At 61.6% G+C, this 57,671-nt stretch carries 47 protein-coding genes and 2 tRNA genes (2 of these 49 only partly in view); 30 read left to right on the forward strand and 19 right to left on the reverse strand.

Translation table 11 applies throughout. The features are described 5' to 3' along the window. Positions 1 to 15: the 5' portion of a TRAP transporter small permease subunit gene (locus tag KD146_RS00290; RefSeq protein WP_212656776.1), read on the reverse strand. It extends 552 nt beyond the left edge of the window; 15 of the gene's 567 nt are visible here — the first part of the coding sequence; the start codon lies at positions 13 to 15; the stop codon falls past the left edge of the window. A gap of 215 nt (positions 16 to 230) precedes the next feature. On the opposite strand from KD146_RS00290, the gene KD146_RS00295 reads away from it, so the two are divergent. Together KD146_RS00295 and KD146_RS00300 are read left to right on the forward strand one after the other, a co-directional pair. Further along, the gene (locus KD146_RS00295) at positions 231 to 1,208 is read left to right on the forward strand and encodes a carbohydrate kinase family protein (protein ID WP_212656777.1); all 978 of its coding nucleotides are present in this window, start codon (positions 231 to 233) and stop codon (positions 1,206 to 1,208) included. A gap of 96 nt (positions 1,209 to 1,304) precedes the next feature. Beyond that, positions 1,305 to 2,183: a c-type cytochrome gene (locus KD146_RS00300; protein ID WP_212656778.1), complete on the forward strand. Its 879-nt coding sequence runs from the start codon at positions 1,305 to 1,307 to the stop codon at positions 2,181 to 2,183. On the opposite strand, the gene KD146_RS00305 is transcribed toward KD146_RS00300, so the two are convergent. After that, positions 2,184 to 3,770, reverse strand: a complete 1,587-nt coding sequence (locus KD146_RS00305) for an L-aspartate oxidase (protein ID WP_212656779.1) — start codon at positions 3,768 to 3,770, stop codon at positions 2,184 to 2,186. It abuts the gene before it with no gap. Between the two features lie 72 nt (positions 3,771 to 3,842). Between KD146_RS00305 and KD146_RS00310 the strand changes: the two genes are divergently transcribed. Beyond that, a complete protein-coding gene (locus KD146_RS00310; RefSeq protein ID WP_212656780.1) occupies positions 3,843 to 4,298 on the forward strand; it encodes a hypothetical protein in 456 nt (151 codons plus the stop codon). Here KD146_RS00310 and nadA read toward each other — a convergent pair. Next, positions 4,295 to 5,362 (reverse strand): quinolinate synthase NadA, encoded by a 1,068-nt coding sequence (nadA, locus tag KD146_RS00315; RefSeq protein ID WP_212656781.1) that lies wholly within the window; start codon positions 5,360 to 5,362, stop codon positions 4,295 to 4,297. The genes KD146_RS00310 and nadA overlap by 4 nt on opposite strands. Positions 5,363 to 5,484: 122 nt before the next feature. Here nadA and eda point away from each other — a divergent pair, with 122 nt between their 5' ends. Genes eda through modB form a run of 3 tightly spaced genes read left to right on the forward strand, consistent with a single transcriptional unit; the run spans position 5,485 to position 7,595 of the window. Further along, the gene (eda, locus tag KD146_RS00320) at positions 5,485 to 6,120 is read left to right on the forward strand and encodes a bifunctional 4-hydroxy-2-oxoglutarate aldolase/2-dehydro-3-deoxy-phosphogluconate aldolase (protein ID WP_212656782.1); all 636 of its coding nucleotides are present in this window, start codon (positions 5,485 to 5,487) and stop codon (positions 6,118 to 6,120) included. A 33-nt stretch (positions 6,121 to 6,153) separates the two neighbouring features. Continuing rightward, positions 6,154 to 6,918 (forward strand): molybdate ABC transporter substrate-binding protein, encoded by a 765-nt coding sequence (gene modA / locus KD146_RS00325; protein ID WP_212656783.1) that lies wholly within the window; start codon positions 6,154 to 6,156, stop codon positions 6,916 to 6,918. Then, the gene (modB, locus tag KD146_RS00330) at positions 6,915 to 7,595 is read left to right on the forward strand and encodes a molybdate ABC transporter permease subunit (protein WP_212656784.1); all 681 of its coding nucleotides are present in this window, start codon (positions 6,915 to 6,917) and stop codon (positions 7,593 to 7,595) included. Before modA ends, modB begins: the two co-directional genes overlap by 4 nt. Here modB and ligD read toward each other — a convergent pair. Together ligD and ku are read right to left on the reverse strand one after the other, a co-directional pair. Beyond that, on the reverse strand, positions 7,592 to 10,165 hold the full coding sequence (gene ligD / locus KD146_RS00335; protein WP_212656785.1) for a DNA ligase D: 2,574 nt from the start codon (positions 10,163 to 10,165) through the stop codon (positions 7,592 to 7,594). The two genes, modB and ligD, sit on opposite strands and share 4 nt — an antisense overlap. A gap of 3 nt (positions 10,166 to 10,168) precedes the next feature. Then, the gene (gene ku, locus KD146_RS00340) at positions 10,169 to 11,020 is read right to left on the reverse strand and encodes a non-homologous end joining protein Ku (RefSeq protein ID WP_212656786.1); all 852 of its coding nucleotides are present in this window, start codon (positions 11,018 to 11,020) and stop codon (positions 10,169 to 10,171) included. 132 nt (positions 11,021 to 11,152) lie between these two features. On the opposite strand from ku, the gene KD146_RS00345 reads away from it, so the two are divergent. The 3 genes from KD146_RS00345 to KD146_RS00355 all read left to right on the forward strand — a co-directional run bounded on the left by KD146_RS00345 (position 11,153) and on the right by KD146_RS00355 (position 13,995). Continuing rightward, the gene (locus tag KD146_RS00345) at positions 11,153 to 12,136 is read left to right on the forward strand and encodes an SPFH domain-containing protein (RefSeq protein ID WP_212656787.1); all 984 of its coding nucleotides are present in this window, start codon (positions 11,153 to 11,155) and stop codon (positions 12,134 to 12,136) included. Positions 12,137 to 12,145: 9 nt separating this feature from the next. Then, positions 12,146 to 12,598 (forward strand): NfeD family protein, encoded by a 453-nt coding sequence (locus KD146_RS00350; RefSeq protein WP_212656788.1) that lies wholly within the window; start codon positions 12,146 to 12,148, stop codon positions 12,596 to 12,598. A 116-nt stretch (positions 12,599 to 12,714) separates the two neighbouring features. After that, positions 12,715 to 13,995: an outer membrane beta-barrel protein gene (locus tag KD146_RS00355; protein ID WP_212656789.1), complete on the forward strand. Its 1,281-nt coding sequence runs from the start codon at positions 12,715 to 12,717 to the stop codon at positions 13,993 to 13,995. A 7-nt stretch (positions 13,996 to 14,002) separates the two neighbouring features. Here the strand turns inward: KD146_RS00355 and galU are convergent, their stop codons facing one another. Then, positions 14,003 to 14,893, reverse strand: a complete 891-nt coding sequence (galU, locus tag KD146_RS00360; RefSeq protein WP_212656790.1) for a UTP--glucose-1-phosphate uridylyltransferase GalU — start codon at positions 14,891 to 14,893, stop codon at positions 14,003 to 14,005. A 96-nt stretch (positions 14,894 to 14,989) separates the two neighbouring features. On the opposite strand from galU, the gene galE reads away from it, so the two are divergent. The 3 genes from galE (at position 14,990) to KD146_RS00375 (ending at position 18,434) form a co-directional block, all read left to right on the forward strand. Next, positions 14,990 to 15,976, forward strand: a complete 987-nt coding sequence (gene galE / locus KD146_RS00365; RefSeq protein WP_212656791.1) for a UDP-glucose 4-epimerase GalE — start codon at positions 14,990 to 14,992, stop codon at positions 15,974 to 15,976. Positions 15,977 to 16,012: 36 nt separating this feature from the next. Then, positions 16,013 to 17,197 carry a lytic murein transglycosylase gene (locus tag KD146_RS00370; protein WP_212656792.1) on the forward strand — a complete coding sequence of 395 codons (1,185 nt, stop codon included), beginning with the start codon at positions 16,013 to 16,015 and terminating at the stop codon, positions 17,195 to 17,197. 76 nt (positions 17,198 to 17,273) lie between these two features. Continuing rightward, entirely contained in the window at positions 17,274 to 18,434 is a 1,161-nt protein-coding gene (locus KD146_RS00375) for an SGNH/GDSL hydrolase family protein (RefSeq protein WP_212656793.1), read from the forward strand. Here KD146_RS00375 and hpt read toward each other — a convergent pair. The 5 genes from hpt to KD146_RS00400 all read right to left on the reverse strand — a co-directional run bounded on the left by hpt (position 18,431) and on the right by KD146_RS00400 (position 27,147). Next, positions 18,431 to 18,970: a hypoxanthine phosphoribosyltransferase gene (gene hpt / locus KD146_RS00380; RefSeq protein ID WP_212656794.1), complete on the reverse strand. Its 540-nt coding sequence runs from the start codon at positions 18,968 to 18,970 to the stop codon at positions 18,431 to 18,433. The genes KD146_RS00375 and hpt overlap by 4 nt on opposite strands. 333 nt (positions 18,971 to 19,303) lie before the next feature. After that, positions 19,304 to 20,731 carry a glutamate synthase subunit beta gene (locus KD146_RS00385; RefSeq protein ID WP_212656795.1) on the reverse strand — a complete coding sequence of 476 codons (1,428 nt, stop codon included), beginning with the start codon at positions 20,729 to 20,731 and terminating at the stop codon, positions 19,304 to 19,306. Positions 20,732 to 20,742: 11 nt separating this feature from the next. Then, complete coding sequence (gltB, locus tag KD146_RS00390) at positions 20,743 to 25,485, reverse strand: glutamate synthase large subunit (protein ID WP_212656796.1); 4,743 nt, start codon at positions 25,483 to 25,485, stop codon at positions 20,743 to 20,745. 513 nt (positions 25,486 to 25,998) lie between these two features. Continuing rightward, positions 25,999 to 26,472 carry a DNA starvation/stationary phase protection protein Dps gene (gene dps / locus KD146_RS00395; protein ID WP_212656797.1) on the reverse strand — a complete coding sequence of 158 codons (474 nt, stop codon included), beginning with the start codon at positions 26,470 to 26,472 and terminating at the stop codon, positions 25,999 to 26,001. Positions 26,473 to 26,688: 216 nt separating this feature from the next. After that, complete coding sequence (locus KD146_RS00400) at positions 26,689 to 27,147, reverse strand: Hsp20 family protein (RefSeq protein ID WP_212656798.1); 459 nt, start codon at positions 27,145 to 27,147, stop codon at positions 26,689 to 26,691. Between the two features lie 501 nt (positions 27,148 to 27,648). Here KD146_RS00400 and KD146_RS00405 point away from each other — a divergent pair. Next, complete coding sequence (locus tag KD146_RS00405; RefSeq protein WP_212656799.1) at positions 27,649 to 28,620, forward strand: alpha/beta fold hydrolase; 972 nt, start codon at positions 27,649 to 27,651, stop codon at positions 28,618 to 28,620. Between the two features lie 471 nt (positions 28,621 to 29,091). Here the strand turns inward: KD146_RS00405 and KD146_RS00410 are convergent, their stop codons facing one another. Continuing rightward, positions 29,092 to 29,883 (reverse strand): class I SAM-dependent methyltransferase, encoded by a 792-nt coding sequence (locus KD146_RS00410; protein WP_249327541.1) that lies wholly within the window; start codon positions 29,881 to 29,883, stop codon positions 29,092 to 29,094. Between the two features lie 237 nt (positions 29,884 to 30,120). On the opposite strand from KD146_RS00410, the gene KD146_RS00415 reads away from it, so the two are divergent. From KD146_RS00415 to KD146_RS00425, 3 genes are read left to right on the forward strand one after another with little or no spacing between them, the layout of a single operon-like run. Next, complete coding sequence (locus KD146_RS00415; protein WP_212656800.1) at positions 30,121 to 31,437, forward strand: pilus assembly protein; 1,317 nt, start codon at positions 30,121 to 30,123, stop codon at positions 31,435 to 31,437. Then, positions 31,434 to 31,958 (forward strand): TadE/TadG family type IV pilus assembly protein, encoded by a 525-nt coding sequence (locus KD146_RS00420; protein WP_212656801.1) that lies wholly within the window; start codon positions 31,434 to 31,436, stop codon positions 31,956 to 31,958. The genes KD146_RS00415 and KD146_RS00420 overlap by 4 nt, the downstream gene beginning before the upstream one ends. Continuing rightward, entirely contained in the window at positions 31,955 to 32,488 is a 534-nt protein-coding gene (locus tag KD146_RS00425) for a TadE/TadG family type IV pilus assembly protein (protein ID WP_212656802.1), read from the forward strand. Before KD146_RS00420 ends, KD146_RS00425 begins: the two co-directional genes overlap by 4 nt. Here KD146_RS00425 and hisN read toward each other — a convergent pair. Continuing rightward, positions 32,485 to 33,273 (reverse strand): histidinol-phosphatase, encoded by a 789-nt coding sequence (hisN, locus tag KD146_RS00430; RefSeq protein ID WP_212656803.1) that lies wholly within the window; start codon positions 33,271 to 33,273, stop codon positions 32,485 to 32,487. The two genes, KD146_RS00425 and hisN, sit on opposite strands and share 4 nt — an antisense overlap. A 43-nt stretch (positions 33,274 to 33,316) precedes the next feature. Then, complete coding sequence (locus KD146_RS00435; protein ID WP_345790715.1) at positions 33,317 to 34,213, reverse strand: N-formylglutamate amidohydrolase; 897 nt, start codon at positions 34,211 to 34,213, stop codon at positions 33,317 to 33,319. Positions 34,214 to 34,404: 191 nt separating this feature from the next. On the opposite strand from KD146_RS00435, the gene cpdR reads away from it, so the two are divergent. From cpdR to KD146_RS00450, 3 genes are all read left to right on the forward strand, one after another. Next, complete coding sequence (cpdR, locus tag KD146_RS00440) at positions 34,405 to 34,764, forward strand: cell cycle two-component system response regulator CpdR (protein ID WP_269370139.1); 360 nt, start codon at positions 34,405 to 34,407, stop codon at positions 34,762 to 34,764. Between the two features lie 109 nt (positions 34,765 to 34,873). Next, positions 34,874 to 34,948 (forward strand) — tRNA-Val (locus tag KD146_RS00445). Between the two features lie 29 nt (positions 34,949 to 34,977). Beyond that, positions 34,978 to 35,052: transfer RNA gene (locus KD146_RS00450), tRNA-Val, on the forward strand. 162 nt (positions 35,053 to 35,214) lie between these two features. Here KD146_RS00450 and KD146_RS00455 read toward each other — a convergent pair. After that, complete coding sequence (locus KD146_RS00455) at positions 35,215 to 35,829, reverse strand: pyridoxamine 5'-phosphate oxidase family protein (RefSeq protein ID WP_212656805.1); 615 nt, start codon at positions 35,827 to 35,829, stop codon at positions 35,215 to 35,217. Positions 35,830 to 35,935: 106 nt separating this feature from the next. Between KD146_RS00455 and msrB the strand changes: the two genes are divergently transcribed. Next, the gene (msrB, locus tag KD146_RS00460; protein WP_212656806.1) at positions 35,936 to 36,340 is read left to right on the forward strand and encodes a peptide-methionine (R)-S-oxide reductase MsrB; all 405 of its coding nucleotides are present in this window, start codon (positions 35,936 to 35,938) and stop codon (positions 36,338 to 36,340) included. A gap of 152 nt (positions 36,341 to 36,492) precedes the next feature. On the opposite strand, the gene hrpB is transcribed toward msrB, so the two are convergent. Then, positions 36,493 to 38,949, reverse strand: coding sequence for an ATP-dependent helicase HrpB (hrpB, locus tag KD146_RS00465; RefSeq protein WP_212656807.1), 2,457 nt, complete (start codon positions 38,947 to 38,949; stop codon positions 36,493 to 36,495). Between the two features lie 60 nt (positions 38,950 to 39,009). On the opposite strand from hrpB, the gene KD146_RS00470 reads away from it, so the two are divergent. After that, the gene (locus KD146_RS00470) at positions 39,010 to 39,873 is read left to right on the forward strand and encodes an aldose 1-epimerase family protein (protein ID WP_212656808.1); all 864 of its coding nucleotides are present in this window, start codon (positions 39,010 to 39,012) and stop codon (positions 39,871 to 39,873) included. On the opposite strand, the gene KD146_RS00475 is transcribed toward KD146_RS00470, so the two are convergent. Further along, positions 39,874 to 41,385 carry a helicase HerA domain-containing protein gene (locus tag KD146_RS00475; RefSeq protein WP_212656809.1) on the reverse strand — a complete coding sequence of 504 codons (1,512 nt, stop codon included), beginning with the start codon at positions 41,383 to 41,385 and terminating at the stop codon, positions 39,874 to 39,876. Between the two features lie 244 nt (positions 41,386 to 41,629). Between KD146_RS00475 and KD146_RS00480 the strand changes: the two genes are divergently transcribed. From KD146_RS00480 to KD146_RS00515, 8 genes are all read left to right on the forward strand, one after another. Further along, positions 41,630 to 43,252 (forward strand): ABC-F family ATP-binding cassette domain-containing protein, encoded by a 1,623-nt coding sequence (locus tag KD146_RS00480; protein ID WP_212656810.1) that lies wholly within the window; start codon positions 41,630 to 41,632, stop codon positions 43,250 to 43,252. Between the two features lie 112 nt (positions 43,253 to 43,364). Then, complete coding sequence (locus KD146_RS00485) at positions 43,365 to 44,666, forward strand: Gfo/Idh/MocA family protein (protein ID WP_212656811.1); 1,302 nt, start codon at positions 43,365 to 43,367, stop codon at positions 44,664 to 44,666. A gap of 109 nt (positions 44,667 to 44,775) precedes the next feature. After that, positions 44,776 to 45,450, forward strand: a complete 675-nt coding sequence (locus tag KD146_RS00490; protein ID WP_212656812.1) for a GntR family transcriptional regulator — start codon at positions 44,776 to 44,778, stop codon at positions 45,448 to 45,450. Positions 45,451 to 45,644: 194 nt separating this feature from the next. Beyond that, positions 45,645 to 46,619 carry an aldo/keto reductase gene (locus tag KD146_RS00495; protein WP_212656813.1) on the forward strand — a complete coding sequence of 325 codons (975 nt, stop codon included), beginning with the start codon at positions 45,645 to 45,647 and terminating at the stop codon, positions 46,617 to 46,619. Between the two features lie 194 nt (positions 46,620 to 46,813). Then, positions 46,814 to 49,723 carry an insulinase family protein gene (locus tag KD146_RS00500; protein ID WP_212656814.1) on the forward strand — a complete coding sequence of 970 codons (2,910 nt, stop codon included), beginning with the start codon at positions 46,814 to 46,816 and terminating at the stop codon, positions 49,721 to 49,723. A gap of 205 nt (positions 49,724 to 49,928) precedes the next feature. Then, on the forward strand, positions 49,929 to 50,933 hold the full coding sequence (locus KD146_RS00505) for a ligase-associated DNA damage response exonuclease (protein WP_212656815.1): 1,005 nt from the start codon (positions 49,929 to 49,931) through the stop codon (positions 50,931 to 50,933). Continuing rightward, the gene (locus KD146_RS00510; RefSeq protein ID WP_212656816.1) at positions 50,930 to 52,504 is read left to right on the forward strand and encodes a cisplatin damage response ATP-dependent DNA ligase; all 1,575 of its coding nucleotides are present in this window, start codon (positions 50,930 to 50,932) and stop codon (positions 52,502 to 52,504) included. The genes KD146_RS00505 and KD146_RS00510 overlap by 4 nt, the downstream gene beginning before the upstream one ends. A gap of 9 nt (positions 52,505 to 52,513) precedes the next feature. After that, positions 52,514 to 52,801, forward strand: a complete 288-nt coding sequence (locus tag KD146_RS00515) for a UvrB/UvrC motif-containing protein (RefSeq protein WP_212656817.1) — start codon at positions 52,514 to 52,516, stop codon at positions 52,799 to 52,801. Here the strand turns inward: KD146_RS00515 and KD146_RS00520 are convergent. Together KD146_RS00520 and KD146_RS00525 are read right to left on the reverse strand one after the other, a co-directional pair. After that, complete coding sequence (locus tag KD146_RS00520; RefSeq protein WP_212656818.1) at positions 52,798 to 53,190, reverse strand: MerR family DNA-binding protein; 393 nt, start codon at positions 53,188 to 53,190, stop codon at positions 52,798 to 52,800. The two genes, KD146_RS00515 and KD146_RS00520, sit on opposite strands and share 4 nt — an antisense overlap. Next, positions 53,187 to 54,905: a long-chain-fatty-acid--CoA ligase gene (locus KD146_RS00525; protein ID WP_212656819.1), complete on the reverse strand. Its 1,719-nt coding sequence runs from the start codon at positions 54,903 to 54,905 to the stop codon at positions 53,187 to 53,189. Before KD146_RS00525 ends, KD146_RS00520 begins: the two co-directional genes overlap by 4 nt. 329 nt (positions 54,906 to 55,234) lie before the next feature. Here KD146_RS00525 and KD146_RS00530 point away from each other — a divergent pair, with 329 nt between their 5' ends. After that, a protein-coding gene (locus KD146_RS00530) for an acyl-CoA dehydrogenase (protein ID WP_212656820.1) crosses the window boundary here: on the forward strand, positions 55,235 to 57,671 show its 5' portion. Its footprint extends 29 nt past the window's final position; 2,437 of the gene's 2,466 nt are visible here — the first part of the coding sequence; the start codon lies at positions 55,235 to 55,237; its stop codon lies off the right edge, out of view.

A 57,671-nucleotide genomic window follows, 5' to 3' on the forward strand; every position in this document is an offset into this window, starting at 1 on the left:
GGCAAGTAGTTGCAACAGACAGTCCTCCCCTTTTGTCGCCGAGTGGCCGAGGGTTTTTGTTCCATTCCCGGCTCTATTGCAAATGGATTGAGCAGCATAAGGGGCCAAGGTCAACAGCTACGGGGCTTTGGGGGGCGAATGAGCGCGTGTGGCTGGTGACAAACTGGGCAAAAATGCTATGTCGCAGCCGACAGCGCGAAAGTGGCGTAGTGTCAGCCAAGGAGGCCTGAATGTTTGTTGTTGGTGGCGAAAGCCTGATCGATCTCAAGGCCGAGGTGGCACTGCCCGGTGGCGAACTTATCGGACGCGATGGTGAAAACCAGATCGTGATGACCGCGCATCAGGGCGGTTCGCCTTATAATTGTGCGATCGCCTTGTCCAAGCTGGGTAACACGACCGGCTTCCTGTGCCCGATTTCGTCGGATGCCTTTGGCGACTACCTGCTGGGGCCGCTGGAAGCTGCAGGCGTTGTCGCCTTGTTGCCTGAGCGCGTGTCGGAATATACGACGCTGGCCGTTATCAATTTTGATGAAAACCACAATGCGCGCTATGGCTTTTATCGTTCCGCCGATGGCGCTATCGACGCCGCCAGGGCCATTGCTGCACTGCCCGCCCAGCTTGAGCTATACCAGATTGGCGGGTTCTGCCCGATCAAGCCGGCGGAAGCTGAACAATGGCAGCAGGTGGTGCATGCCGCCATCGCCAAGGGCGCGACCATTTCGATGGACCCCAATGTACGCCCAAGCCTGATCGATGATTTCGAAGGCTACAAGGCGCGGCTGTCGAGCTTTCTGGACCTGGCCCATGTCGTGAAGGTATCCGAGGAAGACCTCGAAGCGCTCGACAGTACGAAGGCTCTTGAGCAACACGCTGCCGACCTGTTGGCCCGTCCCAATTGCGAACTTGTCGTGGTGACGCTGGGCGAAAAAGGATCACATGCCTTTACCGCTGCGGGAACCGCGCAGGCCGCTATCTATGCACCGCCGGTTTTTGGGGACACAGTGGGCGCCGGTGACAGTCTGATGGCAGGCATTCTGTCCTGGCTGAACGAGCGCGACCTTCTCAAACCGGGCAAGCTCAACGCTCTGGGCGATGCCGCACTGGCAGACATGCTGCGTTTTGGCGCAGTGGTGGCCGGTATCAATTGTGGTCGCAAGGGCTGTAAGCCGCCGACCCGTGCCGAAGTCGACGCCGTTCTGGGTGGCTGAGCGTGCTGCTCCCTATCTCGCGGCCTCGTGAGGACATCGCCGATTGCTCCGACCGGCTCGCTCTGCTTGTATCGCCTGATCAGTTGAGGGGGGTGAATGATGCGGCGGTGGATCTGGGGTGTGGCGGCTGCGGCCATCATTGGTGTCGGTGCGGCTGTTTACATGCTCAAGCCGGTTAGCGGGCCTGAACGCGATTTGACGCTGATTGGTGACGTTACGCGTGGCAATTACCTGATCCGTCTGGGCGGTTGTGTCGCTTGTCACACCGATACCGCCAATGACCGAGCCTTCCTGTCAGGCGGTGCCGGACTTGAAACACAGTTTGGTACTTTTGTGCCGCCTAATATTACCTCCGATAAGGCCGCTGGCATCGGCGACTGGACCATTTCGCAGTTCAGTGACGCGATGAGCAATGGCATGGGGCCGCAGGGTAATCTCTATCCCGTGTTTCCCTATGAGCATTATACGCTGATGAGCGATCAGGAGATCGTCGATCTCTACGTGGCACTGATGGCCACCGAACCGGTGAGTGATGCGGCGCCCGCGAGCGATATTGGCTTTCCCTTCAATATCCGGCTTGCCATGGCGGGGTGGAAAAACCTGTTCTTTTCTCCTGGCCGATTTGTGCCTGAAGCCGACAAATCCGACGCCTATAATCGCGGCAAGTATCTGGCTTATGGGCCAGCCCATTGCGTAGCCTGTCACTCACCGCGCAACGCATTGGGGGCGCTCGACTGGGGTCAGGCGCTAACTGGTTCGCCAGGCGGTGTGGGTGGCAAGGCACCACCCCTGACCCCTGCCGCGCTGATCGACGAAGGGTATGATGCCGAGACACTGGCGCAAACGCTTGTCGACGGGTTTACGCCGGGCTTTGATCTGCTGGGGGGGGCGATGGGCGAAGTCGTTGCCGAAGGCACCTCACAATGGACCAAGGAAGATCGCATGGCGCTGGCAGAATTCCTGCTGGCCGAGTGATCAGGCGTTGGCGCGGATTGCCAGCGCTTCATCGAGCGCCATGGTGGTGTGGTGCTCCCAGTGCTCGTCAGTTTCGGGAAAATCGGTGCGGTAGTGGCCACCTCGGCTTTCGGTGCGCTTGAGCGCTGCCGCTGCGACCAGAGTGGCCGAAGTGGTCATGTTGAGAAAAGCACTGGTGACGTGCTCGGCCGTGGCTTCGAGCCGGGCGATCTGCTGCAGGGCTAGGTTAAGGCCGGCAACATCGCGTTCTACGCCCACCAGATCGGTCATGACCCGGCGCAATTGCTGGACGGCGGGGAGGTCGCGCAAAATGGCCTCGGCCTTGGCGCCTTCGGCTTCGTCCCATTCGATGCCCTTGAACGGGGCAAGATTGCGTACGGGCTCGAGCCCGCCAATGTCATCGGCGATCCGGGCGCCATAGACCGTGGCCTCTAGTAGCGAATTCGAGGCCAGTCGGTTGGCGCCATGCAGACCCGTGCAACTGGCTTCGCCGCAGACCCAAAGGCCGGGGAGTGAAGAGCGCCCGCGTTCGTCGACCTTAACGCCGCCCATGTGAAAATGGGCTGCGGGGGTAACCGGGATCATGCCCGCAACCGGGTCGATACCGGCATCAAGGCAATACTGGGAGACGGTCGGAAAACGCGTCAGAATATCGGCACCCAAGACCTGCCGTGTGTCGAGAAAGACCTGTCGGCCTGACTGGATCTGTCGGAAATTGGCGCGGGCGACAATGTCCCGCGGCGCCAGTTCGGCGTCGGGATGAATGGCGGGCATGAAGCGCTCGCCCAGATCATTGACCAGAATGGCGCCTTCGCCGCGCAGTGCTTCGGTAGCAAGCGGGGCTGGGTCGGCGTCTGTAGCAATGGCGGTCGGGTGAAACTGCACGAATTCGGCATCGGCAATCAGCGCTCCGGCGCGAGCTGCCATGCCCATGGCATGTCCGCGCACGCCCGGCGGATTGGTGGTGACAGCGTAAAGGCCGCCTAGACCACCAGCAGCCAGTACGGTTGCACGCGCGCGGATGAACACGGGTTCGGAGTAGCGGTCGCCCAGCTTGCGGCAGAAGACACCGACAATGCGACCATTGTCGCGGGCTAGGCTGAGCGCGGTAATGCCTTCGACGACGCGGATAGAGGGGGTGCGGCGCACTTCGGCGATGATTGCCTGCATGATGGCCCAGCCCGCGCGATCACCCTCGACCTTGACGATGCGGTTGGCCGAATGGGCTGCTTCTTTGCCCAGCGCATAATTGCCGAAATCGTCGCGATCAAACGGAGTGCCCCAGCGCGCCAGATCTTCAATCCGGGCAGCCGCTTCTGCCGTCACACTCTCGGCGGTCCCGTGATCGACAATACCGGCGCCCGCCATTTCGGTGTCGGCGGCATGTGCGTGAGAGCTGTCGCCCTGTCCCACCGCGGCGGCTACACCGCCCTGAGCCCAGGCCGAGCTGGCCCCCATGCCCAACGGCTTGGGTGAGAGTACCGTGACGGGTCGCGGTGCCAGCTTGAGCGCGGTGAACAGACCGGCCAGTCCGGCACCCACAATCAGGGCGCCGTCGGCATTGAGGGTGTTGTCGATGACGGTCATGGCCGGCTCCGGGCGGTTCTCAAATTAGGTAATTGCCCTTAAGGTCTTTTGCGTAGCAAGACCGGAGCCAAAATGACGGCGCGATCTGATGACGAAAACGGGCTTGGCGAAGAGCGTCAGAGCGGCTTTGCCGCGGCTGCGCCGCTTGAAGCTTATGAGGCGATCTACCGGCTGGTACTGAGCGCCTACCGATATCGTTGCGCGTTGACTGGCGAGCAGTTTCTGGCCGATGTGGGGCTGCTGCATCCGCATCTGGCAGTCGAGGCGATCCGGCCGCGCGAGACCGGCGGCCCGCTGCAGATCAACAACTACATTGCGCTTGAAGAGCATGCTGCTCTGGCCTTTCGCCGAGGACAGATCCTGATCGAGGACGATTACGGCATTACCGTGCCTAACCCCGACGCATTGGACCCGGCAGTTCTGGTGCGGCTCAACGCCGATCGACGCCTGCTCGTGCCGGTGGAGGGGCTGTTTCAACCCAGTCCGGCCCATCTGGCCTTCCACCGTCAACACGTGCTGGGGGCCTAGTCGCCCTTCCGGCTCATGTCGATCATGCGCTCCACGGCCAGCCGCGCTGCGGGAATGATTTCTTCGGGCACCGTAACTTCCTCAGTCATGGTGTGCAGCGACCACAGGATGTTCTCGAGGTTGATGCGCTTCATGTGCGGGCAGATATTGCAGCCGCGCAGGAAATCGACACCGGTGGTTTCACTGGCAACGTTGTCGGACATGGAGCACTCGGTTACCATTACGACCCGGGCGGGGCGTTCGGTCTTGACCCAGTCGATCATGGCAGCAGTCGAGCCAGCAAAATCTACCGCATCGATAACCTCGGGCGGGCATTCGGGATGCGCGATGATCTTGGCGGTGGGATAGGCGTGGCGCAGTTCGGAGATGTCTTCTGCGGTGAAGGTCTCGTGCACCTCGCAGGCCCCCGCCCAGGTAATCACCTTCTTGGAGGTCTTTTTGGCGGTGTTCTTGGCCAGATACTGGTCGGGGATCATGATGACGCTGTCACCCTCGACCCGATTGACGATGTCGAGTGCATTGGACGAGGTGCAGCACACATCGGTCACGGCCTTAACGGCCGCCGAGGTGTTCACATAAGTCACAACGGGCACGCCGGGATACATCTCGCGCATGGCGATGACGTCTTCGGCGGTGATTGAGGAGGCCAATGAGCAGCCGGCGCGGCTGTCGGGAATGAGCACAGTCTTGTCGGGATTGAGCAGCTTCGAGGTTTCGGCCATGAAGTGAACGCCGCACTGGACGATGACCTGCTGGCGGACCTTTGTGGCCTCAACGGCAAGCTGGAGGCTGTCGCCAACAATGTCGGCGACACCGTGATATATCTGCGGTGTCTGGTAGTTATGGGCCAGAATGACCGCGTCCTTTTCCTTCTTGAGCCGGTTGATCTCAAAAATCAGCGGGGCATAGAAGGACCATTCGATCTCGGGGATCTTGTCGCGCACCCTGTCGTACACCTTGGCGGTGGCGCGCTCGATGGCCTTGGAGAATTTCAGATCGAAGTGCTCGGCGAGTATGGTGCGCGCCTCATCAAGAGGCGTCAACGCGTTAATTGTCTGCACCATGCACGATCCTCCCGAGGTCGAGCCGGAACCTAGGGATTTTTGCGTCGCTTTTCAATGAACGGGCTTGCTAGAATTTTGCCAAGCTCCTAACCCTTGGCCAACTAACAGCTGAAAGGCCCACCATGCCGCAAGATACCGCTGCCCTTCGTTCCATCCTGTCGCTGGCCCCCGTTGTGCCGGTGATCATTCTTGACGATGTCAGCCAGGCGCGGCCATTGGCCGAGGCGCTGGTTGCCGGTGGGCTACCCATTCTGGAAGTGACGCTGCGAACGCCAAATGCGCTCAAGGTGATGGAAGAGATGGGCAAGGTTGAGGGCGCCATTGTTGGTTCGGGTACGGTGCGCAGCGCGCTGCATATGAAGCAGTCGGTTGATGCCGGTTGTCAGTTCATGGTGTCGCCTGGCATTTCGCCGCGCATTCTGGACGCCGCCGACGATATCAGCATTCCACTGCTGCCCGGTATTGCAACGCCAAGCGAAGCGATGACGGCTGCAGAGCGGGGCTATGGCTTTCTCAAGTTCTTCCCGGCCGAAGCCAATGGCGGTGCGCCGGTGCTCAAGGCCTTTGCCTCGCCGCTGGCCGATATCACTTTCTGCCCCACCGGCGGTATCGATCCTGCCAAGGCCAAGGTCTATCTGGGCCTGCCCAATGTGATCTGCGTGGGCGGGTCCTGGATCATGCCTGCCGACGCGCTGGCTTCCAATGACTGGGGCCGCATCGAAGTGCTGGCCCGCGAAGCCAGTCAGCTGCGCGGCTAGTTGAATGCGCCTGCCCGTGGTGCATTTGAATCCATGAGCATCGCTCCGCGTAGGATCGCGGCGGTCATTGGGCTTGTTGTCGGTCTTGCGCTGCCCGGTGCCGTTCGCGCCGAGACGGTGCATGTTGCGGTTGCCGCCAACTTTACGGCCGTGGCTGAACAATTGGCCCTCCTGTTTGCCGCCGAAACAGACCATCACCTGGTCTATAGTTTCGGGGCAACCGGCCAACTCTACGCCCAGATCAGCCAAGGCGCGCCCTATGCGGTGCTCCTGGCTGCCGATGCGGCACGACCCAGCCGGGCCATTGCCGAAGGCTTTGGCGTGGCGGGAACACAGTTCACCTATGCAGTTGGTGCGCTGGCGCTCTATAGCCGATCGATGGATGTGGGTGACGGGGCGGCTTTGTTGCGTTCCGGTGGGTTCAACAAGCTTGCCATGGCCGATCCACAATCGGCGCCCTATGGTCTGGCCGCCCAGCAGGCACTTGATCGTCTGGGGTTAACGGCGGCGCTGGCGCCAAAACTGGTAATCGGACAAAATATCACCCAGACGTTGCAGTTTGTTGAAAGCGGCAACGCAGAAGCCGGGTTCGTCGGGCTGAATCAGGTGGCGGGCAAAACGGGTATCTGGATTGTGCCAAAAGGGCTCTACGAGCCCATTGCACAGGACGCGGTATTGCTTAACCCCGGGCGCGACAGCGCAGCGGCGCGGGCATTTCTGGCCTTCCTGCGCAGCGAGACGGCCCATCGTGTGATAGAAGCGGCGGGCTATGACTTCAGCAGTGGACCGCCGCAATGAATCTGGCTGAGCTATGGCCGCCGATCAGCGTGACGCTGAGTCTGGCCAGTATCAATACGCTGATCCTGTTGCTGGTGGGCACGCCGATTGCCTGGTGGCTGGCGCGTAGCAGGAGCCGTTATCGTGAACTGGTTGGCGCGCTGGTGGCCATGCCGCTGGTCTTGCCGCCAACCGTGCTGGGTTTTTATCTGCTGATAGCGCTTGGTCCTGATGGCCCGGGTGGCTGGATCGCCGGCCTGTGGGGCGGGCGCACGCTGGCCTTTTCCTTCACCGGTCTGGTTATCGGTTCATTCTTTTATTCACTGCCCTTCATGGTCCAGCCGCTGCGCAATGGATTTGCCGCCATTGGGGATGATCCGCTTGAAGCCGCATCAAGCCTTGGCGCGAGCAATTGGCAACGCTTCTGGCGGGTGGCGCTGCCCTTGGCGCGGTCGGGCTATATCACAGGCGCTGTGATGACCTTTGCCCACACGGTGGGGGAGTTTGGCGTAGTCCTGATGATTGGCGGCAATATCCCGGGGCAGACCAAGGTCACGGCCATTGCGCTTTATGACTATGTCGAGCGCCTGCAATGGGGGCAGGCGCATATATTGGCGCTGGGCATGGTGGTCTTCGCCTTCGTGGTCATTGCGGTGACGCTGACGATTGATCGACGCATCAATGTGCCCATGCCCTAGTCGGCTTGGGTGACGGCTTTGAGCATGGGCTTGGTGATGGACTGGGTGATCTCGAAATAGTCTGTCCATGGGTCAGCTTCACTGGCGCATTCGGCGGCAGCGGCGAGCGTAAACTGGTTGGCGGACTTGACGTTCTGCAGCTCATCCCAGCTCACGGGCACGGCAACTGGAGCGCCTTCGCGGGAGCGGCTGGACCAGGGGGCGATCGCCGTCGAACCGCGTTCATTACGCAGATAGTCGATAAACAGCTTACCCTTGCGCTTGGCCTTGCTCATGGTGGCGATGTAGCGATCGGGCTGGTCGTCGGCCAGTCGTTGCGCCAGACCCTTGCAGAAGGCTTTCACCTCGGGCCACGCAACCCTTGGTGTCAGCGGGGCAATGACATGTACCCCCTTGCCGCCGGACACCAGCGGGTAACTTTTGAGCCCCAGGGCATTGAGCACGTCGCGTATATCGGTGGCCGCTGCGCGCACATCGGCAAAGCCGAGCCCTTCATCGGGATCAATGTCAAAGATGATGCGCTCGGGCTTTTCGACATCCTTGTTGCGTGCCCCCCAGAGATGCCATTCGAGCACGTTCATCTGCGTGCCCGCGATCAGGCCGGCCAGATCGTCGATATAGAAATAGTCTTCCTTGCTACCGTCCTTTTCGGTGATCAGCAGCGACTTCATGGCGTCCGGGAAGCCGCCCGTGTCGTGTTTCTGGAAGAAGCAGTAGTTGGCACGACCCTGTGGGCAGCGCAGCAGGCTGAGCGGACGGTTGGCGACGTAGGGCAACATGCGTTCAGCGACCGCAGCGTAATAGGCAACCAGTTCGGCCTTGGTTACGCCCTGTCCGGGATAGACCACCCGATCAGGGCTGGTCAGGCGGACAGCGGCCTTGTCAGCAGCGGCGCTACCCGCCTTGGCGTTCAGTAGCGCAGTCTCAGGCCGATCGGTCGGTTTTTCCAGTGTGACGTCCTTGGCGGATTTGTCTTCGCGCAGGCCCAGAAACGAGGGATGGCGCAGAATCCCGTCCGGGGTAAACTCCGCATAGCCGATTTCCGCCACCAGCTCTGGCGTGATCCAGCGGGCATTGCGGGCGATGGGTTTGGGCACTTGGGCGAAAGGGCTGGTCTTGCGGCTGCGGCTGTCGAGCTGGCGCTGCAACTCTTCTGCGACATCGACACTGAACCCGGTACCGACACGACCGCGATAGGTCAGCTTGCCATCATCCCAAGTGCCCAAGAGCAAGGAGGCGAAGGTCTTCTTCTTTGACGAAGGCGACCAGCCCGCGATGACAAATTCCTGCCGCCGCGCGCATTTGATCTTGAGCCAGTTGCGATTGCGATCGCTGCGATAGGGAGCATCAGCCTGCTTGGCGATAATGCCCTCATGGTTCTCGCGACATAGGGCGTCGAGTACCTTTTGACCATTGCCCGTGACATGAGTGGAGAGTTGCACGAGCGAAGATGTATCGATGGTACCAAGTAGTGCTTCTAGCCGCCGCTTGCGCTCGGTGAGCTTGAGTTTGGCAGTGTCCTCGCCATTTTCTTCAATCAGATCAAAGGCGAAGAAGGTCAGCGGACCGCCATCGGACAGACGCTGTTTGAGGGTGGAGAAATCGGTGCGCCCCTTGCTGTCAAAGGCGCAGAGCTCGCCATCGATCAGCGCCGTACCCTTGGTGATGCGGCTCAGGGGCGGGACGATGGTGGCGAACTGGTCGGTCCAGTCCTTGCCGTTGCGGGTAAACAGCCGGACCTGATCGCCAGCTATCGCGGCCTGACAGCGATAGCCGTCATATTTCATCTCGAACACCCAATCATTGCCTTCGGGCACCTCGCTGCTCAGCGTCGCGAGCTGCGGCGGGCGAAACTCGGGCAGTTGGCCTGACTTGCCGCTCTTGGGCATGTTGGGTGCGGGATTGTCGACGGCCTTGTCGGGGTCAGAGTGCCAGACGGCATCAGCCTTGGTCTTGGTGGTCTTTTTGGGTTTGAGGCCCTTTGCGATTCCCGCCATATCGCGCCCGGTCGAGACTGATCTTGTGAAGCGAGTGGTAAGCGTTTCTTCGTTCCTTGCCTGCTCATCGCGGTGTTTGATCAGGAGCCAGTTCTGGCGAGCGGGACCCGATTTGCGCTTGGTGTCGCGGCCCTTCATGTGAACCAGAACCCATTCGCCCTTCATGCGCTGACCATGCAGGCGCATTTTCAGGTCGCCGCCCTCCAGCGCTTCATGTGGGTCGCCAATGGGCTCCCAGGTACCCTGATCCCAGAGCATCACGGTGCCGCCGCCATACTCGTCGGGGGGGATCGTGCCTTCAAAATCACCATAGGCGAGGGGGTGATCTTCGACGCGAACGGCAAGCCGCTTGTCACTGGGGTTGTCGGAAGGTCCCTTGGTCACAGCCCAGCTTTTGAGTACGCCATCAAGCTCGATGCGGAAATCATAGTGCAGCCGCGTTGCATCATGTTTCTGGACCACGAAGCGGTGGCCACCGGCAGCTACGGCGCTCTGGCCTGAGGGTTCCTGCGTCTTGGTGAAGTCGCGCTTGGCCTGATAGTCCTTGAGCAGCGTGTCGGCTTTGCTGGCCATGGATCAACTGGCTTTCTTGCGCGGCGCGCTCTTGGCCGGTGTTTTTTTCTTGCCGCCGGAGCTGCCTTCAAGGCTCGATTTGAGCGCTGCCATCAAATCCACGACATTGGAGCCGCTGGGTGCAGCCTCGTCGGGCTCATCCTTGGTGGACACCTTTTTGCTCTTGGATTTCAGCTTGGTGGCGATCAGCTCGCGCAGGGCGGCCTGATAGTGGTCCTTGAACACGCCCGCGTCGAAGGGCGCTGTCTTTTTCTCGATCAGGGCGGTTGCAACTTCGAGCAGTTCGGCGTCGGCCTTCTTTGCCGAGATTTCGGCAAAATACGGATCAGCTTTGCGCAATTCCTCCTCGTAGTGGAGGGTTTCAAGCAGCAGGCCCGTGCCGGTTGGCTTGATGGCAACCAGATATTCCTTGCCGCGCAGGGCCAGCTGACCGAGCCCGACCTTTTCGCTGGCCCGCAAGGCATCGCGGATGACGCGGAAGGCATCTTCGGCCAGATCGTCAGCGGGAACGATGAAATAGGGTTTATCAAAATAGATCGGATCGATTTCGCATGCGCCGACAAACTGCGTCAGTTCCAGGGTCTTGCGCGTGTCGAGTTTGACCGCGTCAATTTCCTCATTGCTGAGCAGGACATAGTCGCCCTTCTCGTACTCAAAGCCCTTCATGATCTCGTCCTTGTCGACGGGACCGACGCCCGCCACTACTTTTTCGTAGTGGATTGGCTTGCCCGTCGGCTCATGGATCTGGCGGAAGCTGGGCTTGGCGCTCGACTTTGTCGCTGTGTAAAGCTCCACGGCAATGGAGACTAGGGAGAGGCGCAACTGGCCTTTCCAGATGGGACGTGACGCTGGCATGGCGGGCTCGCTGGTCTGACGACTTTTGCCAATAACGAGTCCGATTGGGCCTTTGTTCCGCCGCGGTCGGCGTTGCGCGTGCCTCAAGACGCCCATAAGGTCTCGGCAAAATGCGGCATGGGAGAATCGAGAATGGACAGTTTCGGGTTGGACGGCCTCAGCATCACGCTGATTGGTCTGGGTATTCTGGCATTGCTGGTACTGTTTGCCGGTGCCAAGATCGTACCGCAGGGCTACAACTTCACCATTGAGCGGTTCGGCAAATATACCCGTACTCTCAGGCCCGGCCTGAACCTGATCGTGCCGTTCATCGATGCCATCGGCAAGCGCATCAATGTGATGGAGCAGGTGCTCGATGTGCCCCATCAGGAAGTGATCACCCGCGACAATGCCTCGATCACGGCCAATGGCGTGACCTTTTACCAGATACTGGATGCGGCAGCGGCGGCCTATGAGGTCTCCAACCTTGAAAACGCCATTCTCAACCTGACCATGACCAACATCCGCACGGTGATGGGCTCGATGGATCTGGATCAGTTGCTGTCCAATCGCGACGAGATCAATCAGCGCCTGCTTGGGGTGGTTGATGCGGCCGTATCGCCCTGGGGTGTCAAGATCACCCGCATCGAGATCAAGGATATCGACCCGCCCAAGGATCTGGTGGATTCCATGGGGCGTCAGATGAAGGCTGAGCGTGAAAAGCGTGCGGCTATTCTGGAAGCTGAGGGCCGTCGTCAGAGTGCGATCCTGCAGGCGGAAGGCGCCAAGCAGGCCCAGGTTCTTGAAGCCGAGGGCCGCAAGGAAGCCGCCTTCCGCGATGCTGAAGCGCGCGAGCGTTCGGCTGAAGCCGAAGCCAAGGCGACCCAGGTGGTGAGCGAGGCCATCGCCTCGGGCAGTGTGCAGGCGATCAACTATTTCGTCGCCAATAACTATATCAAAGCACTGGAATCCATCGCCAAATCGCCGAACCAGAAGCTGCTGATGATGCCGATGGAAGCGGCCAGCGTCATCGGGGCTATTGGCGGCATCGCTGAAATCGCCAAGGAAACCTTCGGTGACAAGGGACAAGCCGCGGCACGTCCGGGTCGTCCACCCTCGGCAGGGTCGGCGCAATAGGAGGCGGTGATGCAGATCGTTGATCTGATTGTTGCCAATGGACACTGGTCCTGGATTGTTGGCGGATTGGTCTTGCTGGGCCTCGAACTCGTTCTGCCGGGCGGGTTTTTGCTGTGGATGGGCATTTCGGGGATCATTACCGGGTTGCTCACCATGGTGCAGCCCATGCCGTGGCCGCTGCAGTGGCTGATCTTTGGCGGTCTGAGCCTGCTGACAACCTTTGCTTGGGTGCGCTGGAGCCGCAATCGGCCCACACCGACCGATCGTCCCTTTCTAAATAGGCGCGCTGACCATTTTATCGGGCACGAGACAGTGCTGGAGCAGGCTATTGCCCAGGGCTATGGCCGGGTGGTGCTGGGGGATACGGTCTGGCGGGTATCGGGGCCCGAACTGCCTGTCGGGCAGCGCGTGCGGATCGTGGGGAGCGATGGGGCGGTGCTCAAGGTCGAGGCGATCTCTTAGCGTCGGGCAAGTCTTCGTTAACCATAAGATGGAAAGATCGCCACGCCTCGGACAATTGCGTCCGCAGGTGTCGATCGGTACGCCGATTGCCTGTTCACTGGCTGGCGGAGCGGAACTTGTCCTTGCGGTTACGGCACACGATCTGGCGGGCTGGCGCCTTGTGCACATTGTGCCTGGCAGCGCCCGCTATCGCGCAATCGGATGTGTTTACCGGCGACGGGTCGCGTAGCGATAATGACCGGCTGACGCCGGGCATCTACCCCACTGACCCGGTGCTGGCCAATGGCAATTGGCTGCGCGAACCCCACGATCCGTTCTTCGATGTCGACTGGTCGGTGGCGCTGCGCGGCAGCTATACAAAATCCACCAGCGGCGAACGCTTTGATGTCCGCACAATTCCTTCGGTGACGCTAAGCCATACCGGCTCGCGCTCCAATGTGAGCGCTACCGGCAGTGCCGAAATCGTGCAGCCGATCAATGGTCAGATTGATGTCAGCGCCCTGCGCCTGTCGGGTTCGCTTGGCTATGCGCTGGATAGTGACACGACACTGGATGCAGCGGGCCGCTTGTCGGTGACACGTTCACAAGCAGGGACGCCGGGCGTCGCCAGCAATATCGAGGTTGCCCCCCTGACGATCAGCGGTGGCGGCGATCTGGGTGTGACGCGGCAATTCGGCAAGTTCAATGTCGGATTGACCGGCTCGGCTGATCGCACGGTTTATCAGGAGACGACCCTGAGCGATGGCACACGCGTCAACAATGCCGATCAGGACGCCTGGGCGCTCAACACAGGATTGCGGGTGGGCTTTCAGATCACGCCGATCTTTGAAGTGTTCGGCAGAGCCAGCGTTGGCCGCGATGTATTTGACGTGCAGTCGGCATCGCTGGGTCTCAAGCCCGACGCAACCACCAGCTTGCTTGAGGCTGGTGTGACGGGCAAGTGGAACGAGGTGCTCGAGGCAAGTGCATCGACGGGAGTGACGCTGCGACGGTTTGATGCGAGTAGCCTAGGTGAAGTGACCGCTCAGACCTACGACGCCTCGCTGACATTCCGGCCCGATCCGACCATCCAGATGACCGCAGGTCTGTCGACTACTGTAGCGCCTCCGGGCCCAAGCGGGTCAGGATCAACGCGCATTGGCTACGCAGCTGATGGTGAAGTCGCCTATACGGTCAATAGCTGGGTCGCCCTGCGCGCGCTCGCCAATTGGAGCAGTGCGAGCTATATCGGCAGCACTGACACCGAAACCGGTTATGGTTTCGGCGCCGGTGGTGACTATAAGGTCAATGCCCATACCGCGCTGACTGCCGACTACAATTTCGACAAGTCAGACAGCTCGACCAACGGCCCGCAGGAGGCACACCAGGTCAGCGTCGGGATTACGGTATCGCGCTGATACAGACCTAGAGCTGGTCGCCAAAATCGAGATTGCGCAGTTCCTTGATGAAGCCGTCGCGGATATCGTCCCGGTCCAGGGCGAACAGCACATTGGCCGTCAAAAAACCCAGCTTTGAACCGCAGTCGAAGACCTTGCCTTCGTATTTTACCCCGGTGAAACGCTGCTCCTGCATCAGCACCTGCATGGCGTCGGTCAGCTGGATTTCTCCGCCAGCGCCCTTGGCCTGGTCGGCCAGCAGGTTAAAGATTTCCGGCTGCAGAATATAGCGACCCGAAATAAACAGGTTCGATGGCGCCTCTTCACGCTTGGGCTTTTCGACCATGCCATTGATGGTGAAGCCGGTATCGGGGCCCTCCCCGCGCACGACTACGCCGTAGGAGGATACGTCTTCCCACGCGCACTCCTCCACGCCAATAACATTGCCGCCGTTCTGTTCGTCCTCATAGGCGTCGATCATCTGGCGCAGGACACCGGGCTGCGCGCGGAAGATCATGTCGGGCAGCAGAAGGGCAAAGGGGTTATTGCCGACGATCTCGCGGGCGCACCAGACAGCGTGTCCCAGACCCAGCGGTTCCTGCTGGCGGGTGAAGCTGCTGTGGCCGGCCGAAGGCAAATCCTTGCGGAGCTCGTCTAGAGCCTCGGTCTTGCCACGCGCTTCCAACGTGGTTTCGAGCTCGAACTGGCGGTCGAAATGGTCTTCGATCACGCCCTTGTTGCGGCCGGTGACAAAGACAAAATGCTCAATGCCCGCTTCGCGCGCTTCATCGACCGCGTATTGAATGAGCGGCCGGTCCACAACGGTCAGCATCTCCTTGGGCATTGCCTTGGTGGCGGGCAGGAATCGGGTTCCGAGACCGGCTACCGGAAATACGGCCGTTCTGACGCGTTTGGACAAAGGTATCTCTCCGTGCTGTTGACGAAAGTAAAGCTATCGCAATGCTTGTATAATATCACGACAGAAAATTTGGTTGCAAATGCAGAGGGCTAGGCAATGGCGGTATTGGTAACGGGTGGCGCTGGATATATCGGCAGCCATATGGTTCTCAGCCTGAGTGATGCGGGCGAAAACGTCGTGGTGCTGGACAATCTGGTCACTGGTTTTGACTGGGCCATTGATGGGCGGGCGCTGTTCGAACAGGGCGATGCTGGCGATATCGATTTCGTGGTCGGGCTGATCAAAAAGCACGGCATCACCGAGATTGTGCATTTTGCTGGCTCCATCGTGGTGCCGGAATCTGTGACTAACCCATTGAAATATTACGGCAATAACACCGCGACCTCGCGCAATCTGATCGAGGCGGCCGTCAAGGGTGGGGTAAAGCATTTCATCTTCTCGTCCACGGCTGCGGTGTATGGCATGACAGGGCTGGCGCCGGTTGTGGAAACCACTCCACTCAATCCGATGTCGCCTTATGGCCGCTCCAAGCTGATGACCGAGATGATGCTGGCCGATGTGGCCGCGGCGCATCCGATGACCTTTGGCGTGCTGCGCTATTTCAATGTGGCCGGCGCCGATCCGCAGGGTCGTAGCGGGCAGTCCTCTCCCGAGGCGACCCACCTGATCAAGGTGGCCTGCCAGACGGCGCTGGGGCAGCGCGAGAAGATGGATATCTTCGGCACGGATTTCGAAACCCCTGATGGCACGGGCGTTCGCGACTATATCCATGTCAGCGATCTGATTGCCGCCCATGCCCTGTTGCTCAAGCATTTGCGCGGTGGTGGCGACAGCACAACGCTCAATTGCGCCTATGGTCAGGGCTATTCGGTGCGCGAGGTGGTGGACACGGTTCGCAAGGTTTCCGGCGTTGATCTGCGGGCCGAAGAGGGGCCGCGGCGGGCCGGGGATCCGGCCTCGATTACCGCCACAGGCGAGAAGGTCCGGGCGACGCTGGGCTGGGTACCACAGCATGCTGACCTGACCGAAATCGTGCAATCGGCCTTTGCCTGGGAGAAGCATTTGATGGTGCGAAACCGCTAGCCGATGGACACCCTCAAGCTCCTATTGGCTAGCGCATTGTTAGCACTGAGCCTGACCACTGCCACATTTGGGCAGCCGGTCGAGAGCTTTGACAGCTTTGTTGCCAATTTCCGCAGCAAGGCGGTGGCGGGGGGCGTCGACCGGCAGGTGTATGACGCAGTGATGGGTGGACTGACGCCGGACCCGCGCGTGCCAAAACTGGTGACAGCACAGCCCGAATTCACCACGCCGATCTGGGACTATATCGACGGGCGGGTGACCGCCGGACGGATCGAACGGGGCAAGGCAGCGATTGCGCGCAATCAGGCGCTGTTTGCGGCGGTGGGTGAAGCCTCTGGCGTCGATCCCTATCTGCTGGGCGCGATCTGGGGCATGGAGACCGATTATGGCGCGGTATTGGGCAATGCTGGCCTGATCCGCCCGATCGTGCGTTCGCTGGCGACATTGGTGCATCAGCGCCGCAGCCGGCTGGTCGAGGATGAGGCTGATCTGATTGCAGCGCTGGTGCTGCTGCAGCGGGGGCAGACCAGTGCGGATGCCCTGGTGGGATCCTGGGCCGGTGCTATCGGGCATTTGCAGGTGAACCCCTCCAATGTGGTGGCGCATGGCACGGATGGCGATGGCGATGGTCGGGTGGACCTGCACAATTCGCTGGCCGATGCGCTGGCCACCAGTGCGCGGTTCATCCGGGGGCTGGGCTACCAGCCCGGCGTTGATTGGGGCATGGAGGTGGTTGTGCCGAGCGGGTTCGACTATCTGCTGGCCAGCCGCACGCAATTGCGTCCGGTGTCGTTTTTTGCCGAGAGGGGCATAGCGCGGGTGGCAGGGCGTCAGTTCAGCGATCCGAACCTGCCGGTGTTTCTCTATGTGCCAGCGGGCAAGGATGGGCCGAAGTTTCTGATGACCCAGAACTATCTGGTGCTCAAGGGCTACAATTTCTCGGACAGCTACGCGATGAGCGTGGCGCATATGACCGACCGGCTCAAGGGCGGTGGGCCGTTTGTCGATGACTGGCCGCGCGGCACGGTGTTTCCCAATCTGGCCGAGCGCGAGGCAATCCAGCGCGCGCTGGGGGCGCTGGGGCTCTATAACGGCAGTGTGGATGGTCGGCTGGGGCCGATTACCCAAGAAGCCTATGCGCGCTTCCAGGCCAGCCAGGGCGCTGTTGCAGACGGCTTCATCACCAAGGCGGCCTATAATGCGCTGGCGGCTGTGCGCTGATAACTTCCCGGTGCGTGTGATGGCGCTGCGGTCTGGCTTTTGCTAGGAGGGGACAGGTTTGGCGCGTGAGTTGAGCATGACCCGTCTGTTTATGGCATTGCTGATCGGGATGTTCGTCCTTGTGGACGTGGCGCCCGCGCTCGCCCAAAGCCCCGACACCATGCTGATGGCACAGGCGCAGAAGCGCCGGACGCTGTTTGACCTGTTGTTCGGTGAGGAAGAAACCAAGCCTGCTCCGGTGCAGCAGCCACAGCGCACCACGCGCCAGCAGGCACCCGCGGCCAGCCTGCCGCCGCCCAAGCCGCAGGTGGAAAAATCTGCCGACGCGACGCGACTGGCGGTGTTCGGCGACTCCCTGGCGATTGATCTGAGCAAGGCGCTTGAGCGGCACTATGCCGAGGACGCCAATCTGGTGGTGATCAATCAGGGGGTCAGCTCGTCCGGCTTTGTGCGCGATGACTTCTTTGACTGGAACAAGGCGCTAGCCGAGCAGATCGCGGCGGACAGCTTTGACATGGCCGTGGTGATCATCGGCATTAATGACCGTCAGGATATCCGCGCGGAAGGGGAGACCTATTCATCGCTGACCGAAGGTTGGACGGCGGAATATCAGGCGCGACTGACCCGGTTCCTGGGGCAGTTGCGGGCGGCACGCAAGCCGGTGATCTGGGTCGGGCTGCCGCCCATGAGCAAGGCGTCCTATTCCGCAGCGATCAGCCAGATTGCCAATGTGCAGCGGCTGGCGACGTTTTCGGGCGGCGCGGAATATGTCGACATCTATGAGCGGTTCCTGGGCGAAGACGGCAAGTACAGCTCGTACGGGCCCGATGTAAACGGACAGAATGCGCGCATGCGCAAGGATGACGGCATCCATTTCGCAACGGCGGGATCGGACAAGCTGGCGTTCTATCTCAGCCAGTCGATCCGCACTTTCTATCGCGGTGGCGGTGTGGTCAGTGCGGTGGCCGATCCGCTGCTGGGCACCGATGCAGCGGCCATGGTACGCCCGCCCTATCAGGGGCTGGGGCAGACGCGTCTGCTTGAAATCGCCGGGGCAGTGATCCCGATCAGCCGGGTGCCGGCGCGCTCCGATGACCTGCTGATATCGTCGGGCGCGCCTGCAGCGCCTGCACCCTTTACGCTGGAAGCGCTGATGAGCGCCCCGATCGGTCGGGTGGATGCGTTTGGCGTGGGGCTCGACCCTGCAGCCGTGGTCGAAAACGGCAGCGGCCGCTAGTCGGTAAAGCGGACCGCGCCGATATGGGGCAGGTTGCGATTGCGCTGGCCGTAATCGATGCCATAGCCAACCACAAATTTGTCTGGAATATCAAAGCCGATCCAGCGCGCCTGCACGTCGGTTTCGCGGCGGCTGGGCTTGTTGAGCAGGGCGCACACTTCCATGCGGCGGGGATGGCGGGTGCCGAGGATTTCGAGCACATGCTTGAGCGTATAGCCGGTGTCGACAATGTCCTCGACCACCAGCACGTCGCGGCCGGCGATCTCGCCGCGCAGATCCTTGAGGATGCGGACTTCACGGCTCGATTCCATGGCATTGCCATAGGAAGAGGCTTCCATGAAGTCGACTTCAACCGGCAGGTCGAGTTCGCGCACCAGATCGGCGATGAAGATGAATGAGCCGCGCAGCAGGCCGACGACGACGAGCTTGTCGGTATCGGCGTAATGGGTGGAGATCTCTTTTGCCAGGGCTTCGACGCGGGCGGCGATGGACTTGGCCGAGATCAGTTCATCGACGACATAGGGCTTCTGGGTCATGGCAGTTCTCTAACTTGGCATGCGATGCGACAGCGCAGATCGGCCAAGCTGATAGCAGAATGTGTGTCGGCACGGTAGCGCTGGTGGTGGTGGCTTTTTTGGGTTTGCTGAGGGGGATTTGGCGTGGTGTCTGGAAGAGTTCCCCCTCCTAACCTCCCCCTGAACAGGGGAAGGCACCAGTTTGGCGTGTGGCGTGAGATGGTGTTTGATCTCCGGACACGGGCTCTCCAGCCCTGATGGGCGATTGGAAGCGTACCCCTTGCGGCCTCCCCCTTGGGCAGGGGGAGGAATGCGCGCGGTGGGTGGTGGGGCCGGGGCCCACGTCCGATGCTGCTAGCGCGGCAGGTTGGTCTTGCCCATCAGATCGAAATCGATGGAGCGGGCGGCCTGACGGCCTTCGCGGATGGCCCAGACGACGAGCGACTGCCCACGGCGCATATCGCCGGCCGCGTAGACCTTGGGCACGGTGGTCTTGTAGCTGATGGTGTCAGCAAACAGATTGCCGCGCTTGTCCAGATCAGCGCCCAGTTCGGTCAGCATGCCTTCCTTGACCGGGGAGGCGAAGCCGATGGCGAGCAGGACCAGATCGGCCTTGATGATGAACTCGCTGCCGGGAATGGGCTGACGCTTGCGATCAACGCGGGCGCATTCGACGCCGGTGACCTGACCCTTGGCATTGCCGATGATCTTCATGGTGCCTGCCGCAAACTCGCGGATGGCGCCTTCAGCCTGGCTGGAGGAAGTGCGCATCTTGACCGCCCAGTTGGGCCAGTTGGTCAGCTTGTTCTCAAGCTCTGGTGGCATGGGACGCACGTCCAGCTGGGTCACCGCAATGGCGCCCTGACGGAACGAGGTGCCCACGCAGTCACTGGCGGTATCACCACCACCGACGACCACGACATGCTTGCCCGCGGCTGTTAGCTGGGCCTGACCCGACACATCCTCGCCGCCGAGGCGACGGTTCTGCTGCACCAGGAACGGCATGGCAAAGTGCACGCCCGCCAGATCGGTGCCTTCGGCATCGACATCACGCGGCTTTTCGGAGCCGCCGCACATCAGCACGGCGTCGTGCTTTGCCTGCAGCTCGGCCAGTGGCGTGGTGACGCCGACATTGACGCCATAGTGGAAGGTGACGCCTTCGGCTTCCATCTGAGTGACGCGGAAGTCGATGTGTTCCTTCTCCATCTTGAAGTCGGGAATGCCATAGCGCATCAGGCCGCCGGCCTTGGGCTCGCGTTCATAAAGGTGCACATCGTGCCCCGCGCGGGCCAGCTGCTGGGCCGCGGCCATGCCTGCGGGACCCGAACCGATAATGCCCACCGACTTGCCGGTCTTGTCGGGGTTGATCTGCGGCTTGATCCAGCCCGCGCGGATGGCGCGGTCGGCAATGGCCTGTTCGACGGTCTTGATGGCGACCGGCACGTCTTCCAGGTTCAGCGTGCAGGCTTCCTCGCAGGGGGCGGGGCAGATGCGGCCGGTGAATTCGGGGAAGTTGTTGGTCGAGTGCAGGTTGCGCGCCGCGTCTTCCCAATTGCCGTGATAGACAAGGTCATTCCAGTCCGGGATCTGGTTGTTGACCGGGCAGCCGGTATCGCCATGGCAGAACGGAATACCGCAATCCATGCAACGGGCAGCCTGATCGACAACACGCCCTTCCGAGAGCGGAATGGTGAATTCACCAAAGTGGCGAATGCGATCGGACGCTGGCTCGTAGCGGGGCTCTTCGCGCTCGATCTCGAGAAAGCCTGTTACCTTACCCATGTGCTCTCTCCTTATTCTGCCGGTGCGCCAAGACCGCCGGACGCGCGCTTTTGTTCCATCTCGCGGATGGCGCGGCGATATTCGACGGGCATGACCTTGACGAACTTGGGTCGCATTTCAACCCAGTTATCGAGGATCTGCTTGGCTCGGGTGGAGCCGGTATAGTGCAGATGGTTGGAAATGAGCTGGTGCAGGCGCTCGTCATCATGGCGCGTCATGTCGCCAGAGATGTCGACACGACCGTGCCATTCCAGATCACCACCGTGATGGTGCAGCCGGCGCATGAGGTTTTCTTCCTCGGGCACGGGCTCGAGATCGACCATGGCCAGGTTGCAGCGCTCGCGGAAGGTTTCGTCTTCATCGAGCACATAGGCGACGCCGCCAGACATGCCGGCTGCGAAGTTGCGGCCGGTCTGACCCATGACCACGACAACGCCGCCGGTCATGTATTCGCAGCCGTGATCACCGGTGCCTTCGACAACGGCGATGGCACCCGAGTTGCGGACGGCAAAGCGTTCGCCAGCCACGCCGCGGAAATAGCACTCACCGGCAATGGCGCCGTAGAGTACGGTATTGCCCACGATGATGGACTTGTTGGGATCAAAGGCGGCCTTTTCGGACGGACGCACCACGATGCGGCCACCCGACAGGCCCTTGCCGACATAGTCATTGGCATCGCCGACCATATCGATGGAAATGCCGCGGGCGAGGAACGCACCGAAGGCCTGACCGGCGGTGCCGCTCAGCTTGATCGAAATGGTGTCATCGAGCAGACCCTCATGGCCATACTTCTTGGCCACTGCACCGGAGAGCATGGCGCCCGCAGAGCGGTCGCGGCTGCGGATGGGCAGATCGATATGGACCGCCGTGCCGTTTTCAAGCGCGGGCTGGGCCAGTTCGATGAGCTTGCGATCGAGCACCGATTCCAGATGATGGTTCTGGGTCTCGGAGTGATAGAGCGTGTCCTCGCCCTGCAGTTCCGGCTTGAAGAACAGCTTGGTGAAATCAACGCCTTCGCTCTTCCAGTGATCGGCCAGCTTGCGCTGATCGAGCAGGTCCGAACGGCCGATGAGCTCGTTGAGGGTGCGCGCACCCAGCTCGGCCAGCAGGCCCCGCAGCTCTTCGGCGATGAAGAAGAAGTAGTTGATGACGTGTTCGGGCGTGCCCTTGAAGCGCTTGCGCAGCACCGGATCCTGGGTGGCAACGCCAACCGGGCAGGTGTTGAGATGGCACTTGCGCATCATGATGCAGCCTGCCGCGATCAGCGGCGCGGTCGAGAAGCCGAACTCGTCGGCACCCAGCAGGGCGCCAATGAGCACGTCGCGACCGGTCTTGAGACCGCCATCGACCTGCAGCCGGACGCGGCTGCGCAGGCGGTTGAGCACCAGGGTCTGGTGGGTTTCGGCCAGACCGATTTCCCATGGACCGCCCGCATGCTTGAGCGAGGTCAGCGGCGAAGCGCCGGTGCCGCCATCATAGCCCGAAACGGTGATGTGATCAGCGCGCGCCTTGGCAACGCCAGCGGCAACCGTGCCGACACCGACTTCGGAGACCAGCTTGACTGAAATATCGGCCTGCTCATTGACGTTCTTGAGGTCGTAGATGAGCTGGGCAAGGTCTTCGATGGAATAGATGTCATGGTGCGGCGGCGGGCTGATAAGGCCCACGCCGGGCGTTGAGTGACGGGTCTTGGCAACGATCCAGTCGACCTTGTGGCCGGGCAGCTGACCACCTTCGCCGGGCTTGGCACCCTGGGCGACCTTGATCTGCAGCTGATCGGCATTGACCAGATATTCGGTGGTGACGCCAAAGCGGCCCGAGGCGATCTGCTTGATGGCCGAGCGCATGGGGTTGCGCGAGCCATCGGGCAGGGGCTTGTAGCGATCGGGCTCTTCGCCGCCTTCACCGGTGTTGGACTTGCCGCCAATGGTGTTCATGGCCTTGGCCAGCGTGGTGTGGGCCTCGCGCGAAATCGAGCCAAAGCTCATCGCGCCGGTGACGAAACGCTTGACGATATCGGCAGCGGGTTCAACCTCGTCCAGCGGCACGGCGGCGCCAATGGGCTTGATGTCGAACAGGTTGCGAATGGCCAGGTAGCCGTTTTCGCCGGAGTTCACGCGCTCGGCAAAGCTGTTGTAGCGTTCCTGCGCGGTTTCGGGCGCCTCATCCTTGGTGCGGACGGCGTGCTGGAGATCGGCGACGACGTCGGGGCTCCAGGCATGCTTTTCGCCGCGGATGCGGTACATGTATTCCCCGCCCACATCGAGGGCCTTGCGCAGCACGGCCTTGGCGCCGAAGGCGTCGGTATGCCGGCGCACGGTTTCCTCGGCGACCTCGGCCAGGCCGACACCCTCAATGGTGGTGGCGGTGCCAAAGAAGAAACGCTTGACGAATTCGGTGCTCAGACCGACGGCGTCGAAGATCTGGGCGCCGCAATAGGACTGGTAGGTCGAGATGCCCATCTTGGACATGACCTTGAGCAGGCCCTTGCCGACCGACTTGATGTAGCGGTTGACCACTTCCTGGGCGTCGACTTCGGCCGGGAACTCGCCTTCGGCGTGCATGGCGGCCAGGGTTTCGAACGCCAGATAGGGGTTGATGGCTTCGGCGCCATAACCGGCCAGCATGGCGAACTGGTGCATTTCGCGGGCTTCGCCGGTCTCGATCACCAGACCCGAGGAGGTACGCAGACCCTTGCGGATCAGGTGGTGATGCACGGCAGCGGTGGCCAGCAGCGCCGGAATGGCGATGCGGTCAGCCGCGACCAGGCGGTCGGACAGGATGATGATGTTGAACTCGCCGCGCACGGCGGCTTCAGCGCGCTCGCAAATGGCATTGATGGCCGCTTCCATGCCCACTGCGCCCTTGTCGGCAGAGTAGGTGATGTCGATGGTTTCGGTGCGGAACTGGTTGTCGGCCATATCGCCAATGGCCCGGATCTTTTCGAGATCCTCATTGGTCAGAACGGGCTGACGCACCTCAAGGCGCTTCTCCTTGGAGACGCCTTCGAGATCGAAAATGTTGGGGCGCGGGCCAATGAAGCTGACCAGGCTCATCACCGATTCCTCGCGGATCGGATCGATGGGCGGGTTGGTCACCTGCGCGAAGTTCTGCTTGAAATAGGTGTAGAGCAGCTTGGACTTCTGGCTCAGCGCGGAAATGGGCGTGTCGGTACCCATGGATCCGACAGCTTCCTGGCCGGTGGTGGCCATGGGCGTCATCAGGATCTTGATGTCTTCCTGGGTGTAACCAAAGGCCTGCATGCGATCGAGCAGGGACTCGGTGGTCTTGGGCGTCTCAAGCTCGGTCTTGGGCAGATCCTCAAGCACGATCTGGCTGCGGGCGAGCCATTCGGCATAGGGGTTCTTGGTAGCCAGGGTCTGCTTGATCTCTTCGTCGGAGATGATGCGGCCTTCTTCAAGGTCGATCAGCAGCATGCGGCCGGGCTGCAGGCGCCAGCGCTCGACGATGTCCTCGTCGGGAATGGTCAGCACGCCGGATTCCGAGGCCAGGACCACATGGCCTTCCTTGGTCACCAGATAGCGGGCAGGGCGCAGGCCGTTGCGGTCCAGCGTTGCCACGACGTAGCGGCCATCGCTCAGGCTCATGGCAGCCGGACCGTCCCATGGCTCCATCAGGGCAGCGTGATATTCGTAAAAGGCGCGACGCGTCTCATCCATCAGCGGATTGCCGGCCCAGGCTTCGGGGATCAGCATCATGGCAGCATGGGGCAGCGAATAGCCGCCACGCACGAGGAATTCGAGCGCGTTGTCGAAGCAGGCCGTATCGGACTGACCTTCGTAGGAAATCGGCCAGATCTTGGTGATGTCATCGCCGAACTTGGGCGAGGAGACCGAGGCCTGGCGCGCCGCCATCCAGTTGACGTTGCCGCGAATGGTGTTGATCTCACCATTGTGGGTGGTCATGCGATAGGGGTGGGCCAGCTTCCAGGAGGGGAAGGTGTTGGTCGAAAAGCGCTGATGCACCAGAGCGATGGCGCTCTGGAACGTCTCGTCATGCAGGTCGAGATAGAAGGCGCCCAGCTGGAAGGCCAGGAACATGCCCTTGTAGACAATGGTGCGGGCCGACATGGACACGACATAAAAGCCGTTATCGCCAGCGGATTCGGGAATGTCGGCATAGACGGTGTTGGAGATGACCTTGCGCACGATGAGCAGTTTGCGCTCGAACTCATCAAGGCTCAGGCCATCGGGGCGGGCGATCACCAGCTGCTCGATGATGGGCTGGGTGGCGATCACGCCGGCGGACAGGGCCGAGTTGTCGGTGGGCACGACGCGCTCGCCCAGGACACTCAGGCCCTCGCGCTCAAGGCAGGCATGGACGCGCCTGGCGACGCGATCGCGCAGGCCATCGGTGTTGGGATAGAACAGCATGGCCACGGCGTAGTGGTGCTTTTCGGGCAGATCGAATGGCATGACCTTCTTGAAGAAGTCATGAGGGGTCTGCACCAGAATGCCGGCGCCATCGCCCATGAGGGGATCCGCGCCCACGGCACCGCGATGCTCAAGGTTCTCGAGAATTTCGAGACCCTTCTGCACCACTTCGTGGCTGGCCTTGTTCTTGATGTTGGCAATCATGCCGATGCCGCAGGCATCATGCTCGTTGGCGGGATCATACAGACCCTGCGCCTCGGGGCGGCCGTGCGATACGCGCTTGCCATCCAAAATCAGGGTTTTGGCCGTGGCAGGTTTCGTGGTGACGGGAGAAATGGATCCGTTCCGCGTGTGTGCCATGGCGTGTTCCTCGTTGGTTGGTCGCGCCCGTCGCCGGGCGATGTCACTATATGGTGTGCATCCTGGTGGTGTCAGTTGCCCGACGGTTTGGATGCGGTCTCGATCCTCTAGTGGGCGCGTTGCTCACGCGGGTCGTACACAGTACGGCTCGAATGAGCAAATACGTCCATGCGTGGGGAGTGGCACTGCATCCAAATGGCCACTCGAATTCGGGCTAGTTTAGCCCCGCCTGCCCGTTTCCGCTATCGTCTAGCGGTCCAGCCGGACCAGCGTGCGTGCTGGCCGCGGAGAGCGGGGCGACGCGTCATATAGGACAGTTGTGCTGCCCTATCGACCGCACATTTGCATAATTCCAAACTGGGAGCAAGCGCCTTTGCCGCGCTGAGGGGGCAGAAAATAGGAAATCACCAACTGAGTTGTAGGAAATAATAGGCATTTTGGCGGTTTGACGCCGCAAAAAGGGGCGCTTCCGGTCGGGAAGCGCCCCTTGATCACAATTGATGTGGCAATTGCCTATTCGAGATGGGACTTGATGAACCACAGGTCCTTGTCGAGCTCGCGCGAAAAGGCGGTCAGGATGTCGGCGGCATCAGCATCACCGGCTTCGTCGGTGGCGTCGATATCTTCGCGCACCTGATTGGCGATGCTGGCAAAGCGATCGGCAAGCGCCTGAAGATGGTCGGGGACCTTCTTGATATCGGTGGGGTAGGCGTCGAGCGTGCTCGACTTGGCCACGGCCTGGCTGGTGCCAACGGGCGTGCCATCAAGCTGAGCCACGCGCTCGGCGATCACATCGACATGGCCATCAATGGCGGTGCGCATGGGATCGAGCATTTCGTGCACGGCGATGAAATTGGGACCCTTGAGGTTCCAATGGGCCTGCTTGACGATCAGGGCCAGATCAATGGCGTCGAGCAGACGGGCATTGAGAATGTCGATAACGGTCGACTTGGCGTTGGCCTTCAGAGCAATCGAGGGGGTCTTCATAATGAGTTCCTTTGACGCTGTTGACGCTTGATGATGTGAGTCATCAACCAATGGGGTGGGCTGAGGTTCCGTTATCGGGGCGCAAAAAAGGCGCAGTCAGAGCCTGACTGCGCCTCCGATCATGCAGGCTGGACAACGGGGTCATACGAGCTCAGCTCTGATGGCCCAGCCGCCCACAACCGCTCCAGTGGAGCGATTTTGCGCAAGCGCCGGCGTCTAGTTGACCGACTTGTCCTCAATGGTTGGCTGCTCGCCAGACTTGATCTCGATCGAGCGCGGCTTCTTGCTTTCGGGCAATTCGCGCTTGAGTTCGAGATGGAGCAAGCCGTTCTCGAGGGTGGCGCCATGAACCTCGACATAGTCGGCAAGCTGGAAGCGCAGTTCAAAGGCGCGTTCAGCAATGCCGCGATGGAGGAATTCGCGGGCCTTGTCGGCGGTCTCGGCGGATTTGGCGCCCTTGACCACAAGGTTGTTTTCCTTGGTCTCAATGGCGATGTCGCCATTGCCAAAACCGGCTACGGCAATCGAGATGCGGTAGGTGTCATCACCGGTGCGCTCGATATTGTAGGGAGGGTAGGTCTTGGCTTCCTGCCCGACCAGATTGTCGAGGCGATTGAAGACCCGGTCAAAGCCGACGGTCGAGCGGTAGAAGGGGGAAAAATCAATGGTCTGCATAGTCACATTCTCCGTAAAGCAACGTGGTTTCCCGGTGGTCTCGTGCTGGCTCCCAACATTAGGCAAGCCGTGAAATTCGAGGCCGGGGTCCCCGGCGAGTGCCGGCGAACAAGTGAAATATGGGGGGCCGAATGACGGGTTCAAGGGGTGCAGGATTGCACCGGGTATGAACCGAAAATGAATGATGTGGTCCAATCGCGTTCAGGCAGGGGGCGCTAAAAGTGCGGGTGTGCCGAGAGCAATCCCGGCACGGTAAAACAGCGGCCCGTCTTCCGCCCCCCGCACGGGCCGTCATGAAGGAAACCAGTATCCCCCGGGATGCTGGTTTTCTTTTTGCTGCAGCGGTTCTGGCAATCTGCCGGTCTGCAAAGGGCAGGCTCTTGCGCTTGTGGTGCTCCCGTACTCAAGTACGCTGCGCGCCGGTTCTCATCATCCCCCATTTCCACTCGGCAGCCCGCGAATCCCGCTACAGCAAATTGTGCCTTCCAGAACAGGTCTCTCATGAACGTCGTCGATCCCAATGGACCCAGCCTGGTCAATATTGCATCCAACCCCATGCCCGAGGGCGCGCGGGTGGGTTATTTCAAGACGCCCGACAATGTGCAGCTGCGCTATGCGTTCTGGCCGAAGTCGGAAGGCAAGCATCGCGGCACGATCTGTCTGGTGCAGGGGCGTGCCGAATTCATCGAGAAGTATTTCGAGACCATTGCCGATTTCCGCAAGCGGGGGTTTTCGGTGGCCACGTTTGACTGGCGCGGGCAGGGCGGCTCGGACCGGCTGATCGACAATCCAGCGCTGGGCTATGTCGACCGGTTTGAGGATTACTGGACGGACCTCAAGAGCTTTCACGGCCATATCCTGCTGCCCGAATGCCCGCCGCCCTATTATCTAGTGGGCCATTCAATGGGCGGGCTGGCCTCGCTGATGGCCGGCGCCCGGGACCGGCTGATGTTTGACAGGATCTTTCTGTCGGCCCCGATGCTGGCGCTGGACGGCCTGCCATTGAGCATGGCGGGGATGGCGCGCGTGGCCGAGGTGCTCAGCTTTGTCGGGCTGGGCCGGATGCCGGTGAGCCGCAAGGCCGACAAGCCTGCGTCAGAGGCGACATTTCCCAATAATCCGCTGACCGGGGACATGCTGCGCTATCTGCGCATGGTCGATGTGCTCAATGCCCGCCCGATGCTGGAAATCGGTGCGCCGACGGTGCGCTGGGCGGCGTCGGCCTTTGGGGCGATGACAGTGGCTGGTGGGGACAGCTTTCCCGCCAGTGTGCGCATTCCGCTATTGATGCTGGGCGCGGCGCGCGATGCGGTGGTGTCGACCAATGCCATTGAGCAATTGGGCCTGCGGATGCGGACCGGGCGCCACATGGTGATCCCCGGCGCGCGGCATGAACTGTTCATGGAAAGCGACGCGATCCGCGGCCAGGTGTTTGCCGCGTTTGATGCGTTCATCACCGAACAGAGCGGGTGAGTGGGGGCCGGTCCGGGGTGGGAAGGGGACGGTCTGGTACTGGGCACCAGATCGCCAAAGCCGACGTTCACCATTTGGGATTTCACGGCCAGAATAGCCGTGGAATGCGTGGCACTATCGCCAAAGAATTCGTAGGACATCTAACGGGCTGGTCATACCAAAGGCAACTAGGCCCGCTACGGAAAACATTGCCCATGTGACCCAGAAGCTGCGGTGGCGACCAGTCCTAAAACCGTACAAAAAAATGATCAGGTTAATCGGGAAAAATGCCAGGCCCATTGGAAAGCCACGAATTCCGAACACGGGCTGCAATCCGACGATGATTTCAAGCCCTATGAGATGAATTGATTTCTCCGCTGGCGACATATCTCTAAATCTGTCGATTATAGTTCTCCTCGTACGCGGAAGGCTCGACGTGGGGGTGTCTTCGGACCGTCTGCTTCTGGGGTGATATCTATAGCCAGCTGACGTTCAAATGTCAGTGTTGTGAGCAGTGACGACCCACGTCGCGGCGATTAGGCCCACCTGTCCACCCCTCACTCGCTCAGTAATTGCTGCGCGTACTCGTGGTTCAACAGCCGAGCGCATCTCTGGACTATTTCGCAAAGCTTTGCCAAGCGCACCAACTTGCGTCACCACGTTCATCGTTTGGTCGATATCACCGCAAGAAACCTCGGCGTCAAACGGATCAACTGCTACTTCTGCGAAGCCAGCCGCATGCAGGATATTCCTGATGCGAGATGGCTGCTCGAAACTAACATGTGGTGCTTCACTCAACGTCAACCCGCTGGCTTCTAATGGCAGATAGTCCAGCTCGTTTTCCCTGATTGACCGCCAGCATACAAACCCGACTAGACCGTTAGGACGAAGCATCCGGCGTAGATTGCCGAATGCCTGGACGGGGTCTGAGAAGAACATGGCGCCAAATCGCGAGTAAACTACATCGACGCTGTGATCGGGCAGACCGAGATGCGCCGCATCCGCTTGTTCCAGCAAAACCTGCGGCAAATGGATCGTTCTCGAACGTGCGATTTTCAAGGAATTCGGTGCGATATCGACCCCGATCACTCGTCCGAACGTCCCGGTTCGCTCCGCAAGTTGAAACGTCGATTGCCCAGTACCACAGCCGACGTCGAGAACCGTTTTTCCTTCCAATACTCCCAGAACATTCATGGCGGCCAACCCCAGAGGCGCTATTTGCAGATCAATTAGGTCAGCAAGTGCAACCCGCGCGCGATCAGCGACATCAAGCAGGGTTTTCATCTGACTGCACGGTCCGGCTCCGCAGAAACAAACGTCGATTACAACTTCTGCTTGTAGGCCCTGCGCAGTCAATGTTTTCCGTCTCAAATGGGGTCGAAACCCGAAGGGTTTGGTGCTGTGGAGGTCGCATCACGATCGCGTGGTGGGGCGCCACGGTGGGCGTTGAAACTCACCAATTTTCAACGATGTTGCGATAGGAATTGGGTCGGTGCCAGCATGGCATTTGAGGACCAGTAGTTGCCCATACGCAGCTTGTTGACGCGCTTCTTATCCGACCGCTCGGGTAACGTTGCGATTATCTGTGCATTCGCCTTTATTCCAATGTTGGTCGTGGCTGGTGGGGCAACCGATATCGCCCGCCACGAAGCCTATCGGGTGCAGTTGCAGGATGGCGTTGATCGCGCTGTGCTGGCCGCCGCGTCATTGACGCAAACCCGCACCATCGAGGCGACCGTAACCGACTACATGAAGTCGGTGCCGTTCATCAAAGACGTCAAGGTGAGCTTCACGCCCAAGACCGGGCTGAACTATCGCGAAGTCACGGTGCAGGCGCAGTATGCCATGTCGACGGGCTTCCTGCCGCTGATCGGGGTCAACACCATCATGGTGAGCGCCTCGGCCACCGCCATCGAGCGGCGCAAGAATGTCGAAATCTCGCTGATGCTGGACGTGTCGGGTTCGATGCGCAATGGCAATCCGCGCCGCATTGATCTGCTCAAGCCGGCGGCGCGCGATTTTATCGATGCGATCCTGAACGCCAAGACGGCCGATTATACATCGGTGTCGATCGTGCCCTATGCGGGCCAGGTCAATGTGGGGTCCGCGGTATTCGCCGGGCTGGGCGGGACGCGGCTGCACAAGAATTCGTCGTGCTTTGAATTTGCCGATGCCGATTACGCGGCGGGCATGCGCACCTTTGCCGGCCGGGCGCAGGTGCCCCATTTCACGCACTGGAATTTCAACCAGAACGTGAAGGACATGAACTGGTGGTGGTGTCCCACCGAGGACACCTCGATCAGCTATCTGTCCAACAATGCCACCGCGCTCAAGCAGCGCATCACCGATTACAAAATGCATGACGGCACCGGCACGGCGGTGGCGATGAACTGGGGGCTGATGCTGCTGGACCCGACATCGCGCGATTTCGTGCAGTGGGCGTCCACGGCCGGGATCGTGCCGACAGCCTTTGCGGGGCGGCCCTCGGCGTTCAATGACGGCGAAACGCTCAAGTTTATCGTGTTGATGACGGATGGCGCGATCAGCGACCAGTACCGCCCCAAGGACGCCAATCGATCAGTTACCCTGGCGCCCGACAACAAGCTGACCCAGTCGCGCACCCAGGCACGCGATCTGATGTACAAGGTGTGCAACCGGGCCAAGGCCAATGGGGTGGTGGTGTTTACTATCGGGTTTGAAGTGGATTCCACCGCCGCCACGGAAATGGCCAATTGCGCCTCGAGCCCGAGCCATTTCTATTCGGTGACCGGGCTTGATATCGCCAAGGCGTTCAGCTCGATCGCCTCGGCGATCCAGAAGATCCGGTTGACCCAATGATCACGCGGATCCGCCGGGGGTTTGTACGGCATCAGGCGGGCGCGGCTGCGGTGGAGTTCGCGCTCATCGTGCCGATGCTGTTCGCGCTGATCTTTTCGACCATCGAGGTCGGCTGGACGATGGTGCAGACCATCATGCTGGAGCGGGGGCTGGATCTGACGGTGCGTTCGCTGCGCATTGGCAGCCTGGCCAACCCGACCCAGACGCTGATCCGTCAGGCGGTGTGCAAGCAGGCCATGGTGCTCAATGACTGCGTCAACACGCTGACCATCGAGCTGATCCCGATCACCAAGGAAGCCGATTATCCCACCGATTCCTCGCGCTGCATCAACCGGGGCAGCAAGGTGGCGCCGGTGTTGCGGTTTGATGCGGGGTCGCGCTCGCAGACGGTGTTTGTGCGCGCCTGCTTTGTGGTTTCACCGCTGACGCCGGGTCTGGGGGTGGGGCTGGCCCTGCCCAAGGACAATACCGGGGCCTATCGGATCATCGCCAAATCGGCCTTTGTGAACGAGCCATCATGAACACACAGCGGCGCGGGCTATCGGCATGGATACGCGATCAGCGCGGGGCGTCGGCGGTGGAGTTCGCCTTGTTCGCCCCGGTGCTGCTGATGCTGCTGCTGGGATCGGTGACCATTTTTCACATGTTCCGCACGGCGCAAAACCTGGAAAAGGCCACCTATACGGTGGGTGATATCCTGTCGCGCCAGACGGTGGTGAGCAATGATGTGATGACCAACATGCTCAGCCTGACCACCCATTCGGTGGCCATTGTGCGCGACGGGGCCTTGCGGGTAACCAGCATTTCGCGGGTCGGCAGCGGGCTGGTGGTGGACTGGACCAAGACGGTGGGCAAGACCGCTGCGGTGGGCAATACGGCGTTGCCGCTCAGCGTGGTGCCCGACATCGCCAATGGCGACTCGGTGCTGGTGACCGAAACCTTCGTGCCCTATAGCGCGCTGGTCAGCGGGTTCGGGCTGGACCAGATCACGTTTCACTATCGGGCCGTGCAGCGGCCGCGCTTTGTCGGCTCTATCGTGTTCAAGAACTAGGCGGCGTTGACCACGGCCAGCGCCTTTTCGAGCAGGGCCGGGGTGGCTGCCGCCACCACATTGCCGCCACCAGTGGGTTCACTGCCGTCCCAGCAGGCTATGGCGCCGCCAGCCTGACGGATGATGGGCACCAAGGCGGCAATGTCATAGGTGTTCAGGAATGGCTCGATGACAATGTCGGCGTGGCCGGCCGCCAGCAGGGCATAGCCATAGCAATCCAGACCAAAGCGCTGCAGCTGGGTGGCGGCTTCGAGCGCCTTCCACTTGGCCATCAGCTCGGGCGAGCTGAACAGCGAGGGGGTGGTGGTGAAGACGCTCGAAGGCGCCAGTTCGGTCTGGCCGCTGGTACGCAGCGGCCGGGTCAGGCTGTTGCGGTGATAGGTGGCGCTGCCGGGGCTGGCCAGGAAGGTTTCGCCAATAAAGGGCTGGGCCATGACGCCGGCAATGGCAACGCCATTATGGGCAAAGCCGATCAGCGTGCCCCAGACCGGCACGCCGGTGATGAAGGCGCGGGTGCCGTCGACGGGATCGATGATCCAGGTGTATTCGCTGTCGCCCGAATTGCCCCATTCCTCGCCGATAATGGCGTGATCGGGGAAATTTTCGCCAATGACGGCGCGAATGGCGGTCTCGGCGCTGCGATCGGCCTCGGTGACCGGATCAAAGCCGGCGGCTAGCTTGTTGTCGACACCCAGATTGGTGCGGAACAGCGGCAGGGTTTTGCCCGCGGCGGCGTCGGCGGCGGCCAGCAGGGTGGCTTCGACTTTGGCGAGATCGATGGTCATGAGTGGTCCGTGCTGGCAATGAGGCAGGAAGGATAGGCCCTGCTTACTCGGCAGCGGCCTTTTCGGGAAGGGCCTGATTGCCGACCAGCGAGACCAGGTCGAGCCCGATCAGGGCAAAGATCAGCCGCTCCATGACGCCGCGAATGGCATCAAAGCCGTCATTTTTGGTCAGGGTCACCTCGTTCATATAGAGGTGGCGGCTGATTTCGATCTGCAGGGCGTGCACGCCATGCTGGGGGCGACCATAGGTGCGGGTGGCGAAGCCGCCGGCATAGGGGCGGTTGCGCGCGACACGCAGGCCAGCGCCGGTGAAGATGGTTTCGACCAGATCGACCAGACCGGGCGCACAGGTGGTGCCATAGCGATCGCCCAGCACGATATCGGGCGCGGCCTTTTCGTTGGAGCGCGAAATGCGCGGCATGGAATGGCAATCGATCAGCAGGGCGACCCCATAGACATTCATGGCTTCGCTGAGCAGGCGCTGTAGAGCGGCGTGATAGGGGTGATAAATACCCTCAATGCGCATGCGGGCATCATCCAGGGTGAGCCGCTCGCGATAGATGGGTTTGTTCTCGGCCACCACGCGGGCCAGCGTGCCCAGACCGGCGGCGACGCGTGGCGAGGTGGTGTTGAAGCGATCCGAAAGCGGCTCGACGAACATGGTGGGGTCAAGTTCCCAGGGCTCGCGATTGACGTCGAGATAGGCGCGCGGAAAATGGGCGCGCAGCAGCGGGGCGCCAACATGGGGCGCACGGGCGAACAGCTCATCGACCCAGGCATCCTCGGATTGCCGGATGGAAAGATGATCAAGCCGGGTCATGGCCAGAAAGCGTTCGGGATAGACGCGACCGGAATGGGGCGAATTGAACACGAGCGGCGCGAGCAACCGGCGGGGCCGGATGGTCTCAAATGCCGGCTGATCCCAATAGTCGGACCGCACACTGCCTCCTCGCGCTGAGGCCGTTTCCGGCCAATCGTTGATTTGGCCCCCAGTTTCGCCGTTTGTGACAGAATTGTCCACATTCTCGCAATTTTGCTACCCAGAATCGGGTTGCGTTTGCAGAACGGCAAACTTGCCTTAAACATCGCAGCCTAGAGTGCGACTCAAGCCCAGACGGCCGGAGAAATTTGATGAAGCGAATTCTGCTTGCAGAAGACGATAACGATATGCGCCAGTTCCTGACGCGCGCCCTCAAGAATGCAGGCTATGAGGTGGTGTCGTTTGATAATGGCCTCTCCGCCTATGAGCGCCTGCGCGAGGAACCCTTTTCGCTGCTGCTCAGCGATATCGTGATGCCTGAAATGGACGGTATCGAGCTGGCGCGGCGCGCCACCGAGCTCGATCCTGATCTCAAGGTGATGTTCATCACCGGCTTTGCAGCGGTTGCGCTGAACCCCGATAGCGAGGCTCCGAAGGACGCTTCGGTGCTCAGCAAACCGTTCCATCTCAAGGACCTCGTCAACGAGGTTGAGCGTCTGCTGGCGGCCTGAGATAAAAGACTATCAGATTTGTGCGGATTGCCCTCTTGACCCCCCATCGGGTTTTATGGTCTATCCGCGCCACTGGCAGGGCCTAGCGGCGCTGCCTTCCCGGAGAGATGGGCGTATAGCTCAGCGGGAGAGCACCTCGTTGACATCGAGGGGGTCACAAGTTCGATCCTTGTTACGCCCACCATCTCTCTGACAGACTTCGCCAATGGCGACGGGAGTATAGCTCAGCGGGAGAGCATTCGCTTCACACGCGAAGGGTCACAAGTTCAATCCTTGTTACTCCCACCATTTGCCTTCGATCCCGGTGAAGGCGGTCTGCAAATTCCAAATTTCTGCGCTTCCAGTGCTCACGTGCCGAATGCACGCTGCGCGCTGGTTCTCGACATTCAGAATTTTCGACTCACCTTGACCGGTTCGAAGCCAAATGGTGCCTGACGAACCGATGGTGGTTCACCACATGGTCTGTCTGGCGCGTTCGGGCCAGGCTTGGTCGTAGGCGTCGCCGCCGACCTGACTGTCGGTCATGCCCGCGAGGATTTCGCCGGGGGTGGGCAGGCTGGATGGGTCGAGGTGTTTTTGCGGGTTCCACAGCTCGGCGCGGATGATGGCGCGGGCGCACTGGAAATAGAGTTCGTCGATTTTCATCACGATCACCGAGCGCGGCGGTTTGCCCTCCACGGCAAAGCTTTCCAGCAGGTCGGGATCGATGCTGATGCGGGCGCGGCCATTGGCGCGGAAGGTGGTGCCGGAGCCGGGCAGCAGGAACAGAAAGGCGCAGCGCTCATCGCGCACGATATTGCGCAGCGAATCGATGCGGTTATTGCCGCGCCGGTCGGGCATCATCAGCGTGGTGTCATCGTGGACGCGCACAAAGCCGGGCTGGTCGCCGCGCGGCGAGCAGTCAATGCCCTCTGGCCCGATGGTGGCGAGCGCGGCAAAGGGGCTGGCTTCGATCAGACGGCGATAATGCGGGGTCATGGTGTGCGCCACCTTGGTGGTGGAGGCCGCAGCGGGCGCCGGTGTATAGAGCGCCTCAAGCTGGGCGAGGGAAGACACATAGGACATGGAGAGCCTGTGGTTTCAGCCCGAAGTGATGGAGCGGGCACTAGGTGCGACAGCTAACTGATCTTATATTGCCAACCAGTGACAAGGCGACAAAAGGAGTAAAGCCATGGATGCCCATGCTTTCAAGGTAACCCGCACCGACGCGGAATGGCGGGCCAAGCTGACGCCGGAGCAATATCAGGTGATGCGCCAGCACGGCACCGAGCGGCCGGGAAGCTGCGCGCTGCTGCACGAAACCCGACAGGGCACATTTGTCTGTGCGGGCTGCGATACGCCGCTGTTTGAAGCGACACTGAAATTCGAGAGCGGCACAGGCTGGCCCAGCTTTAATGATCCGCTGCCCGGCTCGGTTGAAACGTCCTCTGACACCAGCCACGGCATGACCCGCACGGAATGCCATTGCGCTACCTGTGGCAGTCATCTGGGGCATGTGTTCCCCGACGGTCCACCGCCAACCGGGCTGCGCTATTGCATCAATGGCGTGGCGCTGGAGTTTGAACCGGCTGAATGATTAAGGGCCCCGGGGTGATCCGGGGCTTTTTTGTTTGGGCATCCCCACCTAGCCTCCCCCTGATAGGGGGAAGGACCTAGCGGTGGGCGTGGCGTGAATTTGCCAAATAATCAATCTGTTCATCTCCCTTCAGGGGGAGATAGGTGGGGGCTTTACGTCCCGCGGGGTTTTGCCCTTGCGGTGGGGCGGGCCTTGGCGGGGTCGTCGGGCCAGGGGTGGCGGGGATATCGGCCCTTGAGCTCCCTGGCGACGTCGGCCCAGGAGCCGGTCCAGAAGCCCGGAAGATCGCGCGTGGTCTGGATCGGGCGATGGGCGGGCGAGAGCAGGATCAACAGCAAACGAATGCGGCCATTGGCGATGGTAGGGTGGCGGGTGAGACCGAACAGCTCCTGCACGCGGATTTCGATCGCCGGGCCACCTTCCACCGCGTAGTCGATGGGGACGCCATTGCCGGTGGGGGCGGTGAAATGGCTGGGCAGCAGTGCCTCGATATCCTGACGGCGCGCATAGGGCAGGAGCAGGTCGAGCGCGGTGCGCAGGTGTTCGCCGGTGACCTCTGAGAGCTTGGTCAGACCAAACAGCGCTGGCGTGAGCCAGTCGTCGACCGAAGAACCAAGGGCCTGGGCGGACAGATCGGGCCATTCGTCGCCCAATGTGGTGTGCAGGAAGGTGGCGCGGGCGCGCCAGGCGGCCTGATCGCGGCTCCAAGGCAGCAGATCAAGGCCACGACGGGCGGCGGCTTGTGCCAAAAGCCCCGCGGCCGCCTCGGGATCGTCCACCGGCGCGGGTTCGTCGGCCAGTTTGAGGGCATCGAGCTGGCGGGTGCGGCGGGCGCGGACGCTGGCCGATGAAGCGTCATAGGTCAGGCTGGTGGTGGCGGTGATGCGGTGGGCAAAGAGATCTTCAATCTCGTCGCGAGCGAGCGGTGCTGCGGCGCGGATGCGGCCGGTGGCGGCGGCTCCTGTGACGTCGGTGACCACCAGGAAGGGCTGGCCAGCAAGGGCGTCGGTTTGATCGAGGCTGGCCTGACGCCCATTGGCAAGACGGAAGCGTCCGCGGGCGCCAGCGGCCTGGGCAACGCGGTCGGGGAAGGCGCGGGCGAGGTGGTAGCCTGCGGAGAGATTGCCGCCCATGCCGCCGCCGGCCAGACGGGCCCAGCGCTGGGCAAGGGATCTTGCATCGGCGGCGCGCTTGCCGGTTTCGCGGCGGAAGCGGTCGAGGCGGTGGGTGAGATCGGTGCCATCACCCCCCAGACCGCGCTCGCTGGTCAAGACGGCGAGCTGGGCGGCGGTGAGCGCATCGTCTTCGGCGGCTGCGGCAATGACCATATGGGCGAGGCGTGGGTGCAGCGGCAGGGCCGCGAGCGCCTTGCCATCGGGTGTCAGGTGGCCCCCGGCATCAAGCGCGTCGAGGCGCTTCAGCAGGGCCGTCGCCTCGGTCCAGGCCGGGGCGGGCGGGGGATCAAGGAAAGGCAGGCTTGCCGGATCGCTGACGCCCCAATTGGCCAGGTCGAGCACCAGACTGGCCAGATCAGCCGCCAGGATTTCGGGGGTGTCGAAGGGTGCCAGAGCAGCGGTCTGGCCCTCGTTCCACAGGCGAATGCAGATGCCGGGGGCGGTGCGGCCGGCGCGACCACGGCGCTGATCGGCGCCGGCGCGGGAAACGCGGCGGGTGTCGAGGGTGGTCAGCCCTGTGCCGGGTTCATAGACGGGCACGCGGCGAAAACCGGAATCGATGACGATGCGCACGCCATCAATGGTCAGTGAGGTTTCGGCAATCGAGGTGGCCAGCACGATCTTGCGGCGACCGAGTTCGGCAGGGCGAATGGCGCGATCCTGCTCGGCGGGCGTGAGCTGGCCAAACAGCGGGGCAATATCGGTATTGGCGGGGACGCGGCCGGTCAGGCGTTCGGCGACGCGGGTGATTTCGCCCTGACCGGGCAGAAAGACTAGCGCCGACCCCTGATGGTCGCGCAGGGCAGTCAGGACAGCGTCGGTGACCTGATCCTCAAGGCGCTTGAGCGGGTCGGGTTCAGCATGGATCGTCTGTACCGGAAAGGTTCGGCCCAGGCTCTCGATGACCGGGGCATCACCAAGCAGGCTGGCGACGCGGGCACCATCAATGGTTGCAGACATGACCAGCACGCGCAGATCGGGGCGCAGGGCGGCGGCATCCAGCGTCAGGGCCAGACCCAGATCGCCATCGAGGCTGCGCTCGTGGAATTCATCGAAGATGACGGCAGCGATGCCGGTCAGTTCGGGATCGTCGAGCAGCATGCGGGTAAAGACACCTTCGGTGACGATTTCGACCCGGGTTTTTGCCGAAACGCGGGTGTCCATGCGCACGCGATAGCCAATGGTCTGGCCGATGTCTTCGCCGAGCAGGCGTGCCATCTGTCCGGCAGCGGCGCGGGCGGCCAGGCGGCGAGGCTCAAGCATGATGATGCGGCGATCGCCGCGCCAGGGGGCGTCGAGCAGCGCGATGGGGACGCGGGTGGTTTTGCCAGCGCCGGGCGGGGCAACCAGAACCGCATAGGGCCCGGCAGCCAGTGCGGCGTTCAGGCCGGGCAGGGCATCATCAATTGGCAGTGACGGCATGGCGCTGGGCATTGCCGGTTCATGGCGGATCAGCGAGATTAGGGCAAGGGTATCAATGGGGAGAGTACACGGATGGATCTATCGCGGATCGGCAATGAGCAGGTAAGCGTGGTGGTCTCGCCACTGGGCGCCGAGATGCAGTCGATCGAGACCAGCGATGGCCAATCCTGGTTGTGGGATGGCGATGCGGCATTCTGGGGCGGTCGATCACCAGTGCTGTTTCCCATGGTCGGCAAGGCTCCCGATGATCACATCAGTGTGGACGGCCAGCGCTATCCCATGGGGCAGCACGGCTTTGCGCGGCGCAGCGACTTCACACTGGTGGCGAGCGACGCGGTGTCGTGCCGGCATGAGTTGAAAGCGAGCCAGTCGAGCCGGACGGTCTATCCGTTTGATTTCGTATTGAACTTGGAGCATCGGGTCGAGGGACGCGCCGTGGTGGTGACGGCCCAGGTGCACAATAGTGGTGACCGGCCCATGCCTTACGGGATCGGTTTCCACCCCGCCTTTGTGTGGCCGCTGCCCGGTTGCGACGGGCAGGTCCATAGCGTGGTGCTGGACAATGGCGCCGAACCCAAAATGGTGCGGTTGAGCGGTGGGCTGGTGAAACCGGCGGCGCTGCCCTCGCCCTTTGCGCAGGGCCATCTGCGGCTTGAAAGCGCGCTGTTCGACAGCGATGCGATGGTGTTTCCCGCGGGAGCTGGCGCGGGGCTGTGCTATGGCGCAGGGGACAAGGCGATCCACTTCACATGGGAAAACCTGCCCAATTTCGCACTGTGGTCCAAGCCGGGCGCGTCATTTGTGTGTCTTGAGCCCTGGCATGGCACGGCGGCCGAAGTGGGCGGTTCGGACGCGCTGGATGAGCGGCCCTATGTCGAGGTGCTGGGGCCGGGAGCGACGGGGCGGTATGGGTTCAGGGCGGAGATGATCGGCTAGCTATTCGGCGGCGCCGCGCTCGTCGATCATGGTGTCGGGACCATTGGGGTCGCCGGCGGCGGTTTCGGCGTTGAGGTCGGGGAAGGCCACGATGCGGTTGTTGCGGAAGTCGAGCCGCACGACAAGCAGGCCGCGTTCTTCAAACCAGGTCAGCAGGCGCCGGGCGCGGCTGGATGAGTGGGTGCCGTAGAGCCGGGCCAGGGTGGCATCGGAGGGGCAAGGCGCGCCGCTCAGAGCCGCCTGGGCCATGACCAGGAAAACGCCCTGCACATCGTCGGTCAGGGTTTCGGACATGGCCAGTGCCTGCTGCCAGCCATCGGAGCTGGCGGTTTCGCTGTCGGGGGCGACGCGGGCCACGGCCAGCTTGCGCTTGAAGGCAGGCAGGGCGGGGGGCTCGCCGGGCACGCGGCGAATGCGGCAGCGCACCAGAAAATCCTGATAGAGCACAGCCACGGTGCGGAAGCTGGCATCGGGGTCGCCCAGCAGTTCGGCCATGATGGCATCGATCTGGCTGTCGCGCTCGGCTTCATCGATCTCGGGGAACAGCGATTGCGGCTCGGTTTCAGCCTCGGGCCGGGGGCGCGAGAGCTGGGCGAGCAATTCGTTGGTTGATGGTGGCGGCGGTGGTGGCGGGCGGCGCACGGCCGGGCGGGCGATCTCATCGGCAGAGGCGGTGAAGATCAGATCGGCGGCATCGAGCGGGGCTTCGGGCAAGGGAGTCAGCTTGGGGCTGGTGGAACGCGCCTGGGTTTCGACATCGCCAATGGTGACGGGCAGGGGGCGGCGCGAAATGGCGGGGCCCAGGGCCACGAAGCGGCCACGGGCCAGATCGCGGAACTGTTCAGCCTGACGCTTTTCCATGCCCAGCAGATCGGCGGCGCGGGCCATATCGATATCGAGGAAGGTGCGGCCCATCAGGAAGTTGGAGGCTTCGGCGGCCACGTTCTTGGCCAGTTTGGCAAGACGCTGGGTGGCGATGACGCCGGCCAGGCCTCGCTTGCGGCCACGGCACATCAGATTGGTCATGGCAGCCAGCGAGAGCTTGCGGGCCTCGTCGCTGACCTCGCCGCCTGCAGCGGGGGCAAAGAGCTGGGCTTCGTCAACCACCACAAGCACGGGGTACCAGAAATCGCGATCGGCATCGAACATGCCGCCCAGAAAGGCAGCGGCAGCGCGCATCTGTTGCTCGACATCGAGACCCTCAAGATTGAGGACGACCGAGACGCGGTGCTGGCGCACACGGGCGGCAATCCGGGTGAGTTCGGATTCGGTGCGGGTGGCGTCGACGACCAGATGGCCGAATTTTTCCGAAAGGGTGGTGAAGTCGCCCTCGGGATCGACAATGCATTGCTGCACCCATGGGGCGGACTGTTCGAGCAGGCGGCGCAACAGATGCGACTTGCCCGAGCCCGAATTGCCCTGCACCAGAAGACGGGTAGCCAGCAATTCTTCGAGATCGAGCGTAGCGGGCACATTGCCGCTGCCCATACCCATGTCGATTGCTACCTTCATCAAGTCTCCGGATTGCTGGTCGCACCCGATTGTGTCGGGGACCACGCCTTGGGCAAAAATACTGACACTGCGTTAGCACATACCGGCCCCGATTCGGGCGAGGGTGCGCCGATCAAACCACAGCTTTGGGTTTTGCGCGCTCTGGCAGCCAATGCATGCTTGCGCCAGCGCGCCACGAGTGCTTAACGACAGCCAATCGACGGTCGCACCATCGCGTGGCCGCCAGCGCAGGTTAGTTTATTTCATGATTCGTCTCGAGAGCATTGGCAAGCAAAACGGCAAGCAGATTGTCTTTATCGAGGCGTCGGCGGCGCTGCAGAAGGGTGAAAAGATCGGGCTGGTCGGCCCCAATGGTGCAGGCAAGACGACGCTGTTCCGCATGATCACTGGCGAAGAGCAGCCCGATGAAGGCCAGGTATCGGTCGATCGCGGCATCCAGATTGGTTATTTCAGCCAGGATGTCGGCGAGATGGCGGGCCGCAGCGTGGTGGCCGAAACCATGAATGGTGCGGGCCCGGTCAGCGAGCTTATGGCCGAGATGCGGGTGCTCGAAGCCGATATGGGCGATCCGGACAAGGCCGACGAGATGGACGCCATCATTGAGCGCTATGGCGAGGTACAGGCACGTTTTGAGGAGCTTGATGGCTATTCGCTGGATGGCCGGGCGCGCGAAGTGCTGGACGGGCTGGGCTTTTCCCAGGAGATGATGGATGGCGATGTTGGCGCGCTGTCGGGCGGCTGGAAGATGCGCGTGGCGCTGGCCCGCATCCTGCTGATGCGGCCTGATGCGCTGCTGCTGGACGAACCAAGCAACCATCTGGATCTGGAAAGCCTGATCTGGCTCGAGGCGTTCCTGAAGAATTATTCGGGCGCATTGCTGATGACCAGCCATGACCGTGAGTTCATGAACCGTATCGTCAACAAGATCGTGGAGATCGATGCGGGGAATTTGACGACCTATACGGGCGACTACGAGTTCTATCAGCAGCAGCGTGCGATTGCCGACAAGAACCAGCAGGCGCAGTTCGAGCGGCAGCAGGCCATGCTAGCCAAGGAAATTGCCTTTATCGACCGGTTCAAGGCACGTGCCAGTCATGCGGCGCAGGTGCAGAGCCGGGTCAAGAAGCTCGACAAGATCGACAAGGTGGAGCCCCCCAAACGGCGCCACACCGTGGCGTTTGAATTCCGCCCGGCGCCACGTTCGGGCGACGATGTGGTGGTGATCAAGAATGTCGACAAGGCCTATGGCAGCCGTACCATTTACGACGGGCTGGACTTCCATGTGCGGCGCCGCGAGCGCTGGTGCATCATGGGCGTGAATGGCGCGGGCAAGTCGACGCTGCTCAAGCTGGTGGCCGGGGATTCCAAGCCCGACAATGGCACGGTCAATGTCGGGGCGAGCGTAAAGATGGGCTATTTTGCCCAGCACGCCATGGATGTGCTCGATGGCGATCGCACGGTGTTCCAGAGCCTTGAAGACGCCTTCCCGCAGGCCGGACAGGGGCCATTGCGGGCGCTGGCAGGCGCCTTCGGGTTTTCGGGCGATGAGATGGACAAGAAGTGCCGCGTGCTGTCGGGCGGCGAGAAGGCGCGGCTGGTGATGGCGCTGATGCTGTTTGATCCGCCAAATTTCCTGGTGCTGGACGAGCCGACCAACCATCTGGATATCGCGACCAAGGAAATGCTGATCAACGCGCTGCGCCAGTTCGAAGGCACCATGCTGTTTGTCAGCCATGATCGCCACTTTCTGGCCGAGCTGTCCAATCGGGTGCTGGAACTGACGCCCGAGGGTGTGCACACCTATGGCGGCGGCTATAGCGAATATGTGCAGAGTACCGGTCAGGAAGCGCCCGGATTGCGCAGTTAAGCAGCAGGGATCGTGATTTGGCGATATCGCGGATTGACACTCGCAGTCATATGATCAATCTTGTATGGAAGATGTAACTGGCCCGTTCGGCCCTCTATCCCAGCAGCAAGACATGACCAAAAAATTCGCCATCGTCGGCACCGGCGGACGTCACCAGATGTTCCGCGATGCGGTTGCCATTACCCATGCAGAGAGCGCCGATCTGGTCGCGCTTTGCGATGTGAATCAGAGCCGTCTGGCCCTGTCGGCCCACAAGGTGCCTGACAAGACCGGCAACGGCATTGCCACCTATCTGGCTGAAGATTTCGACACCATGCTCACCGAGCAGGACCCTGATACGGTGATCGTCACTACGCCGGATTACCTGCATGACGAGTACATTGTGCGGGCGCTCGAAGCCGGTCGCAATGTGATGACCGAAAAGCCGATGACGATCGATGTGGCCAAGCTCAAGCGCATTCTGGATGCGCAAAAGGCCAGCGGCAAATCGGTGACGGTGACCTTCAACTATCGCTATTCACCGGCGCGTACGCAGCTCAAGGATATTCTGCAGAGCGGCACGATCGGCGAGATCACGGCAGTGGATTTCCGCTGGTATCTCGACCGGGTGCATGGCGCCGACTATTTCCGTCGCTGGCACCGTTACAAGGACAAGTCCGGCGGGCTGCTGGTGCACAAATCAACGCACCATTTCGATCTGCTCAACTGGTGGGTCGCTTCAACGCCCAAGAGCGTGTCGGCTACCGGCAAGAGGGATTTCTATACGCCGGAAATGGCGATCAGGCTGGGCCTGGAAGGCCATGGCGAGCGTTGCCACACCTGCCCTGTGGCCCACAAATGCGAGTTCCGCATGGACCTTGAGGCCGATGAGGCGCTCAAGGAGCTTTATCTCGATACCGAGGGTGATGACGGTTACTGGCGCGACAAATGCGTGTTTGCCGAGGACATCACCATCGAGGACACCATGCAGGTGCAGGCACAATACGCTTCGGGTGCCTCACTGAACTATACGCTGGTGGCCTATTCCCCCTGGGAAGGGCTGGAGGTGAAATTCCACGGTACCAAGGGTGAACTGACCCATAAGCACATCGAAGTGCACGGCGTGTTCGCCGGCGGTAATCGCGACAGGGAAGAACGCGACAACGTCACAACCGAGCTGCATCTGGCGGGCCAGCTGCCGCAGAAGATCGACGTCTGGGAAGGCGCGGGCAGCCATGGTGGCGCCGATCCGATCATGCTGGGCTATCTGTTTGATCCGGCCAATATGGAAGCGGACAAATATGGCCGCGCATCGGACCAGGTGTCGGGTGCCTGGTCGATCCTGACCGGTATTGCGGCCAATCAGTCGATCGCCAAGAATGGCGAGCGGGTGTTCGTCGACGAGATGCTGGCTGCGGCCGGAATTGTGCTGTAACGGCTGATCTGGGGGCACCAAGCCCCCAGAAATCTGTGGAAGGCACGCAATCGGGGGGCGCATTCCCCCGATTATCCGGCCCATGGTCGGAGCGGGGGGATTTAACAAGGTGTCGACCCAGGTGCTTGAAGTAACCGAGGAGACCATGGCAATGCGCGTCGTTGGCGCATTGCGTGACGAAATCGTCAGCATGGCGCTCAAGCCGGGCGATGTTATTTCCGAGAGCGACATTGCGGGCCGCTACGGTGTGTCCCGCCAGCCCGTGCGCGAGGCGTTCATCCGGCTGGCGCAGCAGGGTCTGCTGCTGATCCGCCCCAAGCGGGCCACAGTGGTCAAGAAAATCTCCCCCGAAGGCGTGCGGCAATCGCGCTTTATCCGCGAATCCATCGAAGTGGAGATCGTGCGGCGTCTGGCGGCCCATCCGGGCGAGGCAGCGGCGGTGCTCAAGGCGCTGATCGCAGATCAGGAAACGGCCTCGGCGGCCAATGACAGTCGCGGCTTTCACACGCTGGACGAATTGTTCCACCGCACCATGGCGCGGTTGGCGGGCGTGGAATATGCGTGGCAGCTGATCGATGATCACAAGATGCAGCTCGATCGGGTGCGCTATCTGACACTGGGGGCGTCGTCCTCACGGGTGGCGATTGACGAGCACCTCAAGATTGCCAAGGCCGTGGCCGAAGGCGACATTGCGGGCGCCGAAGCGGCAATGCGGGCGCATCTGGCGCGCGCTGAAGTGCTGCTCAGCCAGACCATTGGCGATCATCCCGATTATTTCGAATAGGATGACGCATCCGGGTTGACCGGGGCGACCCCTGCGGGTCAGGCTTTGTCATCGAGCTCCATGCGCGCTGCCCTAATCTGGCCAGCTGCGGATCGGTTGGCCATCCAGAACATTATCAAGCAGTGATGGGTGCACAGCGCCTGTCGGGCGCGCAGCGAATGCGCTCGCGCGAGAACCACAAAGGACAGCACGGCATGAAAACGCGGCGTTTGGGCAAGACGGGTTTTGAGGTTTCGGAAATCGGGCTGGGCTGCTGGCAGCTGGGCGGCGATTTCGGGCCGGTGGGTGACGAGACGGCTACAGCTATTCTCGATGCCGCCAATCAGGCTGGCGTGACCTTCTGGGACACTGCTGACGTCTATGGCGGTGGCATGAGCGAAAGCCGGATCGGCGGCCATGCCAAGGGCGCCGGTGTGCATGTGGCGACCAAGCTGGGGCGTGGCGGTGGGTTGTTCCCCGACAATTATTCGAAGGAAGGCATTCGCAAGAGCCTTGAGGGGTCAGCCGAGCGGCTGGGTGTCTCTTCGCTGGATCTGGCGCAGTTGCACTGTGTGCCGCTTGGCGTGCTGCAGGATGGCGCGATTTTTGGCTGGATGGATGAGCTCAAGGCCGAAGGGCTGATCAAGCATTGGGGCGCCAGTGTCGAGACCATTGAAGAAGGGCTGATCTGCCTGGAACAGCCCGGCCTCGCCACACTGCAGATCATCTTCAACCTGTTCCGCCAGGATGCGGCCGAAGTGCTGCTGCCCAAGGCGGCAGAGAAGGATGTCGGCATTATCGTGCGACTGCCGTTGGCCAGCGGGCTGCTGAGCGGCAAGTTCAGCAAGGACACGCAGTTCGAAGCCAGCGATCACCGTAATTATAACGCCAATGGCGATGCGTTTTCGGTGGGCGAGACCTTTGCCGGCATCCCGTTTCAACGCGGTGTGGAGCTGGTCAATGAGCTCAAGGGTTACGCGCCGGGCGGCATGGAGATGAGCCAGTTCGCACTGCGCTGGATTCTGGACCATCCCGAGGTCTCGACCATCATTGCCGGGGTGAGCAAGCCCGAGCAGCTGGCCGACAATGTCGCCGCCAGTGAACTGCGCAGCCTGTTCCCGGCGCTGATGGGCCAGCTCAAGAGCTGGTATGAGGAAAGCGTCAAGCCGGAGATCCGGGGCGGCGTTTGAGCCCGACCTTACGGTTCGGCCCTCGCGACAAGCAAAGTGCCCCTCGGGTCAATCCCGAGGGTGACGCGCGGTGGGCATGAGACGCACGTGAGTGCCGAGCGCGATCCTTGTTTGGAGGCGTGACGCCCCCTAGCGGATCGGGCTGGGGGTGCCTACGTTGTCATCAACAAAGAAAAAACCTGCCGAGTAGTGTCATGTCCTATCACGAAGCCTTCGAACTGATCCGCGACGAACATATCGCGGAGGCCAATTCGCAGGCGCAGCTGTTCCGCCACAAAAAGACCGGGGCCGAGGTGCTCAGCCTGGTCAATGACGACGAGAACAAGGTGTTTGGCATCACTTTCAAGACGCCGCCGACGGATTCTACCGGCATCGCCCATATTCTGGAGCACTCGGTGCTGTGTGGCAGCCGGAAATATCCGGTCAAGAAGCCGTTCGTGGAGCTGATCAAGGGCTCGCTGAACACGTTTCTGAACGCCATGACGTTTCCGGACAAGACGGCCTATCCAGTGGCCAGCCAGAACCTGAAGGACTTCTACAATCTGGTGGACGTCTATCTGGATGCGGTGTTCTTTCCGCTGCTGACCGAAGAGACCTTCCTGCAGGAAGGCTGGCATTACGAGCTGGAAGATGTCGACGCACCGCTGGTCTATAAGGGCGTGGTGTTCAACGAGATGAAGGGCGTGTTCTCGTCGCCCGATGCGGTGATGCGCGATCTTTCGCAGCGCTCGCTTTACCCCGATGTGACCTATGGCAAAAGCTCGGGCGGGGACCCCAAGGCAATCCCCGAGCTGACGTTCGAGCAGTTCAAGAATTTCCACCAGACCTATTATCACCCGTCCAATACCCGCGCGTTCTTTTCGGGTGATGATGATGCCGGTGAGCGGCTGGCGATTCTGGATGCCTATTTCAGCCAGTTCGAGCGGGCGCCGGTGGATGCGGAGGTCAAGCTGCAGCCGCGGTTCAACGCGCCGCGCCAGATCGAGGCCACCTATGCCGGCACCAAGGACGATGCCAAGGCGCGCGATGGCATGGTTTCAGTCAACTGGATGATCGACCCGGCGGCGGATCGCACCGAAGCGCTCAGCCATGGCATGCTGAGCTATCTGCTGGCGGGCAATTCGGCCGCCCCGCTGCGCAAGGCGCTCAATGAGAGCGGGCTGGGCGAAGGCATGACGGGCGGCGGTATCGGCGGCGGTCTGCGTCAGCCCATGGCCAGCTTTGGCATGAAGGGCATTGACCCGGCCGATGCGGGCAAGGTCGAAGCGCTGATCCTGAAAACGCTCGAAGAGATCGCCGACACCGGGTTCGCGCCCGAGCAGCTGGAAGCGGCGGCCAACACGTTCGAGTTTTCGCTGCGCGAGAACAATACCGGGTCCTATCCACGCGGCATGATGTACATGTTCAACGCGCTGGGGACCTGGCTGCATGAGGGCGATCCGATTGCGCCGCTGGCGTTTGAAGAGGCGTTGAGCGCGCTCAAGGCCAAGGCGGGGCAGGGCTTTTTCGCCAAGGAAATCCGCCGACTGTTTCTGGACAATATGCACCGCACCACGGTGAGCCTGCAGGCCGACCCCGATCAGGGCGCGCGCGAGGCGGCCAAGGAAGCCTCGATTCTGGCCGATGTGCGCAAGGGATTTGATGCCAAGGCGCTGGAAGACACCAAGGCCGAGACCGAACGGCTCAAGGCGTTGCAGGAAGAGGTGGATGATCCCGCGCTATTGGCGCAGATCCCCACGCTGACGCTGGCTGATCTGCCGCGGCAGACACGGACGGTGCCGATCGATATCGGCACGCTGGCGGACACCAGGCTGTTCTACCACGACCTGCCGACACTGGGGATCGTCTATCTCGATATGGGGTTCGATCTGCATGTGCTGGACAAGGAACTGCTGCCCTATCTGCCGCTGTTTGGCCGGGCGCTGCTGCAGACCGGTACCAGCAAGGAGGACTTTGTCAGCCTGACCCAGCGCATTGGTCGCTCGACCGGTGGCGTTGCCCAGCACCGTGGGTTGTCGTCGCGACAGGGCGATGCTGGCAGCGCGGCCTGGTTCTTCCTGTCTGGCAAGGCTGTGCCGGACAAGATCGACGAGATGCTGGCGATCATGGGCGATGTGCTGCTTGATGCACGACTGGATAATCGCGAGCGCTTCAAGCAGATGGCACTCGAGGAAAAGGCGGGCTTTGAAGCGCGCATGATCCCGGCGGGCAATTCGATTGTCGATACGCGGCTGAAGTCGAGCCTTACCGAGGCGAGCTGGATTTCGGAGCAGATGGGTGGCGTGAGCTATCTGATGTTCCTGCGCGAACTGGTGGCGCGGATCGAGAGCGATTGGGACAGCGTGGAGAGCGCGCTCAAGCGTATGCGCGATACGTTGTTCAACCGGGGGCGCATGGTGGTCAATGTGACCGCTGATAGTGCGCTGTGGGGCCGGGCCAAGGGCGAGATCGAGGGTTTCCTTGGGACGCTGCCGGACGCCAAACATGAGTTTGCCGACTGGAGTGTGGATTTTGCGCCCAAGTCCGAAGGGCTGATCATCCCGGTCCAGGTCAATTATGTCGGCAAGGGCGCCAATCTCAAGGCGCTGGGGTTTGAGCTGACGGGGGCGTCCAGCGTGGCGCTGAAGTTTCTCAACACCACTTATATGTGGGACAAAATCCGCGTGCAGGGCGGCGCCTATGGCGGCTCGGCGCGGTTCGACCTGACCTCGGGCAATTTCAGCTTTCTGAGCTATCGCGATCCCAATCTGCTCAAGACGCTGGACGCCTATGATGGGGCGGCCAAGGCGCTACACGCGGCGATTGGCGCCAATGATCTGACACGCTCGATCATCGGGGTGATCGGCGATGTCGATGGCTATGAATTCCCCGACGCCAAGGGCTATTCCTCGATGTGGCGGCAATTGACCGGGACCACGGACGACCTGCGGCAGCAGCGCCGTGACGAAATCCTGTCGACGAGCGCAGCTGACTTCAAGGCGATGGCCGAGGCGGTGGACGCTGTGCGCCAGCATGGTCATGTGGTTGTGCTGGGTGGTGAGGCCGCTATCAGCAAGGCCAATGAAACGCGCGCGGGGCTGCTGGATGTGACCAAGGTGATGTAGCCAAATTGGCGGGAGTTGCGCCGGGACCAGAGGCCCCCACCTGAGCCCTGCGGGGCCTCCCTCCCTACAAGGGGGAGGGAGGGTGCCCGGGTCGGTGGTTCGCGAGGCGCACCGCAAGCGGGTGCCAATGCTGACATTGTCTGGCGATGCGCTTGCCCTAATATGTCGTGAACCAGTTCTGATCGCGGCACGTTAAGGTGGGGACATGGCAATCCAGATCCTCGACCGGCACCTGCACATCAAGGCGATAGACGCCTATATCGACCCCAGCGTGCCGCGTGAGCGGGCGATCATTACCCATGGCCATGCGGACCATGCGCGCAGCGGGCATGGCTCGGTGCTGGCGACGCCAGACACGATTGCCATCATGAAGACGCGCTATGGCGAGGACTGCGCACGGCGGTTTGAACCGCTGGATTTCGGCGTGCCGCTGAAGATCGATGATGTGACGATCACGCTGTTCCCGGCCGGGCATATTCTGGGCTCGGCGCAGGTGCTGGTGGAGCAGGCCGGGCAGCGCGTGGTGGTGACGGGCGATTACAAGCGGCTGGCCGAGCGCACGGCGCAACCCTATGAACTGGTCAAATGCGATCTGCTGGTGACCGAGGCGACGTTTGGCCTGCCAGTGTTTCAGCATCCGCCGCCGCAGACCGAGATCGCGCGACTGCTCAAATCGGTGCGGGATAATCCCGAGCGCAGTCATCTGGTCGGCAGCTACGCGCTGGGCAAGGCGCAGCGGGTGATCGCGCTGCTGCGCGACGCGGGTTATGACGCGCCAATATATCTGCATGGCGCCATGCTCAAGCTGTGTGCGCTTTATGAAGAGCTGGGCGTGCCGCTGGGCGATCTGCGCCCGGCGCTGGATGTGCCCAAGGCGGAACTGGCGGGGCAGATCGTGATCGCGCCGCCTTCAGCAATTCGCGACCGCTGGAGTCGGCGGTTTCCCGATCCGGTGGTGTGTCAGGCCTCGGGCTGGATGAGTGTGAAACAGCGGGCGCGGCAGGCGCTGGTGGAATTGCCGCTGGTGATTTCGGACCATTGTGACTGGGGCGAACTGCAGCAGACGGTACGCGAAACCGAGGCCGAGACCGTGTGGGTGACGCATGGGCGCGAGGATGCGCTGGTCTATTGGTGTCAAAGCCAGGGCCTGAACGCCGAGCCCCTGCACCTGCAGGGCTTTGAGGATGAGGGCGGGGAGGACGCGGCATGAAGCGGTTTTCCCAATTACTCGAACTACTCGCCCTGACCTCGTCGCGCACCCGCAAGCTGGCGGCGCTGACCCAGTATTTTGCCGAGACGCCGGACCCGGACCGTGGCTATGCGCTGGCAGTGCTGACGGGTGCATTGAACTTCGCCAATGTGAAGCCTGCCCTGCTCAAGGAAACCGTGCTGGCCGAGGTGGACCCGACGCTGTTTGCCATGAGCTATGACTATGTCGGTGATCTGGGTGAGACGATCGCGTTGATCTGGCCGCATCACGGGGGCGCGGGTGAATTGCCATCGCTGACCGCGCTGATCGAGATGTTCAACACTACCGCCAAGCGCGACCTGCCCAAGCTGATTGGCGGGCTGCTGACGCAGGCGGAAATCAATGAGCGCTGGGCGCTGGTGAAGCTGGCGACGGGCGGTTTGCGGGTGGGCGTTTCGGCGCGGCTGGCCAAGACCGCACTGGCGGAAATGAGCGGGGTGGACCTGCAGGCGATTGAAGAAGTCTGGCACGGGCTCAAGGTCCCCTATGGGCCGCTATTTGAGTGGCTTGAGGGTAAGACCGGGCGCCCGGAAATTGATCAGGCAGCGCGGTTTCATCCGCTCATGCTGAGCAATCCGATTGACGAGGAAAAGGATCTGGTCAAGTTCGCGCCGGCCGATTTTGCCGCCGAATGGAAATGGGACGGCATTCGGGTGCAACTGGTGATGGGCGAAAGCGTGTCGCTTTTTTCGCGTACCGGCGACGACATTGCCGGGGCGTTTCCCGATATTGTCGAGAATGCCCAGGGGCGCGCCGTGCTGGATGGTGAATTGCTGGTAGGCAAGGATTTCGAACCCGGCTCGTTCAATGATTTGCAGCAGCGGCTGAACAAGAAGGTCGCCAGCGCCAAGCACCTCAAGGACAGTCCGGCCTTCATCCGGGTCTATGACATGCTGTTTGATGGCGAAGAGGATGTGCGGGCCTTGCCCTGGAGCGCGCGGCGAGCGCGGCTGGAGGCGTGGTTTGCAGCCAATCCCCAGACGCGGCTGGACCTGTCGGCGGTGCTGCCGTTTGCCGATTGGGATGATCTGGCGCAGCAACGGCGACAGGGTGCCGATGAGCATGGCCATGAAGGGGTGATGATCAAGCTGCGGCAGGCGCCATATGTCCCAGGACGGCCCAAGGGGCACTGGTACAAATGGAAGCGCGATCCCAATATTGTCGACGCGGTGCTGATGTATGCCCAGCGCGGGCATGGGCGGCGCAGTTCGTTCTATTCCGACTACACATTCGGGGTCTGGAAGGGCAATGAGATCGTGCCGATCGGCAAGGCTTATTTCGGTTTTACCGATGAGGAACTCAAGCTGCTCGATAAATGGATCCGCGCCAATACGCTGGCCTCATACGGGCCGGTACGCGAGGTGAAAAAGGAGCTGGTGTTCGAAGTGGCGTTCGACAGCGCCCAGGAGAGTGCGCGGCACAAGTCGGGCGTGGCGCTGCGGTTTCCGCGCATCAGCCGGATCCGCTGGGACAAGCCGGCGGGTGAAGCAGCGACGCTGGCGGATATGGCCGTGTTTGTGGCGGCAAGTTAGGAGATTTTGATGTCATCTCGATCAATTCACGAGCGCCTGGTGGCGCTGAACAAGCAGATGGCGGACGCCGCCGAGGCGATGGATTTTGAGACCGCCACAGCGCTGCGCAACGAGATTGCCCGGATCAAGGGCGAGGCGCCGCTGCAGCAAGGCGATCCGGACAGCGTCACGGTTGGTCAGCCCCCGCCGGGATCGATGGGGCTGGGCACGCAGGTGCCGGTGCGTCAGCCGCCCAAGGGCTGGGTGAAACCTAAAAAGCCCGATTCGATGACGCGGAATGTAAAGGGAAAGCGCTAGCCTGCCTTGGCGGGGCGCTCGTCAACGAGCCGTCTGATTTCGCGCAGCTCGTTAATGGTGGTTTCCAGGTCGTCGCGCTGACGTTCAAGCGAGGCGAGGCGTTCATCGACCTTGTCGATCAGCAGGTGAACCTGCTGGCTGCGATTGGCATCGTAGAGGCTGAGATAGTCCGAGATATCGCGCAGGGAAAAGCCCAGCCGTTTGCCGCGCAGGATCAGGATGAGCCGGGCGCGGTCACGGCGGCGAAAAATGCGCGTAGCGCCGACGCGTTCTGGCGACAGCAGGCCCTTGGCCTCGTAGAAGCGGATAGCCCGGGTGGAGATGCCAAATTCCTTGGCCAGATCGGCAATGGCGAACAGGTCGCGATTATCAGTCTCGGGGCGGTTCACGATGAAGCCTTCGACTGCTGATATTCCTCACGCAGTTCCTTCTTGGACAGCTTGCCGATCAGGGTCTTGGGCAAGGCATCCTTGAAGATGATTTCGCGCGGCATTTCGATCTTGCTGACGCGATCTGAAATGAAATTCTTGAGCTGGGCCTCGGTGACGGCCTTGCCATCGCGCAGCTTGACGTAGGCGATGGGGGCTTCGCCGCGATATTCGTCAGGCACGCCGATCACGTTGGTTTCCTCGACAGCCTCGTGGTTCATCAGCGCTTCCTCGATGGTGCGCGGATAGACATTGAAGCCCGAGCAGATGATCAGATCCTTGATGCGATCGACCAGGAACACATAGCCCTCATCATCCATGTGGCCGACATCGCCAGTGCGCAGCCAGCCATCCATGAAGGCCTGCTCGGTGGCTTCGGGTTCGTTGTGATAGGCGACCATGACCTGGGCGCCCTTGACCTGGAGTTCGCCATCTTCGCCGATGCCGACGGGCTGGTTGGATTCGAGATTGACGAAGCGAATGTCGGTGCCCGGCAGCGGCATGCCGATGGACATGGGTTTGCTCGCAACACGCAGGGCGGCACAGCAAACCACCGGACTGGCTTCAGTCAGGCCATAGCCCTCGGCAAGTACGGCCTTGGACTTCCTGGCAAAGGCGCTGCGCACTTCGTTGGGCAGGGCGGCACCACCGGAAATGGCGACTTCCAGGCTCGCCAGCTTTTCGGCGGTGGCACTATCAGCGCGGGCAATGGCGCTGAGCAGGGTGGGCACGGCGGGCAACACATTGGCGCGGGTGCGCTCGAACAGGTTGAGCAGCGCCTTGAGCTCGAAACGGGGCAGCATGACCACCTGGGTGCCATTGCACAGCGGCACGTTCATGCAGACCGTCATGGCGAAGATGTGGAAGAATGGCAGCACAGCCACGACCTTGGAGGGCGGGTAGAACAAGCCACAGCCCCATTTGTCGATCTGGCTCATATTGGCCGCGATATTGGCGTGGGTGAGCTGGGCGCCCTTGGGCAGGCCCGTGGTGCCGCCGGTATATTGCTGGACAGCGATATCGTTGTGGGCGTCGATAACCACAGGGGTCGGCGGCTCGCCGCGCTCGACCATGGTGTGGAAATGACTGATGCGGTCGGCGATGGGCGAGGACTTGAGCTTGGCCAGATCCTTGCGCTTGACCACCGAGAACAGCACTTTTTTGACCAGCGGGAGGGCGTCGGGGAAGTGGCAGACCACCAGAGATTTGACGTGGCCAGCTTGCACCAGCTTTTCGGCCTTCTCGAAAATCTGCTGCAGATCGAGTGTCACCATGACGTCGGCGCCGGCGCTTTCGGTGATGTGGCTGAGTTCGTGCACGGTGTAGAGCGGGTTGCAGTTGACCACGGTGCCGCCGGCTCGCAGCACGGCATAATAGGCGATGGGGTAAAATGGCGTGTTGGGCAGCATCAGCGCGACGCGGCTACCCTTTTTAACGCCGAACTGGCGCTGCAGGGCGCCGGCAAAGGCGATGATCTTTTTCGCCAGATCACCGAAGGAGGTGGTGCCACCCAGAAAGTCCAGGGCGGTGGCGGAGGGATTGCGGGCACAGGCCGCCAAAACCTGCTCGTGCACCGGGCGGGTGTCGAGTTCGGCGTCCCAGACGATGCCTTCAGGATAGCTGGCAATCCAGGGACGCAAATGGGTGGCGGTGTTTTTCGGTGCCTTGGGTGCCATGTTTCCTCCGGTTGCCGATAATCGGCGTGGGCTTGATGCCCTTTGTGACGAATATTTCACGGCTTTACGTTAGCGTCAAACGACTGTCCGAACTTTTAGACAGGGCCTGCGTTGGCGTATTCGGCAGGCAGGCGTGGGGGCGACGTATTGGACGCTTGCTTGACGTATACGTAAACCTTGCTAAACTGGCCTCAACAACAGGACCGCCGCGCGCTATGATCCCGGTGCGGCAGGCCCAATGACCAAGCCGAACGATTCGGCGACTGGTCTGACGTTTCGGGATTGAGTTGCTCGGCGCCGTGCGTGAGCAACGCCTTGGAGGGCATGCCGTGATCTTTGCGCTTATCGTGATCAGCCTCGTTGTCTTCGCCGTGCTGGCCATGCGGGAAAGCCCGCTATGGCAGTGGGGTGTTGCTGCTCTGGTGATCGGCCTGTTCGGCCGTTTCGACTTTGATGGCGGCATCGCCTTTGGCGGTGGGTTCGGCCTGGTGCTGGCCCTGTTGCCGGGCATCATCATGCTGGCGCTCAGCGTTGAAGCCATCCGCAAACCATTGCTGATCAAGCCCATTTACGGGGCAGTCAAATCCATTCTGCCGCGCGTCAGCCGCACCGAGCAGGAAGCGCTGGACGCGGGCACGATCGGCTGGGACGCCGAGCTGTTCTCGGGCCGTCCGGACTGGACCAAGCTCAATGCCATCCGCCCGCTGACTCTGAGTGCGGAAGAGCAAGCGTTCCTAGATGGCCCGACCAATGAAGTCTGCGCCATGATCGACGACTGGGACACGCGCAATAACCGCGCTGATCTGAGCCCCGAAGTGTGGCAGTTCTTCAAGGACAAGGGCTTCCTTGGCATGCTGATCGGCAAGGAGCATGGGGGTCTGGGCTTTGGCGCGCAGGCGCAGTCCATGGTGGTTTCCAAGATTTCGAGCCGCTCGGTGGCGGCGGGTATTACCGTGATGGTGCCGAACTCGCTCGGACCGGGCGAATTGCTGGAAAAATACGGCACGCCCGCGCAGAAGGAAAAATATCTGGGCCGTCTGGCCAAGGGCCTTGAAGTGCCGTGCTTTGCCCTGACCGGTGTGCATTCGGGTTCCGATGCCGGCGGCATGCGCGATATCGGTACGGTCACCAAGGGGACCTATCAGGGCAAGGAAGTGCTCGGCGTTCGCCTGAGCTGGGACAAGCGCTACATCACGCTGGCGCCGGTCGCCACGCTGGTGGGCCTGGCCTTTATCCTGAAGGATCCCGACAATCTGCTCGGCAAGGGCAAGGATATCGGCATCACCCTGGCGCTGGTGCCACACGACCATGAGGGCGTGGAAATCGGCCGTCGCCACTTCCCGGCGCGCCAGGCGTTCATGAATGGTCCGACCCGCGGCACCGATGTGTTCATTCCGATGGAATTTCTGATCGGTGGCACGGACTATGCCGGCCAGGGCTGGCGCATGCTGATGGAGTGTCTGTCGACCGGTCGCGCCATTTCGCTGCCCGCCATTGGCACCACCTCGATCAAGCAGGCGCTGCGCGTGACCTCGGCCTATGCGCGGGTCCGTCGCCAGTTCGGCATTCCCGTGGGCATCATGGAAGGCGTGGCCGAGCCGCTCGGCGAGATGGTCAAGCGCGCCTATACCTATGAATCCTCGCGCCGGCTGACCGCCTCGATGGTCGATGAAGGCCAGCGTCCGGCGGTGATTTCGGCGCTGCTGAAATACCGCACCACTGAAGCCATGCGCGACAGTGTCGATGACAGCTTTGACATCCATGGTGGCCGCGCCATCCAGGATGGGCCGACCAACTATCTGTTTGGTGGTTACATGGCGACGCCTGTGGCGATCACCGTGGAAGGCGCCAATATCCTGACGCGCACGCTGATGACCTTTGCGCAAGGCGTGTTGCGCGCGCATCCGTTCCTCTACAAGGAAATCGAAGCAGCGCAGAATACCGACAAGAAGGCGGGTCTGGACCAGTTTGATGCCGCGTTTGGCGGGCATACCAAGTTCATGCTGCGCAATATCGCGGCCAGCTTCCTGCACGGGGTCAGCAATGGCGCCTTCGCCTCGACCCCGGTCGAAACGGAAATGGCCGGCTGGTACCGCAAGCTGCACCGCTATTCGCAGGCCTTTGCGCTGACCGCTGACTGGACCACAGTGATCCTGGGCGGACAGCTCAAGCGCAAGCAGAAGCTGAGCGGCCGCATGGCCGACATTCTGGGCGATCTGTATCTGATGTCGGCCACGCTGCGCCGGTTTGAGGATGAAGGTCGTATTGCCGAGGACAAGCCGCTGGTCGATGCGATCATGGCTGACCGTATCGCGGCCATGGAGCAGACCTTTGGCGAAGTGTTTGCCAATTTCCCCAATGGCTTTGTGGCCAATGCCATGCGCTTCCTGTGCTTCCCGCTGGGTCGCCATGCCAAGCCTGCCAGCGACCGGATGAACTATCGCTTTGTGCGCGATGTGCTGCGCCCCGGCGCGTTCCGCGATCGTCTGACCACGGGGCTGTATGTCTCGATGGATCCCGCCGACGTGACGGGCGTTCTCGAAGACGCGTTCATCAAGGTGACCGAGGCCGAGGAAATCGAAGCCAAATTCATCAAGGCGGCGCGCAAGGGCGTGATCGAGCGTCGGCTGGATCGTGATGCCGTTGATGATGCGGTGGCGGCGGGCGTCTTGAGCGACAATGAGGCTGGGATCATGCGGGCGGCCGACGAAGCGACCGACCGCGTGGTGCAGGTGGATGATTTTGCGCCAGACGAGCTGGCCGCTG

Origin of the sequence: Devosia litorisediminis (assembly GCF_018334155.1) — a bacterium.
Taxonomy (GTDB): Bacteria; Pseudomonadota; Alphaproteobacteria; order Rhizobiales; family Devosiaceae; genus Devosia; species Devosia litorisediminis.

Excerpts from the sequence above, each read along its gene's own strand:
- KD146_RS00295 (WP_212656777.1), top strand. The coding sequence starts at position 231 with ATGTTTGTTGTTGGTGGCGAAAGCCTGATCGATCTCAAGGCCGAGGTG.
- KD146_RS00300 (WP_212656778.1), top strand. The coding sequence starts at position 1,305 with ATGATGCGGCGGTGGATCTGGGGTGTGGCGGCTGCGGCCATCATTGGT.
- KD146_RS00305 (WP_212656779.1), bottom strand. The coding sequence starts at position 3,770 with ATGACCGTCATCGACAACACCCTCAATGCCGACGGCGCCCTGATTGTG.
- KD146_RS00310 (WP_212656780.1), top strand. The coding sequence starts at position 3,843 with ATGACGGCGCGATCTGATGACGAAAACGGGCTTGGCGAAGAGCGTCAG.
- nadA (WP_212656781.1), bottom strand. The coding sequence starts at position 5,362 with ATGGTGCAGACAATTAACGCGTTGACGCCTCTTGATGAGGCGCGCACC.
- eda (WP_212656782.1), top strand. The coding sequence starts at position 5,485 with ATGCCGCAAGATACCGCTGCCCTTCGTTCCATCCTGTCGCTGGCCCCC.
- modA (WP_212656783.1), top strand. The coding sequence starts at position 6,154 with ATGAGCATCGCTCCGCGTAGGATCGCGGCGGTCATTGGGCTTGTTGTC.
- modB (WP_212656784.1), top strand. The coding sequence starts at position 6,915 with ATGAATCTGGCTGAGCTATGGCCGCCGATCAGCGTGACGCTGAGTCTG.
- ligD (WP_212656785.1), bottom strand. The coding sequence starts at position 10,165 with ATGGCCAGCAAAGCCGACACGCTGCTCAAGGACTATCAGGCCAAGCGC.
- ku (WP_212656786.1), bottom strand. The coding sequence starts at position 11,020 with ATGCCAGCGTCACGTCCCATCTGGAAAGGCCAGTTGCGCCTCTCCCTA.
- KD146_RS00345 (WP_212656787.1), top strand. The coding sequence starts at position 11,153 with ATGGACAGTTTCGGGTTGGACGGCCTCAGCATCACGCTGATTGGTCTG.
- KD146_RS00350 (WP_212656788.1), top strand. The coding sequence starts at position 12,146 with ATGCAGATCGTTGATCTGATTGTTGCCAATGGACACTGGTCCTGGATT.
- galE (WP_212656791.1), top strand. The coding sequence starts at position 14,990 with ATGGCGGTATTGGTAACGGGTGGCGCTGGATATATCGGCAGCCATATG.
- KD146_RS00375 (WP_212656793.1), top strand. The coding sequence starts at position 17,274 with ATGACCCGTCTGTTTATGGCATTGCTGATCGGGATGTTCGTCCTTGTG.
- hpt (WP_212656794.1), bottom strand. The coding sequence starts at position 18,970 with ATGACCCAGAAGCCCTATGTCGTCGATGAACTGATCTCGGCCAAGTCC.
- KD146_RS00385 (WP_212656795.1), bottom strand. The coding sequence starts at position 20,731 with ATGGGTAAGGTAACAGGCTTTCTCGAGATCGAGCGCGAAGAGCCCCGC.
- gltB (WP_212656796.1), bottom strand. The coding sequence starts at position 25,485 with ATGGCACACACGCGGAACGGATCCATTTCTCCCGTCACCACGAAACCT.
- dps (WP_212656797.1), bottom strand. The coding sequence starts at position 26,472 with ATGAAGACCCCCTCGATTGCTCTGAAGGCCAACGCCAAGTCGACCGTT.
- KD146_RS00400 (WP_212656798.1), bottom strand. The coding sequence starts at position 27,147 with ATGCAGACCATTGATTTTTCCCCCTTCTACCGCTCGACCGTCGGCTTT.
- KD146_RS00405 (WP_212656799.1), top strand. The coding sequence starts at position 27,649 with ATGAACGTCGTCGATCCCAATGGACCCAGCCTGGTCAATATTGCATCC.
- KD146_RS00410 (WP_249327541.1), bottom strand. The coding sequence starts at position 29,883 with ATGAAAACCCTGCTTGATGTCGCTGATCGCGCGCGGGTTGCACTTGCT.
- KD146_RS00420 (WP_212656801.1), top strand. The coding sequence starts at position 31,434 with ATGATCACGCGGATCCGCCGGGGGTTTGTACGGCATCAGGCGGGCGCG.
- KD146_RS00425 (WP_212656802.1), top strand. The coding sequence starts at position 31,955 with ATGAACACACAGCGGCGCGGGCTATCGGCATGGATACGCGATCAGCGC.
- hisN (WP_212656803.1), bottom strand. The coding sequence starts at position 33,273 with ATGACCATCGATCTCGCCAAAGTCGAAGCCACCCTGCTGGCCGCCGCC.
- cpdR (WP_269370139.1), top strand. The coding sequence starts at position 34,405 with ATGAAGCGAATTCTGCTTGCAGAAGACGATAACGATATGCGCCAGTTC.
- KD146_RS00455 (WP_212656805.1), bottom strand. The coding sequence starts at position 35,829 with ATGTCCTATGTGTCTTCCCTCGCCCAGCTTGAGGCGCTCTATACACCG.
- msrB (WP_212656806.1), top strand. The coding sequence starts at position 35,936 with ATGGATGCCCATGCTTTCAAGGTAACCCGCACCGACGCGGAATGGCGG.
- hrpB (WP_212656807.1), bottom strand. The coding sequence starts at position 38,949 with ATGCCCAGCGCCATGCCGTCACTGCCAATTGATGATGCCCTGCCCGGC.
- KD146_RS00470 (WP_212656808.1), top strand. The coding sequence starts at position 39,010 with ATGGATCTATCGCGGATCGGCAATGAGCAGGTAAGCGTGGTGGTCTCG.
- KD146_RS00475 (WP_212656809.1), bottom strand. The coding sequence starts at position 41,385 with ATGAAGGTAGCAATCGACATGGGTATGGGCAGCGGCAATGTGCCCGCT.
- KD146_RS00480 (WP_212656810.1), top strand. The coding sequence starts at position 41,630 with ATGATTCGTCTCGAGAGCATTGGCAAGCAAAACGGCAAGCAGATTGTC.
- KD146_RS00485 (WP_212656811.1), top strand. The coding sequence starts at position 43,365 with ATGACCAAAAAATTCGCCATCGTCGGCACCGGCGGACGTCACCAGATG.
- KD146_RS00495 (WP_212656813.1), top strand. The coding sequence starts at position 45,645 with ATGAAAACGCGGCGTTTGGGCAAGACGGGTTTTGAGGTTTCGGAAATC.
- KD146_RS00500 (WP_212656814.1), top strand. The coding sequence starts at position 46,814 with ATGTCCTATCACGAAGCCTTCGAACTGATCCGCGACGAACATATCGCG.
- KD146_RS00505 (WP_212656815.1), top strand. The coding sequence starts at position 49,929 with ATGGCAATCCAGATCCTCGACCGGCACCTGCACATCAAGGCGATAGAC.
- KD146_RS00510 (WP_212656816.1), top strand. The coding sequence starts at position 50,930 with ATGAAGCGGTTTTCCCAATTACTCGAACTACTCGCCCTGACCTCGTCG.
- KD146_RS00515 (WP_212656817.1), top strand. The coding sequence starts at position 52,514 with ATGTCATCTCGATCAATTCACGAGCGCCTGGTGGCGCTGAACAAGCAG.
- KD146_RS00525 (WP_212656819.1), bottom strand. The coding sequence starts at position 54,905 with ATGGCACCCAAGGCACCGAAAAACACCGCCACCCATTTGCGTCCCTGG.